This window comes from Spongiactinospora sp. 9N601 (assembly GCF_044326295.1).
Classification (GTDB): Bacteria; Actinomycetota; Actinomycetes; order Streptosporangiales; family Streptosporangiaceae; genus Spongiactinospora; species Spongiactinospora gelatinilytica.
Genome location: NZ_JBIRBB010000002.1, coordinates 1 through 56,526, shown reverse-complemented (window position 1 = coordinate 56,526; position 56,526 = coordinate 1). Strand labels below are relative to the sequence as shown.

At 70.1% G+C, this 56,526-nt stretch carries 53 protein-coding genes, 3 tRNA genes and 3 pseudogenes (1 of these 59 only partly in view); 17 read left to right on the top strand and 42 right to left on the bottom strand.

All coding sequences use genetic code 11. The annotated features are described in order from the left end of the window. From ACH34R_RS03625 to ACH34R_RS03615, 3 genes and pseudogenes are all read right to left on the bottom strand, one after another. Positions 1-212 carry the beginning of an alpha/beta fold hydrolase gene (locus tag ACH34R_RS03625; RefSeq protein ID WP_397559852.1) on the bottom strand. Its footprint begins 655 nt before the window's first position, so the window shows 212 of its 867 coding nt (coding positions 1-212); its start codon is at positions 210-212; its stop codon lies beyond the left edge, outside the window. Further along, positions 209-1,045: pseudogene (locus ACH34R_RS03620) on the bottom strand (phosphoribosylaminoimidazolesuccinocarboxamide synthase); the annotation flags it as partial. The pseudogene ACH34R_RS03620 and the gene ACH34R_RS03625, both read right to left, overlap by 4 nt. An 88-nt stretch (positions 1,046-1,133) precedes the next feature. Next, entirely contained in the window at positions 1,134-1,892 is a 759-nt protein-coding gene (locus ACH34R_RS03615) for an IclR family transcriptional regulator (RefSeq protein ID WP_397559851.1), read from the bottom strand. Positions 1,893-2,038: 146 nt separating this feature from the next. Between ACH34R_RS03615 and ACH34R_RS03610 the strand changes: the two genes are divergently transcribed. After that, the gene (locus tag ACH34R_RS03610) at positions 2,039-3,529 is read left to right on the top strand and encodes a CoA-acylating methylmalonate-semialdehyde dehydrogenase (RefSeq protein WP_397559850.1); all 1,491 of its coding nucleotides are present in this window, start codon (positions 2,039-2,041) and stop codon (positions 3,527-3,529) included. A gap of 25 nt (positions 3,530-3,554) precedes the next feature. Beyond that, positions 3,555-4,136 carry a hypothetical protein gene (locus ACH34R_RS03605; RefSeq protein WP_397559849.1) on the top strand — a complete coding sequence of 194 codons (582 nt, stop codon included), beginning with the start codon at positions 3,555-3,557 and terminating at the stop codon, positions 4,134-4,136. Positions 4,137-4,345: 209 nt separating this feature from the next. On the opposite strand, the gene ACH34R_RS03600 is transcribed toward ACH34R_RS03605, so the two are convergent. The 5 genes from ACH34R_RS03600 to deoC all read right to left on the bottom strand — a co-directional run bounded on the left by ACH34R_RS03600 (position 4,346) and on the right by deoC (position 9,165). Continuing rightward, on the bottom strand, positions 4,346-5,266 hold the full coding sequence (locus ACH34R_RS03600; RefSeq protein WP_397559848.1) for an SAM-dependent methyltransferase: 921 nt from the start codon (positions 5,264-5,266) through the stop codon (positions 4,346-4,348). Between the two features lie 462 nt (positions 5,267-5,728). Further along, positions 5,729-6,598: an aldehyde dehydrogenase family protein gene (locus ACH34R_RS03595; protein ID WP_397559847.1), complete on the bottom strand. Its 870-nt coding sequence runs from the start codon at positions 6,596-6,598 to the stop codon at positions 5,729-5,731. Further along, positions 6,591-6,743 (bottom strand): hypothetical protein, encoded by a 153-nt coding sequence (locus tag ACH34R_RS03590; protein ID WP_233507683.1) that lies wholly within the window; start codon positions 6,741-6,743, stop codon positions 6,591-6,593. The genes ACH34R_RS03595 and ACH34R_RS03590 overlap by 8 nt, the downstream gene beginning before the upstream one ends. 37 nt (positions 6,744-6,780) lie before the next feature. Further along, positions 6,781-8,208 (bottom strand): aldehyde dehydrogenase family protein, encoded by a 1,428-nt coding sequence (locus tag ACH34R_RS03585; RefSeq protein WP_397559846.1) that lies wholly within the window; start codon positions 8,206-8,208, stop codon positions 6,781-6,783. A 6-nt stretch (positions 8,209-8,214) separates the two neighbouring features. Next, a complete protein-coding gene (deoC, locus tag ACH34R_RS03580; RefSeq protein ID WP_397559845.1) occupies positions 8,215-9,165 on the bottom strand; it encodes a deoxyribose-phosphate aldolase in 951 nt (316 codons plus the stop codon). A 241-nt stretch (positions 9,166-9,406) separates the two neighbouring features. On the opposite strand from deoC, the gene ACH34R_RS03575 reads away from it, so the two are divergent. The 3 genes from ACH34R_RS03575 (at position 9,407) to ACH34R_RS03565 (ending at position 13,342) form a co-directional block, all read left to right on the top strand. After that, on the top strand, positions 9,407-9,574 hold the full coding sequence (locus tag ACH34R_RS03575) for a hypothetical protein (protein WP_397559844.1): 168 nt from the start codon (positions 9,407-9,409) through the stop codon (positions 9,572-9,574). 159 nt (positions 9,575-9,733) lie between these two features. Beyond that, positions 9,734-12,607, top strand: a complete 2,874-nt coding sequence (locus tag ACH34R_RS03570; protein WP_397559843.1) for an ATP-binding protein — start codon at positions 9,734-9,736, stop codon at positions 12,605-12,607. Between the two features lie 51 nt (positions 12,608-12,658). Then, on the top strand, positions 12,659-13,342 hold the full coding sequence (locus tag ACH34R_RS03565) for an NPCBM/NEW2 domain-containing protein (protein WP_397559842.1): 684 nt from the start codon (positions 12,659-12,661) through the stop codon (positions 13,340-13,342). Positions 13,343-13,492: 150 nt separating this feature from the next. On the opposite strand, the gene ACH34R_RS03560 is transcribed toward ACH34R_RS03565, so the two are convergent. From ACH34R_RS03560 to ACH34R_RS03530, 7 genes are all read right to left on the bottom strand, one after another. Next, positions 13,493-14,059 (bottom strand): TMEM165/GDT1 family protein, encoded by a 567-nt coding sequence (locus ACH34R_RS03560; protein ID WP_397559841.1) that lies wholly within the window; start codon positions 14,057-14,059, stop codon positions 13,493-13,495. A 258-nt stretch (positions 14,060-14,317) separates the two neighbouring features. Further along, positions 14,318-15,367 (bottom strand): UDP-N-acetylmuramate dehydrogenase, encoded by a 1,050-nt coding sequence (locus ACH34R_RS03555; protein ID WP_397559840.1) that lies wholly within the window; start codon positions 15,365-15,367, stop codon positions 14,318-14,320. A 36-nt stretch (positions 15,368-15,403) separates the two neighbouring features. Then, positions 15,404-16,483 (bottom strand): hypothetical protein, encoded by a 1,080-nt coding sequence (locus ACH34R_RS03550; RefSeq protein WP_397559839.1) that lies wholly within the window; start codon positions 16,481-16,483, stop codon positions 15,404-15,406. Between the two features lie 121 nt (positions 16,484-16,604). Continuing rightward, complete coding sequence (locus ACH34R_RS03545; protein ID WP_397559838.1) at positions 16,605-17,033, bottom strand: MaoC family dehydratase; 429 nt, start codon at positions 17,031-17,033, stop codon at positions 16,605-16,607. Positions 17,034-17,035: 2 nt separating this feature from the next. Beyond that, positions 17,036-17,485 carry a MaoC family dehydratase N-terminal domain-containing protein gene (locus ACH34R_RS03540; protein ID WP_111167040.1) on the bottom strand — a complete coding sequence of 150 codons (450 nt, stop codon included), beginning with the start codon at positions 17,483-17,485 and terminating at the stop codon, positions 17,036-17,038. A 134-nt stretch (positions 17,486-17,619) separates the two neighbouring features. Beyond that, positions 17,620-17,784, bottom strand: a complete 165-nt coding sequence (gene rpmG, locus ACH34R_RS03535; RefSeq protein ID WP_111167039.1) for a 50S ribosomal protein L33 — start codon at positions 17,782-17,784, stop codon at positions 17,620-17,622. Positions 17,785-17,861: 77 nt separating this feature from the next. After that, positions 17,862-17,935 (bottom strand) — tRNA-Met (locus tag ACH34R_RS03530). Between the two features lie 578 nt (positions 17,936-18,513). Between ACH34R_RS03530 and ACH34R_RS03525 the strand changes: the two genes are divergently transcribed. After that, positions 18,514-19,275, top strand: coding sequence for an RNA ligase family protein (locus ACH34R_RS03525; RefSeq protein ID WP_397559837.1), 762 nt, complete (start codon positions 18,514-18,516; stop codon positions 19,273-19,275). Between the two features lie 44 nt (positions 19,276-19,319). Here the strand turns inward: ACH34R_RS03525 and ACH34R_RS03520 are convergent, their stop codons facing one another. The 8 genes from ACH34R_RS03520 to ACH34R_RS03485 form a co-directional block, all read right to left on the bottom strand. Continuing rightward, complete coding sequence (locus tag ACH34R_RS03520) at positions 19,320-20,882, bottom strand: hypothetical protein (protein WP_397559836.1); 1,563 nt, start codon at positions 20,880-20,882, stop codon at positions 19,320-19,322. Further along, a complete protein-coding gene (locus tag ACH34R_RS03515; protein ID WP_397559835.1) occupies positions 20,879-21,544 on the bottom strand; it encodes a gamma-glutamyl-gamma-aminobutyrate hydrolase family protein in 666 nt (221 codons plus the stop codon). Before ACH34R_RS03515 ends, ACH34R_RS03520 begins: the two co-directional genes overlap by 4 nt. 17 nt (positions 21,545-21,561) lie before the next feature. Further along, positions 21,562-22,383 (bottom strand): carbohydrate ABC transporter permease, encoded by an 822-nt coding sequence (locus ACH34R_RS03510; protein ID WP_397559834.1) that lies wholly within the window; start codon positions 22,381-22,383, stop codon positions 21,562-21,564. Beyond that, entirely contained in the window at positions 22,380-23,261 is an 882-nt protein-coding gene (locus ACH34R_RS03505; protein WP_397559833.1) for a carbohydrate ABC transporter permease, read from the bottom strand. Before ACH34R_RS03505 ends, ACH34R_RS03510 begins: the two co-directional genes overlap by 4 nt. After that, positions 23,258-24,544, bottom strand: a complete 1,287-nt coding sequence (locus ACH34R_RS03500) for an ABC transporter substrate-binding protein (protein ID WP_397559832.1) — start codon at positions 24,542-24,544, stop codon at positions 23,258-23,260. The genes ACH34R_RS03505 and ACH34R_RS03500 overlap by 4 nt, the downstream gene beginning before the upstream one ends. Before the next feature lie 32 nt (positions 24,545-24,576). Beyond that, entirely contained in the window at positions 24,577-25,572 is a 996-nt protein-coding gene (locus ACH34R_RS03495) for a GntR family transcriptional regulator (RefSeq protein ID WP_397559831.1), read from the bottom strand. A gap of 192 nt (positions 25,573-25,764) precedes the next feature. Continuing rightward, positions 25,765-25,840 (bottom strand) — tRNA-Thr (locus ACH34R_RS03490). Between the two features lie 403 nt (positions 25,841-26,243). Further along, positions 26,244-26,810, bottom strand: a complete 567-nt coding sequence (locus ACH34R_RS03485) for a C40 family peptidase (protein ID WP_397559830.1) — start codon at positions 26,808-26,810, stop codon at positions 26,244-26,246. A 174-nt stretch (positions 26,811-26,984) separates the two neighbouring features. On the opposite strand from ACH34R_RS03485, the gene ACH34R_RS03480 reads away from it, so the two are divergent. Then, on the top strand, positions 26,985-28,082 hold the full coding sequence (locus ACH34R_RS03480; protein ID WP_397559829.1) for a sensor histidine kinase: 1,098 nt from the start codon (positions 26,985-26,987) through the stop codon (positions 28,080-28,082). Between the two features lie 67 nt (positions 28,083-28,149). Continuing rightward, positions 28,150-28,812, top strand: a complete 663-nt coding sequence (locus ACH34R_RS03475) for a response regulator (protein WP_397559828.1) — start codon at positions 28,150-28,152, stop codon at positions 28,810-28,812. A 27-nt stretch (positions 28,813-28,839) separates the two neighbouring features. Here the strand turns inward: ACH34R_RS03475 and secY are convergent, their stop codons facing one another. Next, a complete protein-coding gene (secY, locus tag ACH34R_RS03470) occupies positions 28,840-30,150 on the bottom strand; it encodes a preprotein translocase subunit SecY (RefSeq protein WP_397559827.1) in 1,311 nt (436 codons plus the stop codon). 123 nt (positions 30,151-30,273) lie between these two features. Continuing rightward, positions 30,274-30,795 carry a CGNR zinc finger domain-containing protein gene (locus ACH34R_RS03465; protein WP_397559826.1) on the bottom strand — a complete coding sequence of 174 codons (522 nt, stop codon included), beginning with the start codon at positions 30,793-30,795 and terminating at the stop codon, positions 30,274-30,276. Between the two features lie 25 nt (positions 30,796-30,820). Here ACH34R_RS03465 and ACH34R_RS03460 point away from each other — a divergent pair, with 25 nt between their 5' ends. Further along, a complete protein-coding gene (locus ACH34R_RS03460; protein ID WP_397559825.1) occupies positions 30,821-30,991 on the top strand; it encodes a hypothetical protein in 171 nt (56 codons plus the stop codon). 422 nt (positions 30,992-31,413) lie between these two features. Here the strand turns inward: ACH34R_RS03460 and ACH34R_RS03455 are convergent, their stop codons facing one another. Then, a complete protein-coding gene (locus ACH34R_RS03455; RefSeq protein ID WP_397559824.1) occupies positions 31,414-31,947 on the bottom strand; it encodes a flavoprotein in 534 nt (177 codons plus the stop codon). Positions 31,948-32,021: 74 nt separating this feature from the next. Here ACH34R_RS03455 and ACH34R_RS03450 point away from each other — a divergent pair, with 74 nt between their 5' ends. Continuing rightward, positions 32,022-32,591, top strand: a complete 570-nt coding sequence (locus ACH34R_RS03450) for an alpha/beta fold hydrolase (protein WP_397559823.1) — start codon at positions 32,022-32,024, stop codon at positions 32,589-32,591. A 9-nt stretch (positions 32,592-32,600) separates the two neighbouring features. Here the strand turns inward: ACH34R_RS03450 and ACH34R_RS03445 are convergent, their stop codons facing one another. Next, entirely contained in the window at positions 32,601-33,503 is a 903-nt protein-coding gene (locus ACH34R_RS03445) for a cation diffusion facilitator family transporter (RefSeq protein WP_397559822.1), read from the bottom strand. Between the two features lie 404 nt (positions 33,504-33,907). Between ACH34R_RS03445 and ACH34R_RS03440 the strand changes: the two genes are divergently transcribed. Then, positions 33,908-34,420: a hypothetical protein gene (locus ACH34R_RS03440; protein WP_397559821.1), complete on the top strand. Its 513-nt coding sequence runs from the start codon at positions 33,908-33,910 to the stop codon at positions 34,418-34,420. Here the strand turns inward: ACH34R_RS03440 and ACH34R_RS03435 are convergent. Then, positions 34,333-34,812, bottom strand: a complete 480-nt coding sequence (locus ACH34R_RS03435) for a hypothetical protein (RefSeq protein WP_397559820.1) — start codon at positions 34,810-34,812, stop codon at positions 34,333-34,335. The two genes, ACH34R_RS03440 and ACH34R_RS03435, sit on opposite strands and share 88 nt — an antisense overlap. Positions 34,813-35,114: 302 nt before the next feature. Here ACH34R_RS03435 and ACH34R_RS03430 point away from each other — a divergent pair, with 302 nt between their 5' ends. After that, positions 35,115-35,819, top strand: coding sequence for a DUF998 domain-containing protein (locus tag ACH34R_RS03430; RefSeq protein ID WP_397559819.1), 705 nt, complete (start codon positions 35,115-35,117; stop codon positions 35,817-35,819). 44 nt (positions 35,820-35,863) lie between these two features. Here ACH34R_RS03430 and ACH34R_RS03425 read toward each other — a convergent pair whose 3' ends face one another. Then, positions 35,864-37,081: a globin domain-containing protein gene (locus ACH34R_RS03425; RefSeq protein ID WP_397559818.1), complete on the bottom strand. Its 1,218-nt coding sequence runs from the start codon at positions 37,079-37,081 to the stop codon at positions 35,864-35,866. A 32-nt stretch (positions 37,082-37,113) separates the two neighbouring features. Then, a complete protein-coding gene (locus ACH34R_RS03420) occupies positions 37,114-37,545 on the bottom strand; it encodes an RrF2 family transcriptional regulator (protein WP_397559817.1) in 432 nt (143 codons plus the stop codon). Between the two features lie 274 nt (positions 37,546-37,819). On the opposite strand from ACH34R_RS03420, the gene ACH34R_RS03415 reads away from it, so the two are divergent. Beyond that, positions 37,820-38,230: a hypothetical protein gene (locus ACH34R_RS03415; protein ID WP_397559816.1), complete on the top strand. Its 411-nt coding sequence runs from the start codon at positions 37,820-37,822 to the stop codon at positions 38,228-38,230. A gap of 149 nt (positions 38,231-38,379) precedes the next feature. Here ACH34R_RS03415 and ACH34R_RS03410 read toward each other — a convergent pair whose 3' ends face one another. Beyond that, positions 38,380-39,630, bottom strand: coding sequence for a hypothetical protein (locus ACH34R_RS03410; RefSeq protein WP_397559815.1), 1,251 nt, complete (start codon positions 39,628-39,630; stop codon positions 38,380-38,382). Between the two features lie 339 nt (positions 39,631-39,969). Between ACH34R_RS03410 and ACH34R_RS03405 the strand changes: the two are divergent. After that, positions 39,970-40,541 (top strand): annotated as a pseudogene (locus ACH34R_RS03405) (IS701 family transposase); the annotation flags it as partial. Here the strand turns inward: ACH34R_RS03405 and ACH34R_RS03400 are convergent. Both ACH34R_RS03400 and ACH34R_RS03395 read right to left on the bottom strand, forming a co-directional pair. Next, positions 40,424-41,338 (bottom strand): transposase, encoded by a 915-nt coding sequence (locus ACH34R_RS03400; protein ID WP_397559814.1) that lies wholly within the window; start codon positions 41,336-41,338, stop codon positions 40,424-40,426. The pseudogene ACH34R_RS03405 and the gene ACH34R_RS03400 overlap by 118 nt on opposite strands. 231 nt (positions 41,339-41,569) lie before the next feature. Continuing rightward, a tRNA-Tyr gene (locus ACH34R_RS03395) sits at positions 41,570-41,651 on the bottom strand. Between the two features lie 146 nt (positions 41,652-41,797). Here ACH34R_RS03395 and ACH34R_RS03390 point away from each other — a divergent pair. Continuing rightward, positions 41,798-42,289: a YajQ family cyclic di-GMP-binding protein gene (locus tag ACH34R_RS03390; RefSeq protein ID WP_397559813.1), complete on the top strand. Its 492-nt coding sequence runs from the start codon at positions 41,798-41,800 to the stop codon at positions 42,287-42,289. 160 nt (positions 42,290-42,449) lie between these two features. On the opposite strand, the gene ACH34R_RS03385 is transcribed toward ACH34R_RS03390, so the two are convergent. After that, positions 42,450-42,647, bottom strand: coding sequence for a hypothetical protein (locus ACH34R_RS03385; RefSeq protein ID WP_397559812.1), 198 nt, complete (start codon positions 42,645-42,647; stop codon positions 42,450-42,452). 397 nt (positions 42,648-43,044) lie between these two features. Between ACH34R_RS03385 and ACH34R_RS03380 the strand changes: the two genes are divergently transcribed. Then, positions 43,045-44,910, top strand: a complete 1,866-nt coding sequence (locus ACH34R_RS03380; protein WP_397559811.1) for a potassium transporter TrkA — start codon at positions 43,045-43,047, stop codon at positions 44,908-44,910. Between the two features lie 44 nt (positions 44,911-44,954). Here ACH34R_RS03380 and ACH34R_RS03375 read toward each other — a convergent pair whose 3' ends face one another. Next, positions 44,955-46,169, bottom strand: a complete 1,215-nt coding sequence (locus ACH34R_RS03375; RefSeq protein WP_397559810.1) for a DUF6585 family protein — start codon at positions 46,167-46,169, stop codon at positions 44,955-44,957. A 196-nt stretch (positions 46,170-46,365) separates the two neighbouring features. On the opposite strand from ACH34R_RS03375, the gene ACH34R_RS03370 reads away from it, so the two are divergent. Continuing rightward, positions 46,366-46,941 carry a pyridoxamine 5'-phosphate oxidase family protein gene (locus tag ACH34R_RS03370; protein WP_397559809.1) on the top strand — a complete coding sequence of 192 codons (576 nt, stop codon included), beginning with the start codon at positions 46,366-46,368 and terminating at the stop codon, positions 46,939-46,941. A 103-nt stretch (positions 46,942-47,044) separates the two neighbouring features. Here ACH34R_RS03370 and htpX read toward each other — a convergent pair whose 3' ends face one another. From htpX to ACH34R_RS03335, 7 genes and pseudogenes are all read right to left on the bottom strand, one after another. Beyond that, on the bottom strand, positions 47,045-47,896 hold the full coding sequence (gene htpX, locus ACH34R_RS03365; protein WP_397559808.1) for a zinc metalloprotease HtpX: 852 nt from the start codon (positions 47,894-47,896) through the stop codon (positions 47,045-47,047). Positions 47,897-47,981: 85 nt separating this feature from the next. Then, positions 47,982-49,670 (bottom strand): NADH-quinone oxidoreductase subunit N, encoded by a 1,689-nt coding sequence (locus ACH34R_RS03360; RefSeq protein ID WP_397559807.1) that lies wholly within the window; start codon positions 49,668-49,670, stop codon positions 47,982-47,984. Between the two features lie 160 nt (positions 49,671-49,830). Beyond that, a complete protein-coding gene (locus ACH34R_RS03355) occupies positions 49,831-51,804 on the bottom strand; it encodes an NADH-quinone oxidoreductase subunit M (RefSeq protein ID WP_397559806.1) in 1,974 nt (657 codons plus the stop codon). Further along, complete coding sequence (locus ACH34R_RS03350) at positions 51,801-53,654, bottom strand: NADH-quinone oxidoreductase subunit L (protein ID WP_397559805.1); 1,854 nt, start codon at positions 53,652-53,654, stop codon at positions 51,801-51,803. Before ACH34R_RS03350 ends, ACH34R_RS03355 begins: the two co-directional genes overlap by 4 nt. Positions 53,655-53,830: 176 nt before the next feature. After that, positions 53,831-54,028, bottom strand: a complete 198-nt coding sequence (locus ACH34R_RS03345) for a hypothetical protein (RefSeq protein WP_397560476.1) — start codon at positions 54,026-54,028, stop codon at positions 53,831-53,833. Positions 54,029-54,553: 525 nt separating this feature from the next. Next, positions 54,554-54,835, bottom strand: a pseudogene (gene nuoK, locus ACH34R_RS03340) (NADH-quinone oxidoreductase subunit NuoK); the annotation flags it as partial. Then, positions 54,835-55,371 (bottom strand): NADH-quinone oxidoreductase subunit J, encoded by a 537-nt coding sequence (locus tag ACH34R_RS03335; protein WP_397559804.1) that lies wholly within the window; start codon positions 55,369-55,371, stop codon positions 54,835-54,837. The gene ACH34R_RS03335 and the pseudogene nuoK, both read right to left, overlap by 1 nt. Between the last annotated feature and the right edge of the window lie 1,155 nt (positions 55,372-56,526).

Below are 56,526 nucleotides of genomic sequence, written 5' to 3'. Positions count from 1 at the left end.
GGACGGTCGTAGGAGACCCACCGGACGCCGAGCCGGGCGGCGGCGGGGAACAGCGGCTCGGGGGGCGTGCCGACGTTGGGCGTGCCGTGGTGCCAGATCACCGTGAGGCGTTCGCCCGGATCACCCGGCCCGCCCGGATCGGCGTCATAGGCGCGCAGCACGCCGCCGCCGGGCACCGCCACGTCGAACTCGGTCAGCCCCGCACGGCTCACCAGCGGTTTCCGGTGATGCGCTCGTACGCCTCGATGTAGCGGTCGCGCGTGGTCGCGACGATGTAGTCGGGGACCTCGGGGGCGGGACCCTGTTTGTCCCAGCCCGTCCCGGCGGCCCAGTCGCGCAGGTACTGCTTGTCGAAGGCGTACTGCGGGCCGCCCGGCCGCCAGCCGGCGAGCGGCCAAAAGCGCGAGGAGTCGGAGGTCAGGACCTCATCGCCGAGGGTGAGCACGCCGTTGTCGTCCCAGCCGAACTCCAGCTTCGTGTCCGCGATGATGATCCCGCGCTCGCGCGCGATCTCGGCCCCCCGCCCGTAGACCGCGAGCGTCAGCCGTCGCAGGTCTTCGGCGACCTCCGGCCCTTCCTGGGCCATCACGTCGTCGAGCGTGATGAACTCGTCGTGCTCGCCCATCTGCGCCTTGGTGGTGGGGGTGAAGATCGGCGAGGGCAGCCGGGAGCCCTCCTCCAGGCCGTCCGGCAGCGCGACCCCGGACACCGCGCGGTCCCGCTCGTACTCCTTGAGCCCCAGCCCGGCCAGGTAGCCCCGGGCGATGCACTCGACCTGGATCATCCGCAGCCGCCGGCACCGCACGGCCCGCCCGGCGAACTCCTCCGGCACGTCGGTGGCCGAGATCACGTGGTTCGGCACGACGTCCGCCAACTGCTCGAACCACCACAGGGAGAGCCGGGTGAGGACCTTGCCCTTGTCCGGAATGGGCGTCGGCAGGATCGCGTCGTAGACCGAGACGCGGTCGGAGGCGACCAGGATGATGTCCCCCCGGTCCTCGTAGACGTCGCGTACCTTGCCGGAGTGGAGAAGCTTCACTGCGCTCCCTGTTCGTCTCTGAGCCGTAGCCGTGCGCGGACCCGCCGGGGTCCGGAGCGCACGCGTAGCTCAGGCTAGCCGCTTCGTTCCGCGGTCATTCCGCGGGCGACGGATCGGTGGACAGGGTTTCGGCCAGGGCCCGCATCACCCCGACGTACTCCGACAGCACCTCGTCGTCCACGGTCGACTTCACCAGGCTGACCGCCACCGCCGCCGTCGTGGTCGAGGCCCCCGGCACCGTGATGGGCACCCCCAGGCACACCATTCCCGGCGCGGTCTCCTCGTCGTCGATCGCGTACCCGCGGTCACGGGTCTTGCGCAGGTCCTCGATCAGCAGGTCCACGTCCACGCCCGACGAGGACGGCAGCGAGTAGATCTCCCGGACCTCGGCGTCGGTCACCGTGCTCAGCGCCGCCTTGCCGCTGGCCGTCGTGTGCGCGGGCAGCCGCATGCCCAGGTGGTAGCTGACCGCCAGTGGCCGGTTGCCGGGGCGCTGGGCCAGGTAGACGACCTCGTGCCACTCGCGTACGGCGAGCACCACGGTCTCCCTGGCGTCCGGCAGCGCGTCCCGGCAGGCCCGCATGAACAGCGCGGGCAGCCCGCCGCGCGTATACCGCTCGGCGAGGGCGAGGATGCCCGGCCCGAGCATGTAGCGGCGTTCGGGAGTGCGGTGCGCGAGCCCGGCCTGGCGCAGGGTGGTGCAGATCGCCAGCGCGCTGCTCGGCGGCAGGCCGAGGGCGCGGGCCACCTCCGACAGCGTCATCCCCTCCGGGGCCGAGGCCAGCAGTTCCAGGATCCGCGCCGCCCTGGCGACGGAGGGCACGATGGCGGCGCCGCCCCGGGAACCTGCCATGTCCATCACTCCCTCGCTGCGCGCTGCTCGGTGCGGCGTTTCGGTCACCGCTGGCATGGTACGGCACCGCCTGTGCTTGACATTCTTCTACAATTTCACATATATGAAAAAGACGTCAGCCCTCTGAACGATCGGAGACCTCCCGCATGAGCATCGTCGATCACTTCGTCGCCGGACGGCCCTACGCGGGCTCCGGGGATCGCCTCGGGCCCGTGTTCGACCCGGCGCTCGGCGTCGAGACCAGGCGGGTACGGCTGGCCGCCCCCGAAGACGTGGACGCGGCCGTGGCCGCCGCCACCGCCGCCTTCCCCGGCTGGCGGGACATGTCCTGGGCGCGCCGCCAGGAGGTGCTGTTCACCTTCCGCGAGGCGCTCAACCGGCGCAGGCGCGAGCTGGCGGAGATCATCACCGCCGAGCACGGCAAGGTGCTCTCCGACGCCGAGGGCGAGATCGCCAGGGGGCAGGAGGTGCTGGAGTTCGCGCTCGGCATGCCGCACCTGGCCAGGGGCGGCTACTCGGAGAACGTCAGCACCGGGGTCGACGTCTACACCGTGCGGCAGCCGCTCGGCCCGGTGGCCGTGATCAGCCCGTTCAACTTCCCGGCCATGGTGCCCATGTGGTTTTTGCCGATGGCCCTGGCCACCGGCAACACAGTCGTGCTCAAGCCCAGCGAGAAGGACCCTTCCGCAGCCAACTGGCTGGCCGCGCTGCTCAAGGAGGCGGGCCTGCCGGACGGGGTGTTCAACGTGCTGCACGGCGACAAGGTCGCGGTGGACGGCCTGCTGGACCACCCCGGCGTCCAGGCGGTGTCGTTCGTCGGGTCCACGCCGATCGCCCGGCACGTGTACGAGCGCGCGACCCGCGCGGGCAAGCGCGTCCAGGCGCTCGGCGGGGCCAAGAACCACATGCTCGTACTGCCCGACGCCGACCTCGACATGGCCGCCGACGCGGCGGTGAACGCGGCCTTCGGCTCGGCGGGCGAGCGGTGCATGGCGATCAGCGTCCTGGCGGTGGTGGACTCCGTGGCCGACGACCTGATCGGCCGGATCAGGGAGCGGATCGGCCGCATCAAGGTGGGCGACGGCCGCCGCGGCTGCGACATGGGGCCGCTGGTGACCGGCGAGCACCGCGACAAGGTGGCCGGCTACATCGACGAGGCCGAAAAGGACGGCGCCGAGGTGGTCGTGGACGGCCGCGGCGTGCGGGCCGACGGCCCTGCCGAGGGCTTCTGGCTGGGCCCGACGCTGATCGACCGCGTCGGCCGGGACTCCCGCGTCTACACCGACGAGATCTTCGGCCCGGTGCTGTCGGTGGTCCGGGTGCGCGACCTGGCCGAGGGCATCCACCTGATCAACGACGGCGCCTACGGCAACGGCACCGCCGTCTTCACCACGAACGGCGGCGCGGCCCGCACCTTCCAGCGCGAGGTCCAGGCGGGCATGATCGGCATCAACGTGCCGATTCCGGTCCCGGTCTCGTTCTACTCGTTCGGCGGCTGGAAGCAGTCGATGTTCGGTGACACCAAGGCGTACGGCGAGCAGGGCGTGCACTTCTTCACCCGGGAGAAGGCGATCACCTCGCGTTGGCCGGCGACCGGAACGCGGGAGTTCGACCTGGGTTTTCCGCAGAACGCCTGACCCCCTCGCCGATATCTCACTTGCCGTGAGCGCGCAGAGGCGTGAATATGAACGGTGGGGATATGTTCAGGCGAGGGCATGGAAAAATATGGACAATAGGCGGCGAAATCGGAAAGTAACTTCGTCTGGCAGTAAGCAGAAGACGCCGGACATCTCCGCTCGCGAAGGGGCGGACGACACGGTGGTGTGGGCGCGCTGGCAGGGCATCACGGCGATCATCGGCGCCGCGATCACGCTGGGTGGCGCGGGCTTCTTCCTCTACGACCGCTTCGCCGCGCCCAGCCAGGCCGCACCGCCACCGGTGCTGCCGGGGGCGGTCCCGCCGCAGCGCGCCCATCCGAATTGCACGGTCAGGTCGATATGCCTGTGGCCTCAAGGTAAGTTCGGGGGAAAAGTCTGGATATGGTCGCCGGACGAAAGTCCGGCCGGCCGGATTCCCACGTATCTGCGCGATCACGTCGGATCGTTCGACGCCCAGACCGACGGATGTTTCGTGGACTCCGAACGACCGGAGAAGCGGCCGGTCTACGCCGGAGACTGGAGCGAGAAATACACGGACATCAATAGATTCGGCCGCCGGATGGACGGCATCGCCCCCAGGTGCTGACCAACCCGGACCCCCGGCAGAGCCCCGCCGCGCACACGGCCGGGCCCTGCCGGCAAAGCCGGCAAGCACGCCACCACCCACCGACGCCCGTCAGGCCCGTCGGTACTCGCCAGGCCCGTCAGGCAGGACAGGACCGCCAGGCCGTCGAGCGCGTCAAGGCTCGCCCGGTCCGTCAGGCAGGACAGGGACGCGAGGTCCGTGGGTGCTTGTCAGGGGTCGGCGGGGGTCTTGGGGGGGCCGTAGGCGTGCAGGTCGGCCACGCCGCCGACGAAGCGGGCGTCGCCGATGTCCTCGTGTGGCTGGTCCGGTTCGGGCTTCCAGTCCGACACCTCGACCAGGCCCGGTTCCTCCAGCTCACAACCGGCGAGCAGGGCGGAGATCTCCGCCCTGGAGCGGGGCGTGATCGGGGTGGCCGTGTTGCGGTAGATCGCCACGCCCTTGGCGACGGCCTCCGGCGCCATGCCGTCCAGGCAGGCGTGGCTGATCACGATCCGGCTGCCAGGGGCCAGACGGGCGCGCAGCCGGGCGACGATCGCGCCGGGGTCCTCGTGGTCGCCGACGAAGTGCAGGACGGCCACCGCGACGACCACGACCGGCCGCCCCAGGTCGATCAGCTCCGTGAGGGTCGGCGAGTCGAGTATCCGGTCGGGCTGGCGTAGGTCGCCCTGGAGCATGGCCACGCCGGGGGCGTTCAGGATGGCCCGGCCATGGGCGATGACCGTGGGATCGTGGTCCACGTACACCACGCGGGCGTCCGGATTGACGGCCTGGACGACCTGGTGGACGTTCCGCTGGGTCGGCAGGCCGGAGCCGAGGTCGATGAACGCGTCGTAGCCGCGCCCGGCGAGATCCCCCGCCGCGCGGATCAGGAACTCCCGGTTGGCCCGGACCGACGCCTTGATCAGCGGCATCGTGTCCACCAGCCGGCCGCCCGCGTCGCGGTCGGGCGGAAAGTGGTCCTTGCCGCCGAGCAGGTAGTCGTAGATCCGGGCGGCGTTCGGAACGGTCGGGTCGAAGACCGGAGACCCGACCGGGACCCGGCCGGGCGACGCCGCTCCCGACGACAGCGCGGCCGACGCGAGGGCATCGGGTCGCGCGGGCGGCGGGCCGGCGGGCTGGGGGCCCGTCATGGGTAAACGAGAGGTCTGGAAATAGGAGTCATAAGAGTGCTGGGTCGATGGCGAGCCGGGCGCTGGGAGGCCGGCCGGTGTTCGGGGGATGCCGGTTGTCATCGAGGGACCTCTGGTGTGAAGGGAACGGCGGGCCGTCCGCTGTTGTTCAGATTCGCAATGCTCACCGACGCGCCTGCGACACGACGGAGAGATTCGTTCCTCTGACCCTGGGAACCCTGTGACCAGCGCGTGTTCGAGCCGCCGGCCATACCGAGAACGTTAGCCGTATTACCCTCTCTTTGAGTAGGGAGTTTGTGGAACAGCCTGGATGTCCTGGATGATCGCAATCCAGTTGTATCACTACGGCCACTGCCGGAAAAAGCGCTACACGGCCCTTCACAACACCAGATCATTCCCGGCGAAATGCCGCGCGCGGCGCGGGATGGCGCAGGGCCGGGCCCTGCGCCATCCCCGCCGGGGTTAAACGCCCGCCGGGTGCCAGACGGTCTTGGTCTCCAGGAAGGCCGTCATCCGGGAGGTGCCGGGGTCGGCGAGCCAGTCCGTCCGCTGTGGCCGCAGCACCCGCTTGAGGTTCTCCGCCGCCGCGCGCTCGCATTCCAGGGCCAGGTCCGCCGGGCATCCGGTGAGGTCGATGCCGTTGACGTCCATGTGGCCCGCCAGCCAGGGGGCGAGTTCGGGCTGCCGCCCGGTCAGGATGTTCACCACCCCGCCCGGTACGTCGGAGGTGGCCAGCACCTCGGCCAGCGTGACGGCGGGCAGCGGGGCGCGCTCGCCGGCGACCACCACGCAGGTGTTGCCGGTGACGATCACCGGGGCGAGCACCGAGACCAGGCCGAGCAGCGGCCCCATCGGGGGCGCGACGACGGCGACGACACCGGTCGGCTCAGGCTTGGAGACGTTCAGGTACGGCCCGGCGACCGGGTTGACCGCGCCGAACACCGACGCGATCTTGTCGGCCCAGCCCGCGTACCAGACCAGCCGGTCGACGGCCAGGTCCACCAGTTCGCCCGCCTTGCGGGCCGGGACGCCGTCCGCGTCGGTGATCTCCGTGACGAACTGCGCCCGCCGGCCCTCCAGCATCTCCGCGACCCGGTAGAGGACCTGTCCCCGGTTGTAGGGCGTGGCCCCGCTCCAGCCGGGGAACGCCTTGCGCGCCGCGACCACCGCGTCCCTGGCGTCCTTGCGCGAGGCGCGCGCCGCGTTGGCCAGGAACCGGCCCTTGGAGGAGGTCACGGCGTAGGACCTTCCACTCTCCGAGCGGGGGAAGGCCCCGCCGATGTACAGCTTGTAGGTCTTGCGGACCCCGAGCCTGGTGCCGTTGTCACTCATGTCCGCGCCCTCTCCAGGTGCTCTGGTGCGCCGGCCGTTCGGTCCCGGTGACCTGTGCGCAGCGGCTGACGCCCGCGCGGTGCGCGAACCAGCCCTCGCGCGGCTCGGTACGGCCCGCGGCGGCGAACGCGTGGCCCCGGTTCATCTGCCTGCGCCGGGCTTCCCGCCGCGGCCTGCGGTGATCACACATCGAGGTACGCCTCCAGGCCGTGCCGGCCGCCCTCGCGCCCGTACCCCGACTCCTTGTAGCCGCCGAACGGCGAGACCGGATCGAACCGGTTGAAGGTGTTGGCCCACACCACGCCCGCCCTCAGCCGGTCGGCCATCCACAGGATGCGCGAGCCCTTCTCGGTCCACACCCCGGCGGACAGGCCGTAGGGGGTGTTGTTGGCCTTCTCCACGGCCTCGGCGGGCGTACGGAACGTCAGCACCGACAGCACCGGCCCGAACACCTCCTCGCGGGCGATCCGGTGCGACTGCGCGACCCCGGTGAACACGGTGGGCGCGAACCAGTAGCCGCGCTCCGGCAGATCGCACGCGGGCGACCAGCGGGTCGCCCCCTCGGCCTCGCCCGCCTCGACGAGTTCGGTGATCCGGGCGAGCTGGGCGGCCGAGTTGATCGCGCCGACGTCGGTGTTCTTGTCCATCGGGTCGCCGACGCGCAGGGTGGCGAGCCGCCGCCGCAGCGCGGCCAGCAGTTCGTCCTGGATCGGCTCGGCGACCAGCAGGCGCGACCCGGCGCAGCACACGTGCCCCTGGTTGAAGAAGATCCCGTTGACGATCCCCTCCACCGCCTGGTCCAGCGGCGCGTCCTCGAAGACGATGTTGGCGGCCTTGCCGCCGAGTTCGAGGGTGACCTTCTTACGGCCGCCCGCCACGGTCCTGGCGATCTCCCTGCCCACGCGGGTGGAGCCGGTGAAGGCGACCTTGTCCACGCCCGGGTGGGCGACCAGCGCCGCGCCGGTCGCGCCGGGGCCGGTCACGATGTTGACCACGCCGGCGGGCAGCCCGGCCTGGACGCAGATCTCCGCGAACGCCAGGGCGGTCAGCGGAGTGGTCTCCGCCGGTTTGAGCACCACCGTGTTGCCGCAGGCCAGCGCGGGCGCGATCTTCCAGGCGAGCATCATCAGCGGGAAGTTCCATGGAATCACCTGGGCGGCGACGCCGAGCGGGCGAGGCGCCGGACCGAATCCGGCGTATGCCAGCTTGTCGGCCCAGCCCGCGTAGTAGAAGAAGTGCGCCGCCACCAGCGGCACGTCCACGTCCCTGGACTCGCGGATGGGCTTGCCGTTGTCGAGCGTCTCCAGCACGGCGAGCTCGCGGGCGCGCTCCTGGATGATCCGCGCGATCCTGAACAGGTACTTGGCCCGCTCGGCCCCCGGCAGCGCGCTCCATGTGCCGAACGCCTTGCGGGCCGCCGCCACCGCGCGGTCCACGTCGGCCTCGTCGGCGCAGGCGACCTCGGCCAGCGTCTCCTCGGTGGCCGGGTTGACCGTCTTGAACGCCGTCCCGCCACCGTCGGTGAACCGCCCGTCGATGAACAGCCCGTACGACGGCTGGATCTCCACAACATCCCGCGACTCGGGCGCGGGCGCGTATTCGAATCTCATCGTCGATCAGTCCAACGTGAAGTAGTCGGGACCGGCGTACCGGCCGGTGGCGAGCTTCTGCCGCTGCATCAGCAGATCATTGAGCAGCGAGGACGCGCCCAGCCTGAACCAGGCCGCGTCCAGCCACTCCTCCCCGGCGGTCTCACTCACCAGGACCAGGTAACGGATGGCGTCCTTGGCGGTGCGGATGCCGCCCGCGGCCTTGACCCCGACCATCCGCCCGGTGGCGGCCCGGTGGTCGCGTACGGCCTCCAGCATCACCAGGGTGACCGGCAGGGTGGCCGCCGGGGAGACCTTCCCCGTGGAGGTCTTGATGAAGTCGGCGCCGCTCAGCATCGCCAGCCAGGAGGCCCGGCGCACGTTGTCGTAGGTGGCCAGCTCGCCGGTCTCCAGGATGACCTTCAGGTGGGCCGCGCCGCACGCCTGCTTGATCGCGGCGATCTCGTCGGCGACCTTGCGGTAGTCGCCGGCCAGGAACGCGCCTCGGTCGATCACCATGTCGATCTCCGCCGCTCCGGCCGCCACGGCCAGCGCGGTGTCCGCGACCTTGACCTCAAGTGAGGATCGCCCTGAGGGGAACGCGGTGGAGACGCTCGCCACCTTGACGAGCGAGCCGGCCAGCGCCTCGGCGGCGACCGCGACCAGGTCGGGATAGACGCACACGGCGGCCACATGGGGGGCCGCCGGGTCTGCGGGGTCGGGGCGTACGGCCTTGGCGCACATCGCGCGGACCTTGCCAGGGGTGTCTGCGCCTTCCAGTGTCGTGAGGTCCACCATGCCGATGGCCAGGTCGATGGCCTGGGCCTTGGCGGTGGTCTTGATCGATCGGGTGCTCAGCATGGCCGCCCGCTGGTCGGCGCCCACCCGGTCGACACCGGGCAGGCCGCGGAGAAAGGCCCGCAGCGTGGCATTGGAGGACACCACATCCGCGAAGGCGGTAGTCAGTGTTGACACCATCCCAGCATCGCCGACCAGCGCGATTGATTCCAAACCGGACCCGGCCGAGCGTCGTCACCCCTTTTCGTCAACTTTCGCTCGTGCCACAGCGGCGTCGCCGCCCGGGGCCCGTCTAGGTAGTCCTAGGCATGCCGTACCTGGGACTAAGGCCCGGAGATAAGGCATCCGCCCGATGTGGCGGGGGGTGCCTTAGGACGAACCTAGAAATGTCAGGAAACAGCGGTAAACAGGGGGACCCACCATGGGACCGGAGATCCACTACCAGATAATCGTCAGCCGAGTCACCGAGCTGCACGAGGCCGCGGCCGAGCACCGCAGGGCCAGGGAGGCGGTACGCACGCGCAAGGCCGCCGACGGGAGCCGCGGCTCGCGCTCCCGCAGCCTCTTCGGCAGGCTGCGCACCTCATGACCGTCCACAGAGCGCCCGGCCGAAACCTCCCTCTCGGCCGGGCCTCTAAGCCCCCCTGAACGTGACACCGGATGTGTCCGCCGGGACTCCGCCCGGAGGCATTCTGCCTGCCGAAAAACCAGGGGAACCTCAACAGCGGGGCATGACATGCTTGAGGACATGGTGGGTCGGACGGTCAGCCCTGTCTTTGTGGGCCGGGAAGCCGAGCTGGGGATTCTGACCGAGGCGTTCGACGAGTCGCGCAAGGGGGCCGCGACCGTCGTCCTGCTCGGAGGCGAAGCCGGGGTGGGCAAGACCCGGCTGGTGGGCAGGTTCATCGAGCATGCGCAGGACGAGGGCGCCCAGGTGCTCTCCGGGGGCTGCGTGGAGCTCTCCACCGAGGGTCTTGCCTACGCCCCCTTCACCGCGGCGCTGCGGCAGCTCGTCAGGGAGATGGGCGTGGCACCGGTCTCGGCCCTGCTGCCCGACGGCGCCGGGCGCGACCTCGCGCGGCTGTTGCCGGAGTTCGGCGAGCCGAGCGGCGACACCGAGACCGAGACCGCGCGGGCCCGCCTGTTCGAGCAGATCCTCGCGCTGCTGGAGCGCCTGGCCGAGCGCCGGCCCCTGGTCCTCACCATCGAAGACGTCCACTGGGCCGACCGCTCCAGCCGCGACCTCATCGCGTTCCTGAGCCGCAACCTGCGCACCGCGCCCGTGCTGGTGGTGCTCACCTACCGCTCCGACGAGCTGCACCGCCAGCACCCGCTGCGGCCGGTGCTCGCCGAGCTGGGCCGGGTGGCCGGGGTGCTGCGGATGGAGATACCGCGGCTGACCCACGACGAGGTCGCCGCGCAGATGGCCGGCATCCTCGGCGGGCCCGCCGAATACCACCGGGTCGTCACCGTCTACCAGCGCAGCGAGGGCATCCCGCTGTTCGTGGAGGCGCTGCTGGAGTCCGGGGCGGACACGGCGTTCCCCGAGTCGCTGCACGACCTCATCATCGGCGCGGTGGAAAACCTCCCCGACGAGACGCAGCGGGTGCTGCGGATGGCCGCCGCGGGCGGCACCAGGGTCGGGCACGCGCTGCTGGCCGCGGTCAGCGGGCTCAACGACGCCGCGCTCGAAGACGCGATCCGGCCCGCCATCGCGGCCAACGTGATCCAGGTCGCCGACGGCCGGGCCTATCTCTTCCGGCACGCGCTGATCCGCGAGGCCGTCCACGACGAGCTGCTGCCCGGCGAGCACACCCGGATGCATTCCAGATTCGCCGAGGAGATCGAGCGGGACCGCACGCTGGTGCCGCCCGGCCGGGCCGCCATCGAGATCGCCCACCACTGGTATTCCGCGCGCGATGACCTGTGGGCGCTCATCTCGGCCTGGGAGGCCGCGGGCAAGGCGGCCAACGCGTTCGCCTACACCGAGCAGTTGCAGCTCCTGGAGCGCGTGCTGGCGCTGTGGGAGAAGGTCCCCGACGCCGCCGGGCGGATCGGCGCCGACCACACCCACGTGCTCGACCTCGCCTCCGGTGCCGCCCTGGCGAGCGGCGAGCTGGAGCGCGGGGTCAAGTTCGTCAAGGCGGCGCTGCGCGAGCTGTCGGAGGAGTCGGAGCCGGAGCGGGTCGCCGAGCTGATCGTGCGACTGGGGCAGTTCCACAAGGAGCGCCGCCGCCCCGGCGCGCTGGAGCATCTGCGGCACGCCGAGCGGCTGGTGCCCGAGCCGGGCGCGGCCCGCGCCTACGTGCTCACCCGGCTCGGCTCGCACCTGATGTTCAGCGGCGACATCCGCGAGGGCACCGAGGTGACCGAGGAGGCGCTGCGCATCGCGCGCGGCGTGGGCGACGAGTCGATGGTCGCCGACCTGCTGATCAACCTGGCCGTCGGCAAGTCCTTCGACGGCAGGCTGGAGGAGGCCATCGCCGCCAACGGCCGGGCGAAGGCGATCGGCGAGCGGCTGGGCAACGGCAGGCTGATCATCCGCGCGATGGGCAACACCGCCGACGCCCTCAACAACCTCGGCCGCTCGGAGGAGGCCGTCGTGATGGCGGTCCAGGCGCAGGAGCTGTCGCGCAAGTACGGCCGCTACCGCGTGCAGGGCCTGTTCCAGGCGCTCAACCAGGCCGAGGCGCTGGAGTCGCTGTGCCGGTGGGAGGAGGCGGTCGAGGTGATCGAGGCCGCCCTCGCCCGCGACCCGGTGCTCCAGACCCGCCACCACCTGCTGCGGGCCAGGGGCGACGTGGCGGTGGCGCGCGGCGAGATCGACGTGCTCGAAGCCGTGCTGACCGAGGTCGGCGCCTACAGCGCGCCCACCGATGAGGGCGTCCAGGAGATCAGCGCCAACAACCGGCTGCTGCTCGCCCTGTACCGGCTGCGCGGCGAGCCCGACGCCGCGCTCGACATCGCCGAGCGGAGCCTGCACCGCCCGCAGCCGTCCAGCAAGGCGCTGATGGGCTGGCGGCTGCTCGCCGACATCGTCTCGCTGTGCCACTCCTACGTCTGCGACTCGATCACGCGGGCGGAGGGCCTGCTGGCCAAGGCGGGCGTGGTGGGGGCGAGCCTGCGTGGAGGCGGCCCGGTCGGCGACGCCTACCGGCTGGTGTGCGAGCGGTCCTACCCCGAGGCCGCCGCGGCCTGGAAGCGGCTGGGCCGCCCGCACCCGCGGGCGGAGGCGCTGCTGCTCGCGGCCAAGGCGGCGGTCCGCGACGGCGACCGCGACACCGCCGTCGCGCACCTGCGCGAGGCCCACCCGCTCGCGACGTCGCTGGGCGCGACCCCGCTCACCGAGTCGATCGAGCTGCTGGCCCGCCGGGCCGGCACGCCGCTCGGCGACGACGCCGCCTTCGACGCGGGCCCCGGCTCAGGCGACCTGCTCACACCGCGCGAGGTGCAGGTGCTCCGGCTGGTCGCGGAGGGGCGCTCCAACCGCGACATCGCCGCCGAGCTGTTCATCTCGGCCAAGACGGTCAGCGTCCACGTCTCCAACATCTTGGCCAAGCTCGGCGTCTCCAGCCGTACCGAGGCCACCGCCATCGCCCACCGCCGTTCTTTATTGAACTGAGTACGCGCAATACCGCGGAGTATCGGGAAAATCGGCACTACCCTGCTTGTCGTGCAGCAGAGATCGGACACCCCGGATCCGGGCGGCGCCCGCACGCGCAAGGACACCTCGGCGGTGGGGGTCACTCTGATCGCCGGCGCGTGCACGATCATCGCCGCGGTCGCGGGTGCGCTGATCACCGGATGGCTGACCTACCAGGGACCGGGCTCCGAACCCGCCGCCGCACAGGCGACGGTCACGGTCACGGCCGTGGCCCCACCCCGGCCGGCGGCCACCGCTACGGACGGTGTGCCCGTGGGGACCGGCACACTCTCGCTGACCAAACTGACCCCCAAAGGCGACGGCCTGGTCACCGGCACGTGGTCGCTGGCGGGCCAGCCCTATTCGGAGAGTCTGGCATCGCCTGACTTGTGCAGCAGCCGATCGAGGGTCATCTACGAACTGCCGCGGAGCTACCAACGACTCGTCGCGACGGCGGGGATCGACGATGACAAGGGGAAACGCCAAGGGGATGACGCGGTCCACTTCGCGGTGTACGTGGACCGCGACCACGACGACCAGCCCGACGACGAGGAACAGGTGACCGCCGTCGCCGCCCAGTACGGCAAACCCGCGAGCGTCAACGCCCCGATCGGGGGCGCGACCGCGGTGATCCTGACGATGTACCCCGACGGCTGCGTCACAGCCCCGGCCGTATGGGGCACCCCGACCCTCTCCGGCGAGCCCGCCGGCTAGTTCACCGGCCCTTTAGCCGGTGCAAGGTACGGCGAGCGACCACGACACACGAGAAACGCCGGGCACAGGGGCGGCACCTGGCACGGGGCGGCGGTGTTCGGGGGCATGCCGTACCAAGTCCTGAGCAGTGCGAGGCCCGCAGGGCCGCCGCTACATCAGCGCGTCGCCGATCAGGATGACGCCGAAGACGGCGAACGCCGCCGCCGCGCCATACCTGATGACCTTCTCCGGCAGGTGCCGGCCCAGCATCCGCCCCACCACGATGGCCAGGGCGTCGGCCGCGACCATGCCGACCGTGGAGCCGATCCAGGTGCCCAGCCAGCCGTGCTGGGTGGCCAGGGTGATGGTGGCCAGCATGGTCTTGTCGCCCAGCTCGCTCAGGAAGAACGCGACGGTCACGGCGATCAGCGCGGACCTCGTGGTACGGGCCGCCTTGCCCGACTCCTCCTCGGTCAGCTCGTCACCGCGCAGCGTCCATGCCGCGAAGCCGAGGAAGGCGATTCCCGCCACGACCGCGATGGCGGTGGTCGGCAGCAGATCGCCCACCAGGCCGCCGACCGCCACGCTGAGCAGGTGGACGACGGTGGTGGCGATGGTGATCCCGGCCAGGACGGGCCATGCCTTGAACCGGGTGGCGAAGGTCATCGCCATGAGCTGACTCTTGTCGCCCAGTTCGGCGACGAAGATCACGACAAGGCTGATCCAGAAGGCTTCCACGGGGGTTGGGCCCTTTCCTCCGGCGCGGCCCGGCCGGAGGCGCACACCCGGGGAGTCGGGCAGGGCTTCGGCCGGGCGGCGCGTCGAACACGACACGTCTACCAGGCCGAAGGTCTCGTCCGCCCGTACAGATCAGGCCCGCGTGACCGGGCGCTACCGCGCCAGTGTGTCGATCACGCGATTGGGACTACTCCCCTTCGGTGTTACCTCACAACCCTAACATCTCCCAGGTCAGCCCGGCCGTGGTGGTGGTACGGATCACAGTGACAGGCCGACCATCACCGGCTCGTTGACGAGGGTCACGCCGAACTTCTCGGCGACGCCATCGCGGATCTCGCGGGCCAGGGCGAGGAGCTCGCCCGCCGTACCGGACAGATCAGGGTTGGTCAGGGCGAGCGGATGCTTGCCGGAGATCCGTACCCCGCCGGTGCCGTAGCCCTTGGCGAAACCGGCCTGCTCGATCAGCCAGGCGGCCGGGACCTTCACCGTGCCGTCCGGCAGCGGCCAGCGCGGGAAGCCCGCTGCGCGCAACTCAAGCTCGGCGGCCTGCGCGGCGGTGAGCACCGGATTGGTGAAGAACGACCCCGCGCTGTGCGTGTCGGGGTCGGCCGCGTCGAGCACCATGCCCTTGGAGCGGCGCAGCTCAAGGACGGCGGCGCGGGCGTCGGCCAGCGGCACCCGGTCGCCCAGCGCCACCCCCAGCCGCGTGGCCAGCTCCTGGTAGGCGATCGGCCCGGACAGCGGCGAACGGGCCAGCGCGTAGGTCACCGACAGCACCAGGTGCCGGGCGAGGTCGGCCTTGAAGACGCTGTGCCGGTAAGCGAAACCGCACTCGGCGGCGTCCATGTCGCGCACCTCGCCGGTACGCCGGTCGAGCACCCGGACCCGGGTGATCGTCTGGGCCACCTCCTGGCCGTAGGCGCCGACGTTCTGGATCGGCGTCGAGCCGACCAGCCCCGGCACGCCCGACAGGCACTCGATCCCCGACCAGCCCTCGGCCACGCCGCGCGCGGCCAGCGCGTCCCAGTCCTCGCCGCTCGCCGCGGTGACCAGCACCCGGTCCGGCTCGGCGGCCACCTCCACACCCCGGGTGGCCACCCGGGCCACCAGGCCGTCGAACCCGTCGTCGGAGATCACCAGATTGCTGCCGCCGCCGAGCACCAGCACCGGCTCCCCCGCCGCGTCGGCCTTGGTGACCAAGGTCACCAGTTCGTCCGCGGTGCCCGCCTCGGCGAACGCGCGGGCCTCGCCGCCCAGCCCCAACGTGGTGTACGGCCCCAGCCGCACGCCAGCCACCCGCTCCGCCATTGGCCTCTTCCTCAAATGATCAGGTCGGAAAACAGCCTAAGGCGTCTTGGTGTCCGAATTCGACCGCAGCAGGCGCAGGACACGGTCATAGGTGCGGCGGGACTCGCGGTCGCGGTAGTCCGGATCGACCTCGTGGTAGGCGCGGTGGCGCTCCTGGTGCACCGGGAGCGCGACGTCGGGGACGACCAGGTCGCCGGGCAGGCTGAGGGAGAATTCGAGGTCGGCGTTGCGGTAGTAGCGGGCCTGGCCGCTGATGCCGCCCGCGTCCAGGGCGGCGGCCCGGCGTACGGCCAGCAGGTAGCCGAGCAGGCCGCGCACCCTGCCCGGGCCCGCCGGGCTCCACTCGCGCAGGTCGTCGCCGGGATCGACGCCCTTCCACCCGGCCGCCGTCGCGCCCTCCCGCACGGCCTCGGCCAGCGGGGTGAGCGCGTCGCCGTCCAGGATCGTGGACGTCTCCATGATCACGTGTACGTCGGCGGTGTCCAGCCGCAGCAGCTTGGTACGGCACGCGCCCCAACCGGCCGTACCGGATCGCCAGTGCGGGCGCTCGGCCACGTGCCACTCCTCGATCCGTTCGGGATGGGCCGCCGCCAGCTCGTGCAGCACGGTGCCCGCGCCGTCGATGTCGCCCAGGTCCAGGGCGAGGATGCGCGCGTCGGTGTAGGCCAGCAGCGCGTCCACGCACTTGCGCACGTCGGTGGGCCAGCCGTCCACGAGCAGCGCGACCGTGACGGTCGCCGAGGCCGCCTTGGCGTACTCCTCGGTGGCCCCCGCGCCGGTGATCGCCTCGTCCACGCGGGAGACGGCCAGGCTGGCGTCCCACAGGACCTGGGAGGCGACCATGCTCTCGGTGCCGGGGCCGGTCTCTGTGCCCCGCTCGGGGCGCTCTGGGGCCCGCGGCTCCTCCGGGATCGCGCTCACCGCCGGCCACACCTTGAACGGCGGTTTCGGGGTCAGCTCGAAGCCGTGCGGTCCGTCGTCCCTGACCTGCCAGCCGGCCTGTTCGATCTGCTCGCGCAGCACGTCGGCCGCGGCGAAGTCACGGTCGGCGCGTGCCTTGGCGCGCTGCTCGGCCAGCCCTCTGACGTGGTGTGGTACCTCGGTCGCTCTGCCCACCGCGGCGACATCCCCCTTCGGCTCGACCGCCCCTTCCTGGGGCGGCCCCTACCCGGGCGCCGGACCGGTAAGCCGATCGAGGCGGATCTTCAGGTCGCCAGGGCTTCGGGGCTTCAGGGCTTCAGGCGAGCTGGACCACGGCCCGTGCCCGCGAAAGGACCCGCGAGTCCCCGGACCGCGCGGTCAGCGCCACCAGCACCCGCTTGTCCTCAAGCTTCTGCTCGATCACGCCGCTGACCGTGATCGTCGCGCCCTCGTCGTCATCGGGCACGACCACCATCGAGGAGAACCGCACAGAGTAGTCGACCACCGCGCCGGGGTCGCCCGCCCAGTCGGTGACGAACCGGCCGCCCTGCGCCATGGTGTACATGCCGTGCGCGATCACGTCGGGCAGCCCGACGGTCTTGGCGAACCGCTCGTTCCAGTGGATGGGGTTGAAGTCGCCGGACGCCCCGGCGTACATCACCAGGTCGACCCGGCGCACCGGGTAGTCGGCGGCCTCGATCTGCTGGCCGGTCTCGACCTCGTCGTACTTGATCGTCGCGGACATCGCTACGCCGCTCCCCCGCGCTCGACGATGGTGTTGTAGCTGGTGCAGACGTGCTCGCCGTCGACGGTGGTCACGTCGCTCTGCACGGTCAGCACCTCGTTGCGGCCGACGCTGCGGATCTCGGTGATCGTCGAGACGCACACCAGCTCGTCGCCCGCCCGGATCGGCCGGGTGTACTCAAAGCGCTGGTCGCCGTGGACCACCATCGCGTAGTTGAGCCCGAGTTCCGGGTCGGCCAGCGCCTCACCCGCCCCGGTGAGCGTGAACACGATCGGGAACGTCGGCGGCGCGATCACGTCGGGATGCCCGGCGGCCTTCGCCGCCTCGCGGTCCCGGTAGATCGGGTTGGTGTCGCCGATCGCCGCCGCGAACTCCTTGATCTTGACGCGACTGACCTCGTAGGTGGCGGGCGCGGCGTACTGACGCCCGACGAACTCACGGTTCAAAGCCATCGTGCCCGGGACTCCTTTCACCCCATTTGGGAAGCAGTGGCGGAAACACCACTACCCGCCTACCGAGACGCGGCAAGGCGGGTAGGCGGGATCGCCCGTGGACGCCGCAGTGCGGCGGGGGGAGGTCCGGCGGGTCAGCGAGTCTCGCGGTGCGGCTGGTGGCACCTGCAGTTAGGGCAGTACTTCTTCAGCTCAAGGCGGTCGGGATCGTTGCGCCGGTTCTTCCGCGTGATGTAGTTGCGGTGCTTGCACTCCTGGCAGGCCAGCGTGATCTTCGGCCTAACGTCGGTGGCAGCCACGTGGGAGTGCCTTTCTGCGTCTGGGACGGGTGGACGACCCGCGCCGGTCTCCTGGTGAGAGGAGACGGCATGGGTAGTAGCGGAGGCCGGACTTGAACCGGCGACACAGCGATTATGAGCCGCTTGCTCTGCCTGACTGAGCTACTCCGCCTGGATGCGTGGAAATCCAACGGCACCCAAGAATACCCGACCTGTGGGGGTGCGACGCACACGGCCGCCCGGCACCGGGGTGGACCCCGGCTGTGGCTGGCGGCGCGCGAGTCGCCTGGATGCGTGGGCTCCTGGGTTGGACCGCTGGTCAGACTACCAGGCGGGCCCACCGGCACGCGAACGGATTCGCCTCGGGGGGCCGGTCCCTGCGTACCGGATGTACGCGCGTCTCAGCTCGCTTCCCGCTTTGTTTCCATAAAGCATGAAATGGCGCTGTTGAATGGCCGCCGGCGCACCGCGCCGCGCGGCCCTGACCTGCGTCCACGACATCCGGAAAACGGCGCCCGCCCGCGAAATACCGAGCCTGCGGCGCGATATCGCCAAGGGCCGCGGCCGGTCTCCCAGCTAATCGTGATCACGCCGCCCTAGAATCCTCGGCAGGCCCTTCGACTGGGGCGAACGCTGCGGAAACCGCGGCCTCCCGCACCCCGCGGGAGGCCGCCCTTGCCAAAAAGCGAAGGCGCGGCGAAGGTCCGGGAGCTTAGCCTGATCCCCCGATACCGGACCGAAGGAGCGGCCGTGTTCTCGCTGCGCACCGCTGATCTGCGAAAGCTCAATTCACTCACCAAGTACCCGTCCATTCCGACGCACCACAGGCTCGACCCGAAGAACGGCGGCCTGGTCGAAGAGCCCGCCGTCTTCACCGGGACCGTGCTGGGCACCGAGAAGGTCGACGGCACCAACGGGCGAGTGGTTCTGCTTCCGGACGGCACGTGGCTGATCGGCTCCCGCGAGGACCTGCTCACCGCGAGCGGCGACGTGATCCACAACCCGGCGCTCGGCATCGTCGACGCCCTGCGTCCCGTGGCCGACCGGGCCGCGGGCGAGCGCGACGCCATCACGGTCCTCTACCTGGAGGTGTACGGCGGCAAGCAGCTCCCGGCCTGGCGGCAGTACGGCTCGGGCGAGCCCGCGCTGCGGCTGTTCGACACGGTCACCATCGGGCCTGACCTGCTGGCCTGGGACCTGGCGAAGATCTCCGCCTGGCGGCAGGACGGCGGGCAGCCGTTCGCCGGGGAGCCGGCGCTGCGCGAGGCCGCGCGGGCCTTCGGCGTCGAGCTGACACCCCGCCTGTTCGAGATCGACGGCGGCGGGCTGCCCGCCGGCATCGCCGGCATGCGCGCGTTCATGGAGTCCTACCGGGTCACCCGCGTCGCCACCTCCGGCGAGCCGGGCGCGAACGAGGGCATCGTGCTGCGCACCCCCGACCGCGCGGTCATCACCAAGGCCCGCTTCCAGGACTACGACCGCACGCTGAAGCGCCGCGCCGCCGGGCGGTGACGAAGGCGCGGGACGGCCCCGGCGGAGCCGTCCCGCGCGCACGGTCACGGCGTGGGGATCGTGCCGTTGACGTAGTGCGTCTTCACGGTCCGGGCGATGGACGCCTGCCAGGCCGCGAGGTCGGCCTTCAACTGCTGCGGCGTGCGGGTGCCCTTACGCAGGTCGGCGATGAAGGCGTCGTACCGGTCGAAGGCCCAGTTCTCGATGCCGAAGGCGTACTTCTGGATGCCGCCCTCGCCGTAATAGCCCTCCCCGTCGGCCTCGTCGCCCGCCAGGGCCTTGGTGTCGATCGTGTGATCGGCGTTGCGCCCGCAGCTATAACCGCACGAGTCGTCGTCGGTGTAGTCGTAGACGAGGTGGCGCTTGGCGTTGGTGGCCAGGTACATGTCGGAGAGCTCGGCGGGGGTGGTGCCCGCGTACGGGAAGAGCGGCACGAACACGCTGACCGTGGGCTCACCGAGGGCCACCCACATCGTCGTCAGCTTGCCCTCGTAGGGGTCGCCGATCTTCGAGCCGGTGATCACCGTCCCGAACGTGGAAACGAAACGGTTGAGGTGGTATCCGGTGGACTTGTCCGCTGCGGGCAGGTCGCCGACGCTCTTGGCCAGCGACTCGATGGACCACTTGCCGCCGATGCCGTCAGAGCGCACCTCCTTCTGGATGAAGTAGCGGTAGTCCTTCTTGTGCGGGTCGTCCATGCGGATGCCCGCGCGGTTGTGGCGCATGACGCCGCTGGTGGAGTCCTCCCAGTCGTGGACGCCGTCCGGCGTGTCGCCCTTGTTGACCACCTCGTCGTTCTCCACGACCGTGGTCTGCTCGTCCACGAAGTAGGGGAACCCGCTGGGCTTGGTCCACCGGACCTTGCTGAAGTTGGTACGCCAGTCGTAGCCGGAGTAGGCCCCGTCGGCGGGGTCGGCGGCGTCCTTGTCGTCGGTGTGCGGGGCGGCGTAGTTGCCGTTCGCGTCCTTCTCGTACTCCGAGGTGACGTTGTCCCGGGTGAAGCCGTCCCCGTCGATCTCGAAGACGGCCGCGTTCCCCCAGCGGTCGAAGACGCTGATGATCGTGGAGGTGTTCCGGGCGGAGCTGCCGTTGAAGCCGCCGCCGTGGTTGGTGTCGCGCAGCAGTTGCTCGACCTCGTCCACGCGTTCGGCGCGGGAGAGCACCAGGTGGTTGAGGTAGCCGCCGGTCATGCCCTTGGCGAGGTCCTGGGAGACCGGGAAGCCGTGGCTCGTGGCGAAGGCGGAGGTCAGCGTGTGCCCGGCGACCTGGACCAGGCCGAGGCCGCGGTCGTTCGCGCCCGCCCACGGGATGGTCTCGCCGGTGATCGCGTCCACGCCGGAGGTCCCGTGCGCCGTGACGCCGGTGTAGCCGAAGCGGGAGGTGTAGCGGTCGCCGCTGCCGAAGGAGCCGCCGTCGGCGGGCCTGTGGAACGGCACCACCTTCCACCCGTCGGGTGTGGACCAGTGGTCGCGGTTCTTCCAGACGACCGGGCGGCCGTCCACGGTGGACAGTCCGGTCGCGACGGCTGAGCTGGAGGCGTGCGCGGGCGGCGTCCATGCCAGGACGGCGACCAGCGCGGTGGCGGCGGCGAGAACGGGTTTCTTCACCTGGGGGTGGCCCTTCCGATGAGATCGTTGAACAGTGCCTGGGACTGCGGGCTGGTCCGGATCAGCTCCTCGGGGTGCCACTGGACGGCCAGGATGCGGTGCCCGGTGTGCTCCAGGCCCTCGATCAGGCCGTCCTCGCTGTAGACGGTGGCGTCCAGGCCGTCGCCGAGGAGCTTGACGCCCTGCTTGTGGATGCTGTTGACGGCGAACTCGCCGGAGCCGAACAGCTCGCCCAGCCGTCCGCCCTTGGCGGTCACCGAGTGCGCCAGGTGGGTGCGCGGCGCGTCAGGGCGGTGGTCGGCGGCGTACGGCGTGCGGGTGAGGTCCTGGTGGAGTTCGCCGCCGAAGTACACGTTCACCACCTGGAGGCCGCGGCAGATGGCCAGCACCGGCAGTTCGCGCGCGAGGGCCTGGGTGAGCATGGCCCACTCCAGCCGGTCGCGCGGCGGGTCGAGCTTGACGGTCACGCCGTCCTCCACCGGCGAGTCGTAGCGGCCGGGTTCCACCGAGGCGCCGCCCGCCAGCACCAGCGCGGTCGCGTCCGCGGGCAGGTCGAGGGTCTGCTGCGACGGGGTGATCGTGCGCGGTACGCCCCCGGACTGTTCGATCGCCGTCTCGTAGGGGCGGGCGGGCGTCTGGTCACCGGCGGTGATGATGATCAAAGCGAATGCTCCAGGTGTCATTTGAGGCCGGTGGTGGCGATGCCCTGCACCAGCCGGCGTTGGAAGAACATGAACAGCAGGAACAGCGGCAGCAGCGACACCACCGACATCGCGGTCATCGGCCCGAGGTCCGAGCCCGCGGTGGCGTCCAGGAACATGCGCAGGCCGACGGGCAGGGTGAACTTCTCCGCGCTGTTGAGATAGATCAACTGCGGCAGATAGTCGTTCCACGTCCAGATGAACGTGAAGATCGCCGTGGTGGCCAGCGCCGGTTTGATCAGGGGCAGCGTGATGTACCGGTACCTGCGGAAGGGCCCGCAGCCGTCCACGGCCGCCGCCTCGTCCAGCTCGCGCGGCAGCCCGCGCAGGAACTGCACGTTGAGGAAGACGAAGAAGGCGTCCATGGCCAGGAAGTACGGCACGATCAGCGGCAGCGGGCCGTCCACCCAGCCGAGCGCGTGGAAGATCGAGTACTGCGGGACCAGCAGCACGTCCTTGGGCAGCAGCAGCATGCCGATGGTCAGCGTGAAGCACACCGCCCGGCCGCGGAAGCTCAGCCGGGCGAAGGCGTAGGCGGCCAGTGAGCACGAGATCACGTTGCCGGCCACCGCCAGCAGCGCGATGACCACCGAATTGCGCAGGTAGGTGCCGAACGACTCCACCCCCGCGCCGGCCCAGCCCTCGACGAAGTTGCCCAGCGTGGGATCGGACGGCAGCAGCGAGGCGTTCCGCGCGATCTCGGTGGTCGACTTGAACGCCGTCATGATCATCCAGGCCAGCGGGTAGAGCATGACCACGAGCGTCGCCACGATCGCGACATGGGCGAGGCGGTTCTTCATCCGTTGTCCCCGTAGTGGACCCAGCGGCGCGAGCTTCGGAACAGGAAGGCCGCCACCGCGGCCAGCGCGATCAGCATCAGCCAGGCCATCGCCGAGGCGTAGCCCATCCGGTGGTGGTCGAAGCCCTGCTGGTAGAGATTTAGCGCGTAGAAGAGGGTCGAGTCGGCCGGGCCGCCGTTGCCGTCGCCGACGAGCTGGGCGGGGGCGAACGTCTGGAACGCCCCGATGATGCCGAGCAGCAGGTTGAAGAAGACGATCGGGCTGAGCATCGGCACGGTTATGTGGGCGAACCTGCGCAGCCTGCCCGCGCCGTCGAGGGCCGCGGCTTCGTACAGCTCGCCGGGGATCTGCTTGAGACCGGCCAGGAAGATGACCATCGGCGCGCCGAAGCGCCACACCTCCAGCGCCACGATCGTCCAGATCACGGTCGCGGGATCGTTGATCCAGGAGCGTTCCGGTACGCCGAACCAGCCGAGCACGCCGTTGACCGGCCCGCCGTAGTCGAACATGGCCCGCCAGGTGATGGACACCGCCACGCTGGCGGCCAGCAGGGACGGCAGGTAGAACAACGAGCGGTAGAGGCCCTGGCCGCGGCGGTCCTTGGCGAGCAGCAGCGCGGCGGCCAGCGCCGCGCCGAGCTGCAACGGCACCGCGACCAGCACGTACCCGCCGGTGATCAGAACCGAGTGCAGGAACCGGTCATCGTCGGTGAACAGCTCCAGGTAGTTGCCGAACCCCACCCAGCGCGGGGCCGACAGCAGGTCGTAGTCGGTGAAGGACAGGTAGAGCGACCAGCCCAGCGGCGCGACGACCAGCAGGACCAGTCCGGCGGCCCACGGGATCAGGAAGGTGTAGGCCGCGAGGTCACGCCTGGTCAACCGGCCCGCCCCAGCACCTTGGCGGCTTCGGCGAAGAACGCCTCGGCGGCCTGTTCGGCGTTCTTCTTGCCGAACCAGACGTCCTGTGTGTGCCGGGTGAGCAGGTCGGAGCGGATCTCCTTGCCTCCGGTCGGGTCCGGCGCGGGCGCGGTGCCGCTGTGGCCGGGCTCGCGCAGGTAGCCGACGTACTCGGCGATCTGCTCGTCCTGCGGGTCCAGGCCGGGCAGCAGGGCGGCGGCGATGGCCGAGTTCGGCGGGACGCCGCGGGTCAGTCCCAGCGCCTTGCCCGCAGCCGGGTCGTTGAGCAGGAAGTCCATCAGCCGGACCGCCTCGCGCGGGTGCTTGGACCTGGCGTTGACCGCCCAGCTCACCGAGCGCATCAGGTGCACCCCCGGCCGCGCCGCCTCACCGGGCAGCGGGCCGTACTTCCAGTCCTCGCGCGGGAGGCTGACGCTGGTGCCGTACACGCTCATGGCGACCTTCTTGGCGGCCACCGGGTCCTGGGACACGTCGCCGCCGGCCGAGCCGCTGGTGACGTCGGGCGGCGGTACGACGCCCTTGGCGCGCAGGCCGGCCCAGAGCGTCCACCACTCGACCAGGTCCTCCTTGGCGAAGCCGAGCGCGGCACCGTCGGGGGTGAACCAGTCCTTGCCCTTCTGCCGCAGGTACACCTGGAGGTGGTTGTGCTGGGCGCTGCTGTCGGCCAGCGCCCAGGTGCCCTTGGGCAGGGTCGCGGCCAGCCTGGTGGCCTGGGCCGCGAAGTCCGGCCAGCTCGTCTGGGCGGCGGGGGCGGCCATTCCGCCCGCTTGGAGCAGTTTCGGCTGGTAGACCAGGGCCATCGGGCTGGTGCCCGCGGGCACGTCCATGAGCTTGCCGTCGATCGTGCCCTGGGCGAGGAACTCCTGGCCCAGGTCGCCGGTCCGGAGGATGTCCTTGTGGGGGCCGAGGTCGAGCAGCAGGCCCTTGGCCGCGTACGTGCGCACCTGGTCGTCCTGGAAGACGTCGGGCGCGGCGCCGGAGGCGAACTCGGTGTTGAGCTTGTCGTAGTAGCCGGGGAAGGCGGACGGGCGGACCTTCACCTCGATGTCCGGATATTTCTTCCTGAACAGGGCGATGGCGGCATTGGTCGCCTTGGTCCGCGCGGGGTTCCCCCACCAGGCGATGGTCAGGGTGACCTTGCCATTCGCCGTGCCGGCTGTGGTGTCGCCCCCTGCGGAGCAGGAGGTGAGCAGGAGGGCCATCGATGTCATGGACGCGAACGTCGCCAGACGGGAACGCAGCATGATGGGGCCTTTCGGGGGGCTGCGGTGGTGATTCAGGTGAGCGTGGACCGCTGGAGGCGGAGCATGAGGTCCCAGTCGGCGCGCAGCGCGGTCAGGACCTCGTTCAGCGAGCGCTCGCTCGGGTTGTGCCGGAGTTCGATGAGTTCGGCCTCGGGGGCGGTGCGGCCGACCATGGCCGCGGCGGCGCTGGTGTGCAGCACCGCCTTGGCGTGCGGCAGGGCCCGTCGCAGCGCGGCCTCGTCGTCGTCGGCGACGAACTCCATCGGCGGGATGCCCGGGTGCCGCTCCTGGATCAGCGCCTCGTAGCTGGGCCGGGTGGCCGGGCGGGCCACCAGGACGAGCCGGTCGCCGTCGCCGAAGCGGCGGATGCTGTCGAACACCTCGCCGTCGAGTTCGGAGGTCAGCGGCAGTACGCGCACCGGCTGCCCGGCCAGCCGCTCCTCGACCTCCCTGACGTGGAAGACCAGGCTGATCACGTGCGTCACGCCGGTGACGCCCGCGCGGCGGAACTCCTCGATGTCCAGGGCCTTGATCGCCCCCGGGCCCTCGGGCAGCCGCGCCGACAGGGTGGCCGCGTACCGCTCGGCCGAGGCCCGGACGCCGATGAACGACACCCGCAATCCCGTGCTCAGCATGGCCAGCCGCTGCTGCACCGCCTGCCCCGCGACGGCGGGCGCGACCCCGTCCGCGAGGAGCCCGAGCAACGCCGCGTCCACCTTGGCGGTCTGCCGCAGGTCCCACGGGTCGTCTCCGGGGACGGCGGAGCGGGCGGGCAGCGTCACCCGCGTTCCGACACCGTGCCGGGTCTCGGCGAATCCGCTCTGCGCCAGGCCGTCGTACGCCTGCCGCACGGTGTCGACGGCCACGCCGAGCCGCTGCGCGAGGGCGCGTACGGGCGGGAGCTTCGTCCCGGGCTCGATCTCTCCCGTCGCGATGACGTATTCGAGCTGGGTCCGCAATTGGACCCAGAGCGGAATGTCCGAGTCGGGGTCGATGCGGAGCCGTCTGTCGAGCTCAACACCAGTCATGGCGTGTTATAGAACAGTAAAACACTCTAGGTGTCAATGGTCCCAGGGGCGCGAGGGGTCACGGCGTATGAGGGCCACGGCGCACATGGGGGCACATGGGGGCACATGGGGGCACATGGGGGCACATGGGGGCACAACGAAGAACGCCCGGCTCGCGTGGGTGCGAGTCGGGCGCTATGTGATACTCGGCGGTGGAGCCCCCAAACGGAATCGAACCGTTGACCTTCTCCTTACCATGGAGACGCTCTGCCGACTGAGCTATAGGGGCTTGTCTCGCGCCGCTCGTGCGTCGCTGACAGGTGTAACCATACACGGCACCCTTGCTTCACGCGAATCAGATGGGCCTGCCCGACCGGCCTTTCGACCGGCCTTTCCAGCGGCCTTTCCGTCGGTCTGTAGGGCCGGGTCCAGCGGGCGGCGCGGCAGCGGGATGACCTCGCACAGGTCGGCCAGATCGACGTACCGCGCGACCTCTTCGACCGACCGGCAGTCGGCGACGATCCGGCCGTTCCGGCGGAGCCGGAGTACCTGCCGGCCCGCGCGCACCGCGCCCGTGATCTGAAGGCCGTCCGGCCCCACCCAATGCCTCTCCACGAACGGACAGACTAAGCCCAAGCCCCACAGGTCACCCGGAACAACACGCGCATCTCCGATACCGAACTGATATGCGGTCACCTGTCGTCTTTCAGCCGGTAATAGCCGATCAGGTCGTCCAAGACCGTCACCTCGTCCAGGCGCACGGTGGTCCCCGTCCGGAGGGCGTTGATCATTCGGCCGTCGCCCATGTAGATCCCGGCATGGTGGGTGCGGGTGCGCTTCTCCCCGTAGAAGACGATGTCGCCCGGACGCGCCGCCTCCGGGACCACCCTGCGGAAGCGGCGGATGTGGTCGTTGGTGGTGCCGCCGCCGAGTACGTCGTCGCCGTACGCCAGGTGGTAGATCCAGCGGACCAGGCCGGAACAGTCCAGCCCCACGGTGTCCTCGGCCGGGCACGGGCGGACCTTGCCGCGATAGCCCAGGCAGGTCCCGCGCGACGGCCCCGGCCTGCGGGCGTGGCCACCGCCCCAGACGTACGGCAGGGACCCGCCCCGCCAGCCGGGCAGCGCCCGCCCGCGCATTGCGGCCTCGGCGAGCACGACCACGCGGCGCGAATCGCCGACGACGTCGATGGGGGTGACGAGCGGCGCGGAGGCGACGGCCAGGGTGAGCACGGCGACGACGGGGAGTACATACCTCACCTGCGGATACCGCTCACGGACAGACCGCCACATTTTCCCCACAAGGGAATTCTGCCGTGCCGGCGGGCAGGGCAGGCGGATCACATCGACTAGTCTCACGAACAGATCGGCGTAGTCGGTGAGAAGCATTTCGGTGGGAAGCAGTGAGGCGTTCGTAGGGAGCTGTGGGGAGAGGTGGCCGACCAGCACACGCGCCCACCCGCCCGGGCCCGGCGCCGCGCCCGGCACGAGCGGGCCGTGACCGGCCGGTGGGACGACGTCCTTCTCGGCGTCGCGGTCTCCGCCGGGTCGGTGTGGGCCACCGTGTCCGAGGCGGGCGCGGCGGGCCTGTGGACGGTGACCGGCCTGGTCCTGCTGGAGATCGCGCGGCGGCGCGGGCTGTGGAGCGCGTTCGCCGATCGGGTGCTCGCCGTACCTCTGGTGCCTTCGCACCTGCCGCGCCCTGGCGACCTGCCGGTCATCCTGGTGCTGGCCTGGACCGGCTGGCTCGCGCTGCCCTGGGGCTTCTCCCCCGCCGCCGCCCAGAGCGGCCAGACGGCGGGCGTGACGGCACCCGCCACACCGCCCGCGGCTCCACGCACCTCCGCCCCGCGCGACGTCTACCACGAGGTGGCCGCCCGGGCCGCCCGCCAGGAGCGGATGCGGATCGCGAGCGAGGTCCACGACGCGGCCGGACACGGGCTCGCCGCGATCGCGATGCAGGCCGGACTGGCCCTGTTGATGTTCGACGAACAACCGGAACAGGCCCGCGCATCCCTGGAGGCCATCCACGCCACCAGCACCCGCACCCTCGCCGACCTCCGCGCCGCCCTGGACACCATGTCCCCACCCCCCGACACCGCCCTCGGGCCGATGCCGCATTTGTCCGCCGCCGGGCCGTACGGGCTGTGGACGCTCGCCGAGGCCGTGCGGGCCGGTGGGCTCCCGGTGGATCTGGAGCTGGCCGAGCCGGATGGGCCCGTACCCGCCCACCTGGGCGCGGCCGTACACCGTGTCGTCCAGGAGTCGCTGACCAACGTGATGCGGCATGCGGGCCCGACCCGCGCGGTGGTACGCGTGGCGCAGGAGCCGAGCGCGTCCGGTGAGCCCGGCGTCCTCGTGGTGGAGGTCACCGACCAGGGCCGGGGCTCCACGGCGGCCGTCCCCGCCGAGGGCCGGGGCATGGCCGGAATGCGGGCGCGGGTGCAGGCGGCCGGCGGCCAGTTCAGCGCCGGTCCACGCGAAGGCGGCGGTTTCCGCGTAGTGGCCCGCTTCCCCCGGCCGACCGCATGACCACCCCCGCCGCCCGCCCCCACCCGGCTCACATGGCCACGCCCGCCCCACTCACGGCCCGGGCCGCATGATCAGGGTCGCGCTGGCCGATGACGAGGCCATCGTCCGGATGGGCCTGCGGGTCCTCGTCGAACGCGAGGCCGACCTGGAGCTGGTCGGCGAGGCGGCGGACGGCGCGACCGCGCTCGACCTGCTCCGCCGTACCCGGCCCGACGTCCTCCTGCTGGACATCCGGATGCCCGGCATGGACGGCGTCGCCACCCTGAAGGCCATCGCCGCCGACCCCGACCTCCGCGACGTACGGGTCATCGTGGTCACCACCTTCGAGATCGACCGTTACGTCTTCGAGTCGCTCCAAGCGGGCGCCGGCGGTTTCATCCTGAAGGAGCGCGCGCCAGAGGAGCTGGCGCACGCGATCAGGGTCGTCGCGGCGGGCGAGGCGCTGCTCTCCCCCTCGGTCACCCGGCGGGTGATCGGCGTGTTCGGCCGGCACCTGGCCGACGGGATCGGCCCCGCCGTCGCCGGCCTGGACGAACTGACCCCACGCGAACGCGAGATGGTCGCCTGGGTGGCGACCGGCAGGTCCAACGAGGAGATCGCCAGGGAACTGGTGCTCAGCCCGGACACGGTACGCACCCACGTGAGCCGGGCCATGGTCAAACTGCACGCCCGCGACCGCGCCCAGCTCGTGGTGTTCGCGATGCGGGCGGGCCTGACGATCCCCGGCTGACCGAGCGGCCCTGAAACCGCCCGCCGGTCAGCGTAGAAAGCCCTCGTAGTTGCGCTGCTGGAGCTGGCTTTCGATCTGCTTGACGGTCTCCAGCCCCACGCCCACCATGATCAGGATGCTCGCGCCGCCGAACGGGAAGTTCTGCTGGGTGGCCGGGTCGCGGAGCAGGACGAAAGCCACGATCGGGATCAACGACAGCACGCCGAGATAGACGGCTCCGGGCGCGGTGAGCCGGTTGAGCACGTAGTTCAGGTACTCGGCGGTCGGCCGCCCCGGGCGGATGCCCTGCACGAACCCCCCGTACGTACGCAGATTGTCGGCGATCTCCAGCGGATCGAAGGTGATCGACACGTAGAAGAAGGCGAAGCCCACGATCAGCGCGAAGTAGGTGATGACGTAGACGGGATGGTCGCCGGAGACGAGGTAGCGGGTGAGCCAGGCGGCGACCGGAGTGGACTGCACGGCCGGGAAGGACAGCGCGAGCTGCGGAAGCATCAGCAGGGACGAGGTGAAGATCACCGGCACGATACCGGCCTGGTTCACCTTGATCGGGATGTACGTGGACGTCCCGCCGTACACCCTGCGGCCCACCATGCGCTTGGCGTACTGCACGGGGACACGCCGCTGCCCCTGCTCCACGAACACCACGGCGGCGACCAGGAAGACGCCCAGAACCATGATCAGCGCGAAGGCGAACGGGTTCTGCCGCATGATCGTGGCCAGATAGGACGGGAAGACCGCGACCACCTGCGTGAAGATCAGGATCGACATGCCGTTGCCGACCCCGCGCGCGGTGACCAGCTCCCCCATCCACATGACCAGTACCGCGCCCGCCGTGATCGTGGCCACCAGCGTGCCGACGGTGAGCAGGTCGTACCCGGTCAGCAGCGGACGGTCGCAGGAGGGGAAGATCTGCCCGGAACGCGCCATCGCGACGATGGCGGTGGCGTTCAGTACGGCGAGCGCGATCGTGAGGTAGCGGGTGTACTGCGTGACCTTGGCCGTGCCCGCCTGCCCTTCCTTGCGCAGCGCCGCCATTCGGGGGATCACCACGGCCAGGAGCTGGACGAGGATGCTGGCCGTGATGTACGGCACGATGCCGAGCGCGAAGACCGAGAGCCGGAGCATTCCGCCGCCGCTGAAGAACTGGATCATGTCCAGCACGGTCCGCGAGGAGCCCGACCGGGCCTGGGTCAGGCAGGCGGTGACGTTCTGGACATGCACTCCGGGGGCGGGCAGGATCTGACCGAACCGGAACAGCACGATCATGCCGAGCGTGAACAGGAGCTTGCCGCGCAGCTCGGGCGTGCGGAACGCGCGGGCGATCACGCTCAGCACGACGGCCGCCGGGCCTGCGGATGGTTACGGGCTGCGGGAATCACAGCGGCGATTCTCGCCAGCGGGGGGCGGCAGGGGCATCCGCCAGGGCGCGGCTCTCGTCGTACGCGAATCTGCGTACGGCTACTGGTGGTTGTGGCGGGCGCGGTGCGCTGCGACGTTGAAGCGGTTGGCGCACTGCGGGGAGCAGAACCGGCGGCGGCCGTTGCGCGAGGTGTCCACGAAGACGACGGCGCAGCCGGGGCGCTCACAGCGGCCGAGCCGGGAGCCGTCCGAGAAGGTGGCCGCCATGGCGAGGCCGCTGGCGGTGACCGCGCGGACGCGGGAACCGAGGTCGGCGTCGTCGGACACGTAGTGCAGATGCGGTGGCAGGCCGTCGTGGGTGCTGACGTAGGGGCGCGAGGCGGCCGCCGCCAGCAGGTCGTTGATCAGCGCGATCTGGCGATCCCTGTCCCGCTCGCCGAAGATCGGCCGAATCCGCTCGGCCCAGGCGTACAGCCCGTCCACGTGCGCGGCCACCAGCTTGGGCCGGACCATCTCGTACGCGGCCAGCAGCTCCTCGAACGCCTCAAGCCGGCGATCGCGGAAGTTGACGAGCGCGGCGGCGAGCGCGGCACCATGGCCTCCGTAAGCGTTGAATCGCACAAGGGCATTACATCATCCTGGCAACATGAGCCACCGAACCTGCCGGGAAGGGGTCCACGATCCGGGAGCCCAGCGCCTGATCTCCAGCCACCTCACATCCGAGGGAGCGGTCTTCTACCTGCACTGTTCCTGCGGAAGCTGGTTGATCAAAACAGCGGCTCCTTTCGACGTCATCACCACCACCATCCCCAACTGACCCATCCCCGGCGCGGGCTTGGCCGTGGAAGCGCGCCCGCCGTACACAAGCGCCCAACCTGCCACGCTCTCGCCCCGCCCTCCGCGTACGCGAACATCACCCTGCCCCGGACACCGCCACAAGCCCGCCGCCACGGACATCGGACGGCATCGCGCAAGCGCACCGCGCCGCAACGCCCCGCGCACGCGCGAGCATCCGGTACACCGGCCCCCGACTCGCCCCGCCGCCCACTCAGGAAGCACGCGCCGCCGTACACGAAGGCCGGCCCGCCCGGACACCCACGACCCACCCGATGCGTACGCGGGTACGCGAGTCCCAGCTCATCTCTGGACTCCCGGCCCGCCCGGACGCCCCCTCCACCGCGACACCCGCCGACCGGCCGACCGGCCGGCCCTAGAGGTCGTGGCGTGCGTGTGTGGGCGCTAAGCCCCTTCGGGCGGGGTGGTGAGTTCGGTGAGGGTGGCGAAGGCGAGGTCCCAGGGGAAGGGCGCCTCGTCGGCCCCGGTGCCCGACGGGTGTGGCTCGAACAGCACCCGGACCCCCTCCTCCCGAAGCGCCTCCAGCGCGCGGCGGAACGGTGGTCGCGCGGCGAGGGCCGCGTTGACGTACGGCACCAGAACCACCGGAATCCCCAGCCCCGGGGCTTCGGCGAGCAGGCCGAGCGCGTAGGTGTCGGCGATGCCGAGCGCGAACTTGTTCACCGTGTTGAACGTCGCCGGAGCCACGATGATCGCGCCCGGCCGGGGCGGCTTCGGCTCGTCGGGCCTGCGGTAACGCGTACGCACCGGCCGGCCGGTCTGCCGCTCCAGCGCCGCGACGTCCAGGAAGCCGGCCGCCGACGGCGTCGCCACGACCTGGACCTCCCACCCCCGCCGCTGCGCCATGCCGACCAGCCGCCCGGCCTCCGCCGCCGGGCCCGCGGCGCACACGATCACGTAGAGGTCTCCACCGGCCATCGTCACGAGCGTACGCGAATTCTGTCGGACCGCCTTGCTAGCGTGATTTTCCGTTGGCCAAGGGGGTGTCGCAGGTGGAATGGCAGCAGGCGTTGTTCGTCCATGGGGCCGGGCAGGGGGCCTATGTGGCAGACGGAGAGCTGGTCGCGCGGCTGAGACAGGCGCTCGGCCCCGGGCACGAGATCCGCTATCCCGCCATGCCCAATGAGGGCGAGCCCGACCATGCGAAGTGGAAACAGCGGATCATCGAGGAGATGGCCGCGATGTCCGGTCCGCTGGTCCTGATCGGCCACTCGCTCGGCGGGTCGGTTCTGGTGAAATGCCTGGCCGAGATCGAGCCGCCGCGGCCGATCGCCGCCCTGGTGCTGATGGCCGCGCCGATGTGGGGCGGCGACGGCTGGCGTTATGACGGCGGCGAGCAGTTCGAGCCGCCGCATGACATCGCCGACAGGCTCCCGCAGGAGACGCCGATCCGGGTCTACCACTGCCGCGACGACGAGGTGGTCCCCTTCGCCCATCTGGGGCTGTACGCCAGGTTGCTTCCCCGGGCCATGGTGACGGCCTTCGACGAAGGCGGGCATCAGTTGCACGGGGTCGAGGCGTCGGTCGCGACCGACATCTCGGGGCTGCCGGCCGTGCGGTGAACCGATCCCTCAGCGGTGCGTGGCCAGGATGAGGTGATGGTCGACGCCTTCGGGCGCGTACGGGTCGGCGTGGACGTGCGCCGCCGCCAGGCGCGGGATCGCGTGCAGCAGCGCGTGTTCCACGTTCACCGCGACCTGGTGCGCCTGTAGCACGGTCGCGCCGGAGTCCACCACCACGGCGCACTCGGCGCGGAGCCGGTGCCCGATCCACCGCAACCGGATCTCACCCACGTCGAGCACGCCCGGGGTGGCCCGCAACACGGCCTCGGCCTGGTCCACCAGTGCGGGGTCCACGGCGTCCATCAACCGGCGGCCGACCTCACGCGCCGCCTGGCGCAACACCGCGAGGATCACGACGGCGATCAGCAGCCCGACGGCCGGGTCGGCCCAGCGCCACCCGGCCGCCGCCCCTCCCGCCGCCCCCAGGACGGCGAGCGAGGTCAGTGCGTCCGTACGCGCGTGCAGGCCGTCCGCCACCAGGGCCGCCGAGCCGATCTTCCGCCCGACCCTGATCCGGTACTGCGCGACCCACTGGTTGCCCAGGAAGCCGACCACGGCGGCGCCCGCCACGGCGAGCAGGTTCGACACCGGGCGCGGGTGCATGAGCCGGTCCACCGCCTCGTACGCGGCGAGCGCCGCCGACGCCGCGATGACCAGCACGATGACGACCCCGGCCAGGTCTTCGGCGCGGCCATAGCCGTACGTGTAGCGCCGGGTCGGCGCCCTGCGCCCCAGGAGGAACGCGATCGCCAGCGGCACGGCGGTCAGCGCGTCGGCGGCGTTGTGCATCGTGTCGCCGAGCAGCGCCACCGACCCGGACACCGCCACGACCGCCGCCTGCATCACGGCGGTGGCACCGAGAACGGCGAGCGAGATCCACAGCGCGCGCAGGCCCTCGGCGCTGGTCTCCATCGCGGCGTCCACCTTGTCCGCCGCCTCGTGACTGTGCGGGCGAAGCGCATGCTTGATCCGCGCCCAGACGCGTTCGCGAGAACTGTGCCCGTGCCCATGACCATGCCCGTGCCCATGACCATGCCCGTGCCCATGTCCGTGGCCGTGCCCATGTCCGTGGCCGTGCCCTGACGGGTGTGTGGGAGGAGTGCGGCTCATACCACCCAGGATGCCGCGAAAACCGCATTGCAGCACGTCAACACCAACATCCCTACTGCTCCTGCAAGGGTTTCGCAGCCAGGTACGGACAGAGTCAAGTAGCGGTCGAGCCGCGTGAGCCCCGTGAGCCACTTGAGCCGAAACCCATTAGATAGCCATCCTATCTAATATTGGGTAGTATCACTATCCAAGGAGGGTTGAGTCCAATGACCGTGATCGTCCTCGTCGTCGCCACCCTGTTCTTCCGCCTGCTGGGCGCGCTGTTCGGCCTGGCCCGATTCGCCACCTGGCGGGCGAGCGCCGGGCACGGCCTGGCCGTCATGCTGGTGCTCACGGCAAGCGCCCACTTCGTCCCCTCGGCCGTCACCTTCATGCCGAATCATGCGGACATGGTGGCCATGGTCCCGCCGTTCGTCCCGTTCCCCACCCTGATGGTCTACGCGACCGGTGTCCTCGAACTGGCCGGCGCGGCCGGCCTCCTACTCCCCGCCACCCGCCGCGCGGCGGGCATCTGCCTGGCCCTGCTGTTCGTGCTCATGCTCCCGGCCAACATCCACGCCGCGCTGGCCGACGTACCCTTCGCGGGCGAGCCCGCGACCCCCTTGTGGCAGCGCATTCCCGAGCAGATTCTCTACATCGGCGTCGCCCTGTGGGCGGCCGGAACCACCGCACGCCGAACCCCCGTCAGGAGCACGACCAGCGCCGCACCGGCCAAATAGTGCTGAAGAACCCCTGACGTGACAATGTCCCACCCGCCGAAACGGAGGACCCGCGCACAGCCGTCCGAAACGATCTGGACGGCATAAGGAATCGTGAACACCCCGGCGATCAGCACGAACAACGCCGCCGTCACCCACCCGGCGACCGCGCTCCACCGTCCGCGAAAGGCGAGAATCGCACTGAGGCAGAGCGCCATGACCGCAGCCGGAACCCCGTCCAGCTCCGCCGACAAGGTCACCACGGTGAGAGCGTCCAGCCATTCGTGGTCCAACACATGCGGCTCGGCGCCAAGCGGGCAGTAAAAACCTCCCATCGTGAACTTCGGCCCCTCGGGAAACCACCACCACAAAGTACGCAAGGCCGGAACCACCAGAGCGGCGGCAGTAAGCACAGGAACTCCCCAACGTGGAGGAGTAACCGACAAGGAATGCATGAGTGCCGCCACCTGGTAGCCAACCGAAGAGAGCGTCCAGCGTAGATCGAAGCGGCCCGATCGACGAACTCCCCGCTTTCGCGGCACCCGCCGACCACGACCCCGCCCGCGCTTTCTCACCATCCTTCGACCACCCGAACGACCCCGCCAACGTCAACCTCAGTTGACAGAGGCTGCGACGTCAACCTACATTGACAACCATGGGCACCAAACCAGCGGCGCCGACCCGCAAACCGGCACGTAACCTGCTCACCTGCGGCGTGATCGCAGGCCCGCTCTTCATCGTCGCCTTCCTCATCGAAGGCGCCACCCGCACCGGCTACGACCCGATGCGACACCCCGTCAGTTCCCTCGCCCTCGGCGACCTCGGCTGGACCCAGACCCTCAACTTCCTCGTCTGCGGCCTGCTGAGCTTGGCTTTCGCCGTCGGAGTGCGCCGCGCGCAAGGCGGCTTCTGGGGACCGCTGCTGATCGGCGTATGGGCGGTCGCCATGGTGCTGGCCGGGGTCTTCACCACCGATCCGATCAGCGGCTACCCCGCGGGCACTCCCGCCCTGCCCACCGAGTACTCAGGCCTCCCCGCCCTGCTGCACGACGCGGTCGCCATTCCCGGCTTCGGGGCGCTGATCATCGCGGGGCTCGTTATCGCGGTCCGCTTCGCCAGGCGGAGAAAGTACGGCTGGGCGGCCTATTCCGCCGGCACCGTGGTCGTATTCGCGACCTCATTGGTGATGTCCCAGCTCGGTTTCAACCAACTCGAACCCTGGGTGGACCATGCGGGACTGTTCCAGCGGATCACCATTGTCACCGGCTTGGCGTGGCTCACCCTCCTGGGCCTGTACCTCCGCCGCGCCGGATTCCCGGCCCCGCACAATCCGGAAAACCCAGAAGACCCGACACCGGCCCGTAAACCCGTCCTCCCAAACAGTCCCGCGGGCGCCCGCTCCGCCCGGCCCGCACATTGAAGACCACCTGGCGTACCGGATTTCAACCGGGTGGGGTGTCAGTGTCAGGCGGGCACCGGTACGGGCGACGGGCGCCACTGCTCGGAGCCGAACACCTCGTAGCGGATCCGCTCGTCAGGCACCCCGCGCCGGTGCAGCCCCACCCGGACCATCTGCATGAACGGCACCGGACCACACAAATAGACGTCCACGTCCTCGTGGAGCGGGATCGCATCGGTATCGACGAGCCCGGTGAACGCGCCCGGTACGTCCAGCACGTCCTGCTCGTACCATGCCAGGCTGCGGAACGAGCGCAACCGGGAGCCGTTGGCGCTCATCTCGGCGCGCAGCGCGTGCCGATCCACGCTCCGATCGGCGTGCACCGCCGTGACGTCGCGCGTGGGCTGAGTACGCGAAACGTGGTCCAGGATGGCGGCCATCGGCGTGATCCCGACGCCGGCGCTGACCAGGAGCAGCGGCGACGCGCCGGTGCGCAGGGTGAGCTCGCCGTACGGGTGGCTCAGCCGCAGCCGGTCGCCGAGGTCCACCTGGTCGTGCAGGAACCCGGAGACCAGGCCATCCGGGGCGCCGCCGTTGCCGCGCACCCGCCGTACCGTGATCCGCAGCATGCCGACGGCCGCCGCCTGCGACAGCGAGTACTGCCGCAACTGGCGGGTACCATCGGGCAGGTCGGCGGCGACGGTGACGTACTGGCCGGGCACGAAATCGGGCGCGGGGCCGCCGTCCTGCGGCGTGAGAATGAACGACATCGTGTCGTCCGCCTCGCTGATCTTGCTGGCCACGACGTACTCCCGCCAGGGCGCGGGACCGTCCACACCCGCCTCGGCGTAAAGGCGCGCCTCGCGGCCGATCAGCCGGGTGGCGAACAGCCAGTACACCTCGTCCCACGCGGCGGCGACGGGCGGGGTGACCGCATCGCCGAGCACGGTACCGACCGCCCTCAACAGGTACTTTCCGACCATCGTGTACTGCTCCGGACGGATCCCCAGCGCGCAGTGCCGCTGCGCGATGCGCTCCACCACCCGGTCGAAGGCCGGTCCGTCCGGCCCGAGGCCGGCCAAGTGCCCGGCGAACGCGGCGACCGCCCCGGCCAGCGCGCTCTTCTGCTCGCCGGTCGCCTGCGCGCTCCGGCTGAAGAGGTTGAGCAGGTCGGGGTTCTCACCGAGCATCGTGTCGTAGAAAACACCCGAAATGTCGCCCAAGTGCTCACCAACGACGGGGAGAGTCTCCTCGATGATCGGCGCACTGCTGGCGGAAAGCATATGTTCCTCCCGGTCTGGGAATGGGTGACGGATCAACGGCGGCCGAGGTTCAGCAGCACCTGCCGAACCGGCGGTGCGGTCAGGTCGCCGACCGTGATCGGATCGAGGCTCACGTAGAACGCCTCCTGCGCCCGGCGCAACGCTCCGCGCAGCAGGCACCCCCCTCGGCTCAACGGGCAGGCCGGGTCGCCGTCACAATCGACCACTTCGGTCCCGCCCTCCAGTTCACGAACGATGCCGCCGACCGACGCCTCACGCGCCACATCGGCGAGCCGCACCCCACCCCGCCGCCCCCGAACGGTCTCCAACAACCCCATGTGCTGCAGCCGCTGCACCACCTTGGCCAGGTGATGCCTGGGCACGACAAGGGATTCGGCCAGCTCATCAATGGTGAGCAGGTCCTCCCTGGTCGCGCCGAGCATGAGGATGCGAAGGCCGATGTCAGTGGCCCGGTTCAGGTGCACACGGCGATGCTACTTAAAGAGGAGTCTGATAGTCCTCTTTATGTGAGTGAGATCACGGGCCCCCACCCCACCACCGGGCCCGGCCGCCCTCTGCCGGCTTGGCGTAACATGCGCATACATGCGGCGCTTATGCGGGATTGCATTGGCAATCGCCGGGATCATGTGCCTTTCAAGCTGCTCCCCTCCGGTAGCAGGCTCTACCGGAGTCAGCGTCGACGCGGCGGGACATCCGATCATCGTCCTGGCCTGGTGCGAAGGAGCGACCCCCGAGGGCGTGCACATCTCCCACCACGAGGACCCCTCGGGCCCATTGGACACGCTGCCCGACTACCCATCCTCGGCCGCAACGGCCGTCGATGACGTGACCTTCATCGCACCATCCCTGGACGGACAGAGCGCATCCGTCCGCCTCGACGCACCAAACGACGGCTGGCACGTAGAGCCGAAACCGTTCGTACTGCGCCCGAAAGTCCTCTACCACGCCTTCGGGTACCAGGGCCGAGGCTCCAACCAAGTCAACACCGACCACGTCAGCTTCACCGCCGAGAGCGTCGCCAAGCTCAAGCCAGGATCGGTCCTGGTCCAGCGGTACAACGACAAATCGTCACCCCCCAATTGGACCGACATCATGATCACCCAGGAAGAGTTCAACCGCCAAGCCCAGGACTCGGCCAACTGCCACTGATCATCACCGTCTACCGCATGTCGAGCCCCTGGTGCCCCACGGCAGAAGAGGCCCCGTAGGGCCTTGAGCTTCGTGGCAGTTGTGTTGTTCGTACTTGCGTAGGCTGAGCCGACGGTTCCAAAGGGCGTCGAGGACGGCGAGCCCGGCCCTCAGCGCTCCCGGCTCCTGTAGGTGGCCCGCAGGTCGATCAGCTTCTCCCTGGCCACCTCGTCCAGGGCCCGGCGCTGATCCGGGTCCTCCTCCCAGGTGGCCTCCGCGCACAAGACCCTAGCCGCCTCGTGCGGCTCGGCGTCACGCACCATGTACCAGACGGTGTCGCCACAACCGTGCCTGTCGTGGTCTCGGCGTAGGACCGTCACGATGCCGGAGACGAGGATCTGCCTAGCCCACGGATTCCTGGCCAGAATCTGCCGATCCACCGTCAGCCCCTCGTCCATGAGTTCGCCGCCGAGCAAGTCGTCCTCCCACCGCCACACACGGCGGCTGACACCCGCTGGTACATACAGGGCGCCACGCCCTTCGAGGGGCACCGAGAACGTCCGCGTCCCGCCGCGGCACAACTCCTTGGCGATGCGCTCGCCGTCGGCGTACTCCCGCAGCCGATCCTCGTCCAGGTCGAGCCCGGACGACGAGCCCCGCCGCGCCTGCTCGGCGTGGAAGCGGTCGATCAGCGGATCCTTGAACCGCCCTGCACGCGCCTGCGGCGGGGTGCAGGAGGCCGGGTTGAGGTCCGCGCCGTCCTCGATGTCAATGCCGGCGGCGCGCAGCAACTCGTGAACAGTGATGCCCCTGCCCTCCGCCTTGCGGCTCAACATACGCAGCCAGCCGTCGAAGGTGTCCAGGTCCGGGTCCGCGCGCAGCGACGCCCAGTCCGCCACTGCCGAGACCGGCACCGGCACCTCCCGCCGCGCCGCAGGTTGCACGAGCTGTTCGGGCTCAAGGTCGATCGAGTAGTACAGAACCCCGCGTGCGATATAGGAGAACGGCGCCGCGTGCTTGATCGGGTCGAAGACATCCCGGATCGGCCAGAACCTCAGCAGCCACGCCTCCTCGCACTCACCCGTGGCATGCCCGTCGCCCGGCTCGGGCTCACGCAGGTACATGTCCACGCCGTACTCGAAGCGCGGCGGCCCGATCAGGAAGTCATGCCCCCTGCTCTCCATCATCGCCACGATCGCGACCACGCCACTCTCCGCGACGAACGTCGTCGAACTGACCGGCGTCCACGAGGCGTCCGCGGCCCCCGGCTCGGCGTCCCAGGACTCCATGCGCACGGCCGCGACGAAGTGGTAGATCTCATCGGTGGGAGAGCCCCACTCCGGCAGGTCGGTGCCGTCCAGCCCGAACGTGTTGTACTCGACGTAGAGCTCATCGTCGAGCCTCCGCAGCAACTGTGCCATGTCAACGCCTTCGCCTTGTTGGTGATCATCTTGGCTTGGCGGAGTATGACCCACCGCACTGACAATCCGAGCCGCACCGCATCCGTCTTGGTCTTGAACGCTCCAGGCCGCGGAAAATGACCGCGCGTCATTTCCGTCCTGACCTCTGCGAACGCCCCGGCATCGCCATCCCCTTCAATCGGCTCAACACGCTCTAGTACTCCAGCCGCACATCGCGATCTTGGCGAATCAATGAGTAGGCACCCGGGCCTGATGTAGGTACGTAGGCACGTCAACGACGGACGGCCACCGCTGTGATCATTCAGGTGTGTTGGAACTGAAGATCATGCGGTGGCCGCGATGGCCAGAGTAGAACACCTTGACCCCGCACGTCTGCAAGCCGGGCTGGACGATGCCTTCGCCCGGGTGGCGGGCCGGTTCAAACGACGTGAGGTACGGCTACGGGCACGCCGCTGCCTGCAAGGACTGCTGTCCGGCCTGGAACGAAGACCAGCCGGTCGCTGGCCGAGTACGCCGGTGAGAGCACACCGGATGGCATGCAACGGCTGTTCACCACCGCCAGATGGGACGTCGAGGGCATGCGCGATGACGTCCGCGACTACGTCATCGACCACCTGGGCCAAACCGACGGCGTCCTCATCGGCGATGACACCGGCTTTGAGAATAAGGGCACATGCTCGGCGGGCGTGCAACGGCAGTACACCGGCACCGCGGGGAAGATCACCAACTGCCAGATCGGCGTCTACCTCGCCTACGCCACCTCCCGCGGCCGGGCCCTGATAGACCGGGAACTCTACCTGCCGCGCGAGTCGTGGATCGCCGATGCGGCCCGCTGCGCGGCGGCCAAGGTACCCCAGGGCATGACGTTCGCGACCAAGCCGCAACTCCTGCAGGCCATGATCGAACGGGCCGGGCCGGCGGTGGCGATCCAGGCCCGGGCGTAGGTGCGTTCCCCTTTGGAGCCGTTCCCGGCCGAGCTGATCGTCCAGGTGCGTTTCTGCTTCAAGTGCCTGGCCACCGCCTGCTCACACGTCAGGCGGGTGCCGCCGCCGAGGGTGAGGGCGAAGGTGGCGCGCACCCGCAGCACGTAGGCCTGGCCGTGCTCTTCCAGGAAGGCGCGTGGCTTCGTGCAGGTGCCGTAGACCTCATCTGCGGCCACGAAGTCCAGGTGCACGCCGTCGGCGTAGGCATCCCGCAGCAGGTCGATGGCCAGTTCGCCTTTGGTGGCGAAGGCCAGGTCCAGGGGCAGGGCGGTGGTGATCGCGGTGACCGGGTCGCTGAGGCCGGAGCAGATGCGCGAGACCTCCGATCGGGAGATGCCGGAGTCCGCGCCCAGGGCTTTGACCAGGTCATCGACGCTTCTGGTGGACACGCCGTGGACGTAGGCCTCCATGATGACGGCGAACAGGGCGCGGTCGATGCGGCGGCGGCGTTCCAGCAGGCTGGGGAAGAAGGAGCCGGAGCGGAGTTTGGGGATGTGCACTTCGACGTCGCCGGCGGTGCTGGTCAGGAGTCGTTCGCGGTGTCCGTTGCGGTGGGTGGTGCGCTCGGGGGTCCGCTGGTAGGGCGCGGCGTGGATGGTGTTGGTGGCTTCGGCTTCGATGAGTTCCGGGAGCATGCGCTGGAGCATGTGGCGGATCATCTCCACGCTGTCGGCTGCGTGTAGTGACTCCAGGAGCTTGGTTAGGTCAGACTGGGATAGAGCCATCGTGGGTGGTCCCTTTGGGAGGATTGAGTCTCTTCCCTTCGACCGTCACACGGTGGCTCACTTTGTGCCAGATCCTGGTCACTGATCGTCGCGAATTTACACCACTCGGCGGGACGCCATCATGCGAGACGCGGGCACCCGTAGACGGCCGTGGATGACCATGGACGGCCGGACACAAAGAGATCGGCCCCTGACCGCGTCTGCGCTGGTCAGGGGCTGGATCGGCTGGTGTGGCAGGTGCAAGGTTCGAACTTGCGTAGGCTGAGCCGACGGTTTTACAGACCGCTCCCTTTGGCCACTCGGGCAACCTGCCTGGTCGGCCGCTGCTCGCGGCGACACGTAGAAGAATAGCGGACTTCGGGGGTGGGCGTGACACCGGTTTGTCCGGGGTGAGGTTCCGTACCCTGATCGTCTGAGGTCGCTAAGGTCGGTACGGACGTAGAGAGGACACCTACATCGATGGCCGATTCGAGTTTCGACATCGTCAGCAAGATCGACCGGCAGGAGGTCGACAACGCGCTGAACCAGACGGTCAAGGAGGTCGGGCATAGGTTCGACTTCAAGGGGACCGGGGCGAGCATCAGTTGGTCCGGGCAGAAGGACATCGAGGTCAAGGCGAACAGCGAGGAGCGGGCGGGTGCCGTCCTTGACGTGTTCAAGGAGAAGCTGATCAAGCGGGGGCTCTCACTCAAAATCCTTGACGCGGGTGAGCCCAAGCTTTCGGGCAAGGAGTACCGGCTCGTGGTCGCGCTCAAGGAGGGCATCGACCAGGACAGCGCCAAGAAGATCTCGAAGATCATCCGGGATGAGGGGCCGCGTGGCGTGAAGGCCCAGATCCAGGGTGAGGAGCTGCGGGTCAGTTCCAAGAAGAAGGACGAGCTTCAGGACGTGATCTCCCTGCTCAAGGGCAAGGATCTCGACATCGCCCTGCAGTTCACCAACTACCGCTGAGCCATCGGGGCTGGTAGATGCGCCGACCTGGGCTTAGCCGGTTTGGGACGGTCTGGAGTGCGAATTCGGGGCACACGGCGCGAGCGCGGGCGAGGAGAGCGCCGGTCTTGCGCGTGTGCCCCGCGTCCTTAAGCGTTCTCACGCTCTCCCTCACTCGGTCTCAGGCCGAGCCCATCCACACGTAGCCGCTAGCCGCTAGCCGCTCGCGAGGCGGGCGGAGGTCGACGAGCAGCGGGGCCTCGAATCGCCGGCCGTCGATCAGGTGCGGCGTGGTCGCGTCGCCGGGTACCGAATCGGTCCAGTCCGCTGACAGACGTACGATCTCGCCGGCCAGCGTGTCCAGGTTTGTGTGGTCCACGGTGAGGTCGTCGGTGGCGAGCCGGGCGGGGATCGGCGGGCCGAGGCGGCGGCGCGGGGGCGATCCAGTGCTCTCGGACGGCTGCGGCGCTGCCTAGCGCGTTCTCGTACAACGTCGGGTGGGCCGTGGGCGGTCGGGGAGTACGGTACCGCCGCACCGTGACGCTTTCGGTCATGGGCGGCTTGGCGCCCGCATCGAGGGCTGCGCCGTTCCCGACATATGGGACGAACACCGCCTGACCCCCGCCGCGCCAACACTTCACCAATTTCGTAATAATCATCGAAAGCCCCATGATGTCGCCACATAGGTCATCTCAGCATGACCTGCCAGGGTGCGAGCACTTCGTCGGCAGATGTAGCTTGTCCGATTGGTGGTCCGACGGGAGGTGTTGGGTGTCGTGGCGCGCGCGACTCGACAGGAACGGCTGAAGTACTGGTTCGACAACACCATGTCCAAGGGCACGGTGGCGTTGATCGGGTGGCTCGCCGCCGTCTCCACGGCCGTCATCGTGCTGGTCAGCGTGCTGACGATCTGGCTCACGCCGCGCGAGGCGGCGGACAACAACGGCCTGGGCGGCATGCTGTGGTCCACGCTCATGCACACCCTCAGCCCCGGCAAGGTCGCGGGCGACGAGGGCACTCCGGCGTACCTGGCCCTGATGCTCACCGCTTCGCTGGGCGGCCTGATCATCTTCAGTACGCTCGTCGGCCTGCTGGCCAACGGCCTCAAGACCAAGATCGAAGACCTGCGTAAGGGCAGGTCGCGGGTGGTCGAGCAGGGTCACACAGTGATCCTCGGCTGGTCGGACCAGGTGTTCACGATCATCAGCGAACTGGTCAAGGCGCACGCGAGCCAGCGCGGCACGGTGATCGCGATCATGGCGGACGAGGACAAGATCTCGATGGAGACCGAGATCCGCGAGCGGGTGGGCGACACCGGGCGGACGCGGGTCGTGTGCCGTACCGGGCGGCCCACCGAGCCGGCCGACCTGGAGATGATGAACCCGGGCGTGGCGCGTTCGGTCGTCGTGCTGTCCCCGCAGGGGGAGGACCCGGACGCGCACGTGATCAAGACGCTGCTGGCGCTGGCCAAGCGTTCGGGGGACCATCCGCCGGTGGTGGCCTCGATCACCTCCTCGGGCAACATGGCCGCCGCACGACTCGCGGGCGGACCGGACGTCCACATCGTGGACTCCGATGACACGGCATCGCGGCTCATCGTGCAGTCGTCCAGGCAGTCCGGGGTCTCGGTGGTCTGCATGGACCTGCTCAACTTCGACAACGGCGAGATCTACCTACGCCGGGAGCCGCAGCTGGCCGGTATGAAGTACGGCGAGGCGCTGCTGGCATACCAAACCGCGACCATCATCGGGCTACGCACGCCGTCCTCCGTCATGCTCAATCCGGACATGGACACGGTCATCGCCGAGGACGACGAGATCGTGCTGATCGCGCAGGACGACTCGCTGATCCGGCTCGCCAAGGAGACGCCGGTCGTGAACGCGGACGCGATCGTACTGTCCGAGTCGCCCGCACCTCGCCCGGAACGTACCCTGCTGCTCAACTGGAATGTCCGCGCCCCGCAGATCGTCAGGCAGATGGACGGCTATGTCGCGCCGGGTTCGGTGCTGGACATCGCCGCCACACACCCCGACGCGGGGAGCGGTCTGCACGGAATGCGCAACCTCAAGGTCAACTTCAAGGAGTGCGACACCACCGACCGGTTCGCGCTGGAGTCGCTGGGCGCGGGGGTCTACGAGCGGGTGGTCGTCCTGTCCGATGACCGGTACAGCACGCAGCACGCCGACACGCGCACGCTGATGACGTTGTTGCAGCTCAGGGACATGCAAACGGTACTCGCCGAGCGCTACTCGATCGTCAGCGAGATGCACGACGAGAACAACCGGACCCTGGCCGAGGTGACCAAGGCCGACGACATCGTGATCAGTGACACGGTGATCGGGCTGCTGCTGGCCCAGCTCGCCGAGAACCAGCACCTGGCGAAGGTCTTCGGCCACCTCTTCGACGCCCGCGGGTCGGAGATCTATCCGCGTCCGGCCGGGGACTATGTGCGCCCCGGGGCGGAGATCGAGTTCGCCACGGTGATCGAGTCGGCCCGCCGCAGGGGCGAGACGGCGATCGGATACCGGCGCGGGGACAAGGTGAACGAGGCGCCGGCCTATGGGGTCATCCTCAATCCGGACAAGTCGCGAAAGATCATCCTTGGTGAGGATGACTACGTCATCGTGCTCGCCGTCCACTAAGGCGCCCTGGGCCGCGGAAAGGCCCTGGGCGGCGCCGGAGGCGGTCAGTCGGGCGCGGGGGCGGTCAGCACGTGGCGGAGGACGAGGAAGTTCGGGGTGTTGGCCGGGTCGGCGAGGGGGATGACGCGGCGTTGGAGTACCAGCGCGACACTGTCCGTGCTGACGGCCACTTTGTCCGTCATCTCCTGCCATGGGATGACGAACGACCCGAACCCGAGCCCCGCCGGAGTCAGGCGAACCGCACCGAATGCCACAGACCGCCCCGACTGCACGATGGCCTCCGTCCGGGCGGCCAGGGCCCGGCCGGCCCGTTCCTCGATGGCCTTCACGAGCCGCTCGGCGTCTTGCACCGTGTGGTCCAGCCGTACCTGAACTCCGTCGCCCCGCCGCACCAGGCACCAGAAGTCGCGGTGGAGCAGCCGGACGAGGCCCTTGGCGTCTGCGTGGGTGAAAGTTCGCATCTCCGCGATTTCATCCCAGCCGAACACCTCTCTCGCGTCACCCGGTCGTACCTGGACGAATGCATCCGGGTGTAGCTCGAAGCGTTCGCCGCGCCAGGAGATCGCACGTACGATCCGGATCACGCCGACGGGCAGGGCCAGCACGGTGAGCGCGGCCGGTAGCGCGAACAGCCTGCTCCCGCCGCGTGAGTCGGCGTCGAGTAGTCCGGCGCCGATCAGCATGATGCTGATGACCAGGCATACCAGCCCGATGCCCAGCGCGGCCAGCCCCACCCGCCACAGCGACGCGGTGTCCCGCCGGTACACCCGCTCCGCCGTACCCTGCGGGACGACCCGTCCGGTCACCGGCGTTTCGCTGGTGAGCTCGACTATGTGCTCGTCGGCGGGGGCAGGGACGGCGCCGGGGATCACGTTGGACCGCACCGGCATGCGGTAGTAGGCGCGGGCCTCCCAGCGTGCCAGGTTCCACAGGGGGATGACCATCATGGTGACGCCGAACAGCGAGAACGCGAGCGAATCGCCGTTCATCGAGATCAGGCTGTAGATCACTATGCCGGCACAGACCATGTTCAGCGTGACCCAGACCCACCACGCGCGCCGGGTGCCCAGTGCGGCGAGGCCGGCCAGGGCGGCGGCTCCGGTGAGTACGAGCCATGCGACGGTGTCGACGTTCTCGCTGCCCTCTTCCGGCTCGGCGATGAGCATCACGATGACGGCGACCAGCGCGGCGAGACCGGCGACCACCCATAGAAAGCTGAGCGCGGTGACGACTGAACGTGGGGCGGACCGAGGGAACACGGCAGCACCTCTCGCTAGGCCGTCATGATCGTAGATGCGTGCGAGCGGCAAGCCAAGGGTTCGTCAGGTTCCGGTCAAATGAACATGTGAAGTCGACACCGCGGCACACCGGTTCCGCGAGCGGGACAGCAACACCACCCATCCCGATATCTGGACATCACGCTCAAGTCATGACAAATGCGGATACGTTTTTCATATGGGCAAAGTCTATGAAGGCCTGAACGACCGCCTACGTTCCTTCATCTCCGCGCAGCCCGTCTACTTCGTCGCGACCGCCCCCGAGTCGGGCGGCCACGTCAACGTGTCCCCCAAGGGGTACGCCGACACCTTCGCCGTCCTCGACGACACCACCGTCGCCTACCTGGACCTCGACGGCAGCGGCGTCGAGACCATCGGCCACATCCGGGACAACGGCCGGATCACCATCATGTTCTGCGCGTTCGCCGGCCCGCCGAAGATCCTCCGGCTGTACGGCACCGGCCGCGTCGTCACCCCGCAGGACGAGGACTTCGATCGCCTGCTCAAGTTGTTCGGCCCGCATCCGGGTGTCCGGACGATCATCGTCGTCACCTGCGACCGCGTCGCCGACTCGTGCGGCTTCGCCGTGCCTTTCATGCACTACGACCAGGACCGCACCCTCCTCGACGACGGCAGAGCGGCCGGCGCCGGTCGGGCCCGCCGCCTCCAGCGGGCGCAGAACCCCCGGATGAGCATCGACGGACTCCCCGCCCTGGCCGGCAACGAAACCGACCCGGTACACCTGCACTCCTAACCGACTCCTGACCGACGCCTGCTCTTGGCCGGCGAGGCATCCGGGCTCCCCGGTCTGCGCTCGAAGCGATACCAGAGAACCCGCCGGGCCGGGTGGTCGGACCTCAGCGGCGGTAGCCGGCCATCCGTTCGAGTCGTGCGATTCGGTCGGCGATCGGGGGGTGGGTGGAGAAGAGGCGGCCGAGGCCGGCGCCCCGGAAGGGGTTGGCGATCATCAGGTGGGACGCGGAGGCGAGCCGGCCGTTCTCAGGCAGGGGCAGCTCCCGGCTGCCCAGCTCGATTTTCCGCAGGGCGCTCGCCAGGGCGAGCGGGTCGCCGGTCAGGCGCGCGCCTGATTCGTCGGCCTGGTACTCCCGCGCACGGGAGATCGCCATCTGGATCATCCCAGCCGCGACCGGGCCGAGGATCATCATCAGCAGCGCCCCCAGGAAGCCGGGACCCTCCTCGTCGTCGGAGCCGCCGAAGAAGACGCCGATGTAGCCCAGGTAGGTGATCATCGTCGCCAGGGCCGCCGCGATGGACGAGACCAAAATGTCGCGGTTGTAGACGTGGGACAGCTCGTGGCCGATGACGCCGCGCAGCTCGCGTTCGTTGAGGAGCTGGGTGATGCCGTAGGTCACGCAGACCGCGGCGTTGCGCGGATTGCGGCCGGTGGCGAACGCGTTGGGCTGCATCGTGGGCGAGACGTAAAGGCGCGGCATGGGCTGGCGCGCCTCGGTCGAGAGCTCACGGACGATCCGGTAGAGGGCCGGCTGCTCGACCTCGCCCACTGGGCGCGCGCGCATGGCGGACAAGGCGATCCGGTCGGAGAAGAAGTAGGAGATCGCGTTGGCCGCCAGCGCGACGACGAGCGCGATCTGGACCCCGGTCCCGCCTCCCAGCCACGCCCCGACCAGCAGGATCAGCGCGGAGAGCGCGCCGAGGAGGACCGCGGTCCGCAGACCGTTGTGGTGCATGTGGCTCCCCCCTTCGCAAGGGCCGGTTCTCCGTGGGCTCGTTTGGTTCAACGCCCGGCGACACACCTATCGTTCCCGGACGTGGTCAGCCCGCAGCGGACAGCGACCCAGGCAGGAGGCCGAGTACGGCCTGCGGGGCGACGGAGAACGCGACGGCGACGGCCACCGCGAGGACGGCGGCCACGGCGACGGGGGTGGTGGCGCGAGTGCGGGTGGCCGGGACCTCCCCGGTGGCGGGCGATGGCGTGAACAGCCGGGCCGTCCAGGCCACGTAGTAGTAAAGGCCGATCACGGTGTTGACCGCCATGACGAGCGCGAGGACGGCTCCGCCACCGCCGACCACCTCACGGAACACGACGATCTTGGCGAACAGGCCCGCCAGCCCCGGCGGCAGCCCGGCGAGGCAGATCAGGCAGAAGCCGAGCGCAACGGCCGCTGGTGCGTCACGGAAGGCCAGCCCCCGGTAGTCGTCGATCTCGTTGCGTTCGTTCCGCCTTGAGACCAGCATCACGACGGCGAACGCGCCCAGGTTCATCGCCGCGTAGAACACCAGGTAGGCGATGGAGGCGTTGGCCGGTTGCACCCCTGGCGCGCCCGCTGTGCCCGCTGTGCCCGGTACGCCGGCCGTTCCGGCCGCCGCGACGCCCAGCGGGGCCAGGATGTATCCGGACTGCGCCACCGACGACCAGGCGAGCAGGCGTACGGCATGCCGCTGCCGCAGCGCCAGCAGGTTGCCCACGGTCATGGTGAGCCCGGCCAGCACGGCCACCATGGGCCCCCACAGGGCGACCTGGGCGTCCAGGGCCAGGACCAGAAGCAGGATGAGCCCGGCGAATCCGGCGGCCTTGGAGATCACTGACAGCAGCGCCGCAACGGGCACGGGCGCGCCCTGGTAGACGTCACCGGCCCAGGAGTGGAACGGCACCGCGGCGATCTTGAACGCGAACCCGGCCACCACCAGGACGACGGCGACCGCCGACACCAGGCGTGGTCCGGTGGCGAGGCTGAGCCGGTCGAGGTAGACGGTGCCGGTCAGGCCGTAGAGGAGCGAGACGCCGAACAGCATGACGGCGGTGGAGACCACCGACACCAGGAACAGTTTCAGCGCGGCCTCGGAGGAGCGGCCGTCGTAACGCCTGAGCGCGGTGAGCGCGAAGACGGGCAGGGAGACGATCTCCAGGGCGACGACCAGCGTGATCAGGTCGCGGGAGGCGGGCAGGAGTACGGCTCCGGTGATGCTGCAGAGCAGCAGGAAGTACCACTCGCCGACGGGTATCCGGCCGTCGGCCAGCTCGGTCATCGACAGCAGCGTGACGACTATGGCGGAGACGAGGACCAGCCCGGCGATGGTCAGCGCGAAAGGATCGACGACGAATGAGCAAGGGGCTGGGCCGCCCTGAGGGGTCAGCCCGGCGGGCACGCAGAATGTCCGGAGGGTCGTACCGCTCAACGCCTGTGCCAGCACGATCGCAAGCGCGCCGAGCAGCCCGGCCAGGGTGACCAGGCCGAGGGTCAGCCCGCTCCGGGAGAACGGCGAAGCGCCCTCCGCACGTTTCACGCCATTGCCCGGCGATCCGTGGTCAGTGCCAGGGCTGATACCGACGCGGTCCGCTGCGACGCGCTCCCGCACGGGCCGGACCGTGTGTGCGGTGGCCGTGGAAGCCGCCTCAGGGCGCGGGCGCGGCAGGAAGGCGTCGAGCAGCAGAACCAGCCCGGCCGTGAGCGCGAGCAGCAGCGGGGCGGCGATGGCGGCATAGTCGATCGACTGGATCACAGCGCCCCCAGCATGATGTACGGGACGGGCGAGGTCACGCCGGGCATGGCGGCCTGCCTGCGGCGCAGACCATGGATCTGCTCGCTCACGGCCCCTCCAACTTGGTGTGCGGGACCATACGTCAGCGGTGCCGGGTGGTGGAGGGCGCGGGGCGGCTTGCTCATGGCGTTCCCAGGATGGCCTGTACGGCGGGGGTGGTGAGCAGGAGGAGCGCCTTTGGCCACAGGCCGAGTAGCACGATCAAAACGATCAGTGGGACCCATGCGGCCAACTCGAAGCCGCGCACATCCGGCATCGGACCTCCTGCCTCGGTGAAACTCCCTCCATCCGCAGAACCGGCTCCGCTTCCCTCGGCCGCGTCCTGCCCAGGTGCCTCCGAACCGGATGGGGGATCTGCCGGCGATGTGCGGGCGGCCGTGCCGGATAGCGATATCGGCGCGGCATCTGGTGGGTCCTTGGGGTCAACGGGCGAGGTTGTGTGTATGCCCACATCCGGCGAAGGACTTGAGGAAGTCGGCCCCGATGCCGAGCCCGGGGTGGGTGACGAGGCGCCGGCAAAAGCGGGGGAACTGCCCTCGGGCGCGACGGGATCGGGCGAGGGGGCCGGCACAGGCATGGTGGCAGTCGCGGCGAGGCCGGGCGCGGATGCGGGAAGAAGTCCTGAAGAGGGTGATGCGGCCACGGTGCGCCCATCGGGCACAGCGGCCCCGGCCGAAGGTGCCGATGTGGGCGCTGAGGCGATGGGAGAGGCACCGGATGGGGCGGGATCGGGGCGTGGGGTGAGCGGGGGTAGGGGGCCGTGGGTAGTGCGGGAGAGCATGATCAGGAAGTACGCGGCGGTGAGGACGGCTCCGAGGCCGCCCAGGGCCATGAAGACCAGGTAGAGCGGGCGGGGCAGGCCCGGGCCGGGGCTGAAGGCACCGAGGAGGGCGAGCATTTCGCCCCAGAAACCGGCGAGGCCCGGGATGCCGAGGGAGGCGATGCAGGCGAAGGTGAGCAGCGCCCCCAGGCGAGGGATTCGGGTGAGCATGCCGCCGCCCATGGACGGCATGTCGGCCGTGCCGTACCGGTCCTTGATCGCGCCCGCGAGGAAGAACAGCAGGCCGGTGATCAGGCCGTGGGCGATGTTGCCGAACAGGGCCGCGTTGATGCCCACCGGCGTGAGGGTGGCGAAGCCGAGCAGCACGAAACCCATGTGGCCGACGGAGGAGTAGGCGATCATGCGTTTCAGGTCGCGCTGGGCCAGGCAGGCCAGGGCGCCGTAGATGATGCCGACCACCGCGAACGCGCCCAGCCAGGGCGCGACGGCCGCCGCGCCCTCGGGCAGGATCGGGATCGCGATGCGGGCGAAACCGTACGTGCCCATCTTCAGCAGGACGCCTGCCAGCAGGACCGAGCCGACCGTGGGGGCCTCGGTGTGCGCGTCCGGGAGCCAGGTGTGCAGGGGCCACATCGGGGTCTTCACCGCGAGCCCGAGGCCGATCGCGACGAACGCGAGCACCTGGGCCGCCCGCGTCATGCCGGCACCGGGCGTGCGGGCCAGCGCGACCATGTCCAGGGTGCCGGCCTGCGCCCAGATCAGCAGCAGGCCGAGCAGCAGGATCACCGAGCCGAGCAGCGTGTACAGGATGAACTTGACCGCCGCGGCGCGGCGGCCCGGGCCGCCCCAGATGGCGATCACGAAGTACATCGGGATCAGCACGACCTCGAAGAACACGAAGAACAACAGCAGGTCGAGCGCCAGGAACGTGCCGAGCATGCCGACTTCGAGCAGCAGCAGGGCGAAGACCAGGGCGCGCGGGCGCTGGCTCCCGGCGCCGGCCAGGTAGACGAAGCAGAGCAGGGTGAGCAGCGACGTCAGGACGACGAGCGGCAGCGAGATGCCGTCGACGCCCAGGTGGAAGTGGATGGCGAGCCCGGGAATCCAGGGCAGGTCGGTGACGAACTGCATGCGGGCGGCGTCGCCGTGGTCGAAGGTGGCGGCCAGCAGCACGGTCAGCGCGAACGTGACCGCCGAGACGGCCAGCGAGTGCCACCGCAGCGCTCGTGCGGTACCCGGGCCGTCACGCCCCGCGAGCACGGCCAGCGCTCCGAGCAGTGGAACCCCGAGGATGGCGATGGGCAGCCAGTTCATCCCAGCATCACCGCCCCCACCGCGATGAGCAGGACGCCCGCCAGCACACCGCTCAAGTAGAGCTGGGCATTGCCATTTTGGGCGAACCTCAGCAGACCGGACATCCCAACCGCTGCCCTGCCCGAGCCGCGTACCGCGCCGTCGACCATGTGCGTGTCGGTCGCGACGACCGCCCGGGAAAGCCGCAGCACCGGCCAGACGAACAGCGCCCGGTACAAGCGGTCGATCCCGAAGGCGCGCTCGCAGGCCACCCGGAACGGCCCGAGCAGCCGCGCCGGATCGGCCACCGGATCGGCGCGCCACACGACATATGTGACGGCCGCGCCGAGCAGCGCCGGCGCGACGGTGATCGCGGCCGCCGCCCAGTGGACCTCGCCGAGGCCGGCCAGCCCGAGCAGCAGCGCCGGGACCGCGAGCACGATGATCGGCAGGCGCATCGACCGCGGCGCCTCCTGGCCGGTGAAGACGTGCGCCGTGCCGGGCGCGGGCTCGGGCAGAGCGACGACGCGCGCTTCGCCGAAGAAGGTGCGCAGCCACGCCCGGGTCGCGTACGCGCCGGTCACGGCCACCGTCGCGAGTGTGCAGGCGTGGAGCAGCCAGCCGGCCGCGCCGGTCAGCAGGCCGTCCGCGCCGGCCCGCTCGACCGCGACGACCACGGCGTCCTTGCTGAAGAAGCCGCTCGTCGGGGGCAGGCCCATCAGCGCGGCAAAGCCGATCGTCATGGTCACGAAGGTGACCGGCATCGAACGGTGGAGGCCGCCCATGTCGCGCATGAGGTTGGAGCCCACGGCGTGGATCACCGCGCCCGCACACAGGAACAACAGCGCCTTGAACGCCCCGTGCGTCAGCAGATGGAAGATCGCCACGGTCTCGTCACGGGCGGCCAGGGCCGCGGCCATGTACGCGAGCTGGCTGATGGTGGAGTAGGCGAGGACCCGCTTGAGGTCGTCTTGGGCGAGCGCGGCCAGCGCAGCCGCGAGCATGCCGAGCGCGGCGAGTACGGCCAGTACGTCGAGCGTCGGCCCGGCGGCCTCGAAGACCGGGAACAGCCTGGCCACCAGGAAGATGCCGGCCGCCACCATCGTGGCGGCGTGGATCAGCGCGCTGATCGGGGTCGGGCCCGCCATGGCGTCGGGCAGCCAGGTGTGCAGCGGAACCTGGGCGCTCTTGCCCGCGACACCGGCCAGTAGCAGCATCGTCCCGGTGACGAGGGTGGCCGGGGACATCTGGGGCACCGCGGCGATCACATCGGAGATCCGGAAGCTGCCCGCGCCGACTCCGAGGGTGAACAGGCCGAACAGGAACCCCACATCACCGAGCCGAGTGACCAGGAACGCCTTGACCGCCGCGCGGGAATTGGCGCGGTCTTCCCACCAGTGCCCGATGAGCAGGTAGGAGCACAGGCCCATGACCTCCCATCCGACGTAGAGGAGCAGCAGGTCTCCCGCGTAGATCACCAGCAGCATGGCGCTGGTGAACAGGCTGATGAAGGCGCTGTAGGAGGGGTAGCGGGGGTCGCCGTCGAGGTAGCCGACGGAGTAGACCTGGACGGCGAGGGCCACGACGGTCACCAGCAGGCCGACCACGACCGACAGGGCGGTCACCTCCAGGCCGACCGTGATGGGCAGCGAGCCGGTGTCGATGACCGTCAGGGTGCCTGCCTGCGAGCGGCCGTCGTACGACGTGGCGCGCCACGCGGACCACCAGGCGTAGGCGATCCAGATCGCCAGTGCCATGGACAGGGCGGTGGGCGCGATGGCGATGATGGCGGCTCGGCGTGCGGCGGCCCGGGCCGGGTCGGCATCGGTGGCCTGCCCTCGGCTACGTCGGCCGGTCGGCCGAAGAGCCACGGCCACGCTGGGTGTGGAGCCCGACTGCCCAGCTACGGCCATGCCCGGTGTTGTGCCCGAACGGCGAGCTTCGGTCGCGCCCGTCAGGCGACGTAGGCGTGGCAGGCGCGAGAGAAGCAGGGCGGCGATCGATGCCAGGAACGGCAGCAGTGTCGCCGCAACGGCGGACATCACGATCACGGCTCCGCCTCCTCACCGGCCCTGCCTTCGGCCTGGTCTCCTGTGTCCTCGCCCGCGCCCTGGCCGGCGCCCCCTACCTCGCCGGACCGCTGGGCCTTGCCCGCGCCCTCGGGCGTGCCGATGGCCTCGACCTGGCCGACATCCCCGGCACTGTCGCCGCCTCGAACCTTGCCAAGCGCCTCGGTCCGGGCCACGTTCCCCGCCGTCCCAGGGGCTGGAGTGCCCGGGGGTAGAGGGGGATGCGGCGCCGTTGTGGGTGCGGGGGCGGGAGCCGGTGATGTGGTGCCTGAGGCGGGGGTGCCCGAAGGCGGGGTGAGATGCGGCGCCGTTGTGGGCGCCGAGGCCAATGATGCGCTCTTGGGGGCAGGAATACCCGAAGCAGGAGAGGGGTGCGCTGCTGTTGTGGGTGTGGGGGCGGGAGTCGGTGATGTAGTGCCTGAGGCGGGGCTGCCCGAAGGCGGGATGGGATGCGGCGCCGTTGTGGGCGCCGAGACCAATGGTGCGCTCTTGGGGGCAGGAATACCCGAAGCAGGAGAGGGATGCGGTGCCGTTGCGGGGGCGGGAGCCGGTGCTGTGGTGGCGGAGGTCGGACTGCCTGAGGGGGAGGTGGAATGCGGTGCGGCTGTGGCGGGGGCAAGTGATGTGGTTCGGGGGGTGGGGGTGGTTCCGTTGGGGGGTGGTGGGGGCTCTATGTCTGGGTCGGTCAGGTCGCGGAGGGTGTCGAGCTCGACCGTGCGGCGGTTGCGGTAGAGGGCCAGGACGATGGCGAGGCCGACGCCGAGCTCGGCGGCGGCGATCACGATGACGAACAATGTGAGCACCTGCCCGCCGTGCAGGCGGTCTTTGAGCCATACGTCGAAGGCGACCAGGTTGAGGTTGACCGCGTTGAGCATGAGCTCGACCGACATCAGGACCAGCACGGTGTTGCGGCGGGCGAGCACGCCGTAGACACCTACGGAGAACAACAGGGCGGACACCACGGCCGGGTAGACGATATGCATCAGCGCCCCCTGATATCGGTGCGTGAAAGCACGATCGCGCCGATCAGGGCGGCCAGCAGGAGCACGGAGAGCGCTTCGAAGGGCAGCACCCAGTTGCGGAACAGGCTGCTGCCGACCTCGGAGGCCGCTCCCCTGCCGGGTGTCAGGTCGGCGTAGGCGGTGCGGAACCCGTCGATCACGACGGTCACCAGCACGGCGGCGGTGGCGAGGGCGACGATGGCGGCGACCACGCGGTTGCCGCTGTCGAGGTCGGCGGATCGGCCGATCGGCGCCCGGGTGAGCATGATGCCGAACAGCAGGAGCGCCACGACCGCTCCCACATAGATGAGCACCTGAACCCACGCGACGAACTCGGCGGTGAGCACCAGATAGCAGCCGGCCAGAGCGCCGAAGCAGAGGACGAGCCAGAGGGCGGCGTGGACGAGCTGCCTCGTCGTCACGACGAGCAGTGCCGACCCCACGGTCACCGCGCCCAGGAGCAAGAAGACGACCTCTTGCCCGGTCGGCGACAGGTAGGACGGCACTGCCCCGGTCATCACTCCTCCTTGGGATCCGGTGGCCGATCCGGCCCCTGCGAAGGAGTTTGCCGCTCGTCCCGGCCGCTCGTGTCACCCGAATCGGATTCTGTGGATGACCGCGAAGCGGCGGTTCCGCCTGTGGATATCTCGCCGCCTTCTGGCGGGCGGGCGGGGGGCTCGGCGGTTAACGGCTCATCGCCGCTCATGGGTGGTGGATCCCCGGTGGGGGGTGGTGATGCGGGTGGCGGCGGTGGTTCGGGGGCGGGGCGCTTGGGCAACGCTCCGGGCGGGCGGATGGCGCGTACGGCGGCGTGGCCGGTCGAGCTGGTCCTGTGCTGCCTCGGTCGCGCCGCTCCGGAGGCCCTTGGCGGGGTGCCTTCGCCTGTGGGCGATGGCGCATCGCCCGGCGGCGGTGTGGGGGCGGCTGAGGAGGGATGGCCTGGCTCGGCCTGCGGGAGTTCAGGGGTCGACTGAGGGCCGCCCGAGGTGGGTTGGGTGGCTGCCGAGGGGGACTCCACAGCCGAGGCAAGCGACGAACGAGGGCCTGCTTCGGGGGAGGCCGCAGCTTCGCCGACCGGCTGAGGGGCCTCGGAAAGGGAATCCGGGGTGGGCCGGGTGGTGGCCGAGGAAGGAGTGCCCTCTTGAGGGGAAGTCCCCGGCTTGGGATATGCGGCTTCGGGGGCCGAGTGCGGGTCGCCGGGCGCCCGCTCAGCAGCGGGCGGGGGCGGGTTCACACCCAAGGCGGCCGAGGCGCGGCCCGGGGCGAGGTGCGCGGCTTCAGGCGGCGGTCCAGGGGTGGACGAGGGAGAAGTGCCCGCTTTAGCGGAGATCCCGGGCTCGGGACGCCCGCCTTCAGGGGCCGACCGGGGGGCGCCGGGCGCCCGCTCAGCGGCGGGCGGGGGCGGGTTCACACCCAAGGCGGCCGAGGCGCGGCCCGGGGCGATGTGCGCGGCTTCAGGCGGCGGTCCAGGGGTGGACGAGGGAGAAGTGCCCGCTTTAGCGGAGATCTCGGGCTCGGGGTGCCCGGCTTTAGGGGCCGACCGGGGGGCGCCGGGAGCGGTCTGGGCGGGCGAGCGGGGGCGCGCGGTGGATGAGGAAGGAGTGCTGGGCGCTGGGGAGGTCCCGGGGGCGGGGCGGGCGGATTCAGGTGTCGGTCTGAGGGTGGGTGAGGGG

Excerpts from the sequence above, each read along its gene's own strand:
- ACH34R_RS03615 (WP_397559851.1), bottom strand. The coding sequence starts at position 1,892 with ATGGCAGGTTCCCGGGGCGGCGCCGCCATCGTGCCCTCCGTCGCCAGG.
- ACH34R_RS03610 (WP_397559850.1), top strand. The coding sequence starts at position 2,039 with ATGAGCATCGTCGATCACTTCGTCGCCGGACGGCCCTACGCGGGCTCC.
- ACH34R_RS03600 (WP_397559848.1), bottom strand. The coding sequence starts at position 5,266 with ATGACGGGCCCCCAGCCCGCCGGCCCGCCGCCCGCGCGACCCGATGCC.
- ACH34R_RS03595 (WP_397559847.1), bottom strand. The coding sequence starts at position 6,598 with ATGAGTGACAACGGCACCAGGCTCGGGGTCCGCAAGACCTACAAGCTG.
- ACH34R_RS03590 (WP_233507683.1), bottom strand. The coding sequence starts at position 6,743 with ATGAACCGGGGCCACGCGTTCGCCGCCGCGGGCCGTACCGAGCCGCGC.
- ACH34R_RS03585 (WP_397559846.1), bottom strand. The coding sequence starts at position 8,208 with ATGAGATTCGAATACGCGCCCGCGCCCGAGTCGCGGGATGTTGTGGAG.
- deoC (WP_397559845.1), bottom strand. The coding sequence starts at position 9,165 with ATGGTGTCAACACTGACTACCGCCTTCGCGGATGTGGTGTCCTCCAAT.
- ACH34R_RS03575 (WP_397559844.1), top strand. The coding sequence starts at position 9,407 with ATGGGACCGGAGATCCACTACCAGATAATCGTCAGCCGAGTCACCGAG.
- ACH34R_RS03570 (WP_397559843.1), top strand. The coding sequence starts at position 9,734 with ATGGTGGGTCGGACGGTCAGCCCTGTCTTTGTGGGCCGGGAAGCCGAG.
- ACH34R_RS03555 (WP_397559840.1), bottom strand. The coding sequence starts at position 15,367 with ATGGCGGAGCGGGTGGCTGGCGTGCGGCTGGGGCCGTACACCACGTTG.
- ACH34R_RS03545 (WP_397559838.1), bottom strand. The coding sequence starts at position 17,033 with ATGTCCGCGACGATCAAGTACGACGAGGTCGAGACCGGCCAGCAGATC.
- ACH34R_RS03540 (WP_111167040.1), bottom strand. The coding sequence starts at position 17,485 with ATGGCTTTGAACCGTGAGTTCGTCGGGCGTCAGTACGCCGCGCCCGCC.
- ACH34R_RS03510 (WP_397559834.1), bottom strand. The coding sequence starts at position 22,383 with ATGAAGAACCGCCTCGCCCATGTCGCGATCGTGGCGACGCTCGTGGTC.
- ACH34R_RS03500 (WP_397559832.1), bottom strand. The coding sequence starts at position 24,544 with ATGCTGCGTTCCCGTCTGGCGACGTTCGCGTCCATGACATCGATGGCC.
- ACH34R_RS03495 (WP_397559831.1), bottom strand. The coding sequence starts at position 25,572 with ATGACTGGTGTTGAGCTCGACAGACGGCTCCGCATCGACCCCGACTCG.
- ACH34R_RS03475 (WP_397559828.1), top strand. The coding sequence starts at position 28,150 with ATGATCAGGGTCGCGCTGGCCGATGACGAGGCCATCGTCCGGATGGGC.
- ACH34R_RS03460 (WP_397559825.1), top strand. The coding sequence starts at position 30,821 with ATGAGCCACCGAACCTGCCGGGAAGGGGTCCACGATCCGGGAGCCCAG.
- ACH34R_RS03455 (WP_397559824.1), bottom strand. The coding sequence starts at position 31,947 with ATGGCCGGTGGAGACCTCTACGTGATCGTGTGCGCCGCGGGCCCGGCG.
- ACH34R_RS03445 (WP_397559822.1), bottom strand. The coding sequence starts at position 33,503 with ATGGAGACCAGCGCCGAGGGCCTGCGCGCGCTGTGGATCTCGCTCGCC.
- ACH34R_RS03440 (WP_397559821.1), top strand. The coding sequence starts at position 33,908 with ATGACCGTGATCGTCCTCGTCGTCGCCACCCTGTTCTTCCGCCTGCTG.
- ACH34R_RS03425 (WP_397559818.1), bottom strand. The coding sequence starts at position 37,081 with ATGCTTTCCGCCAGCAGTGCGCCGATCATCGAGGAGACTCTCCCCGTC.
- ACH34R_RS03410 (WP_397559815.1), bottom strand. The coding sequence starts at position 39,630 with ATGGCACAGTTGCTGCGGAGGCTCGACGATGAGCTCTACGTCGAGTAC.
- ACH34R_RS03400 (WP_397559814.1), bottom strand. The coding sequence starts at position 41,338 with ATGGCTCTATCCCAGTCTGACCTAACCAAGCTCCTGGAGTCACTACAC.
- ACH34R_RS03390 (WP_397559813.1), top strand. The coding sequence starts at position 41,798 with ATGGCCGATTCGAGTTTCGACATCGTCAGCAAGATCGACCGGCAGGAG.
- ACH34R_RS03370 (WP_397559809.1), top strand. The coding sequence starts at position 46,366 with ATGGGCAAAGTCTATGAAGGCCTGAACGACCGCCTACGTTCCTTCATC.
- htpX (WP_397559808.1), bottom strand. The coding sequence starts at position 47,896 with ATGCACCACAACGGTCTGCGGACCGCGGTCCTCCTCGGCGCGCTCTCC.
- ACH34R_RS03355 (WP_397559806.1), bottom strand. The coding sequence starts at position 51,804 with ATGAACTGGCTGCCCATCGCCATCCTCGGGGTTCCACTGCTCGGAGCG.
- ACH34R_RS03335 (WP_397559804.1), bottom strand. The coding sequence starts at position 55,371 with ATGACCGGGGCAGTGCCGTCCTACCTGTCGCCGACCGGGCAAGAGGTC.